Here is a 57,671-nt window from a genome sequence, read left to right on the forward strand (position 1 = left end):
GCCGGAGAAAGACTGAATATCATAAAAGAAGAATATGATATACCGATAGAACAGACAATAGAGCAGGAGGTGGATGTGATGTGCAATCTGAGTCAGGGGATAAAGGAAGCGGGAATCGCAGAAGGACGTGAAGAAGGACGTGAAGAAGGACGTGAAGAAGGACGTGTTGAAGGACGAAGTGAAGGACGAGCCGAGGAAATCATTGAAACAGGTTATGAATTCGGACTTACAGAGCAGGATATACTGGAACGGTTACAGAAGAAGCTGAGTATTTCATTGCAGAAGGCACAGGAGTATTTGTTAATGTTTGGGAAGCGGACGGTGTAGAAAGCAATATTTTTGTGAATGGATTTGCAAAGGAGGGGGCAATGCATACGGAGGTACATAATGCCGTAACGGCGGCAGATCAGGGAACGCAGTATGACGAAAGTGCCAAAAGACTGCTGGGGCAGAAAAGTATACTGGCACAGATACTGGTGAGAACGGTAGATGAATTTAAGGGAATGAATCCAAGATATGTGGAAACTTTAATCGAGGGAGAGCCGTATATCAGCAGGATACCGTTAGAGCCGGGGCTGACGAATCAGGAAGTGATGAAAGCAGCGGTGGAGCTGAGGGCAAAATCCGGTCAGCGAATCACAGGATTAAATACAGAGAATCAGGAGCATGCCGAGGGTTTGGTGCGGTTTGACATTGTATTTTATGTGCGGATGAAAGATGGACTTTCTCAGATCATTATTAACGTGGAGGCACAGAAAGATGAGCCACAGAGATATGGAATATTAAACAGGGCGGTATTTTACGTAAGCCGCCTGATTTCATCCCAAAAGGAACGGGATTTTGAAAATACGGAATATGATGATATCAAAAGAGTGTATTCTATCTGGGTGTGTATGAACATGGAAGAAAATAGTTTAAGCCACATTCATCTGGTAAAAGATGATCTGGTTGGATACCATGACTGGCGTGGAAAGCTGGATTTATTTAATATCGTTATGATAGGATTGTCAAAAGAACTGCCTCAGCAGGACGAACAGTATGAGCTGCACCGCCTGCTGGGAGCACTGTTTGCACAGGGATTGACAGCAGGTCAAAGACTGAATATCATAAAAGAAGAATACGACATACCGATAGAGCAAAACATAGAGCAGGAGGTGGATGTGATGTGCAATCTGAGTCAGGGAATAAAGGAAGCGGGAATCGCAGAAGGACGTGTTGAAGGGCGAAGTGAAGGACGAGCCGAGGAAATCATTGAAACAGGTTACGAATTCGGACTGTCAGAGCAGGATATACTGGAACGGTTACAGAAGAAGCTGAGTATTTCATTGCAGAAGGCACAGGAGTATCTGTTGATGTTTGGGAAGCGGACGGTGTAGAAAGCAATATTTTTGTGAATGGATTTGCAAAGGAGGGGGCAATGCATACGGAGGTACATAATGCTGTAATGGCGGCAGATCAGGGAACGCAGTATGACGAAAGTGCCAAAAGACTGCTCGGGCAGAAAAGCATACTGGCACAGATACTGGTAAGAACGGTAGATGAATTTAAGGGAATGAATCCAAGATATGTGGAAACTTTAATAGAGGGAGAGCCGTATATCAGCAGGATACCGTTAGAGCCGGGGCTGACGAATCAGGAAGTGATGCGGACCGGGCAGACAGGGACAAACATAGAGATAGAAAAAGAGAAACTGACAGCAGAGGAAGTAAAACAGAATATCAGTAGAAAAGAAAAGTTAAAGTCGGGTTCTCGAATCGCAGGACTGAATACAGAGAATCAGGAACATGCAGAGGGGTTGGTGCGGTTTGACATTGTATTTTATGTGCGGATGAAAGACGGACTTTCGCAGATTATTATTAATGTGGAAGCACAGAAAGATGAACCGCAGAGATATGGAATATTAAACAGGGCAGTATTTTACGTAAGCCGCTTGATTTCATCACAGAAGGAACGGGATTTTGAAAACACGGAGTATGATGACATCAAAAGAGTGTATTCTATCTGGGTGTGTATGAACATGGAAGAAAACAGTTTAAGCCACATTCATCTGGTAAAAGATGATCTGGTTGGATACCATGACTGGCGTGGAAAGCTGGATTTATTTAACATTGTTATGATAGGACTGGCAAAGGAACTGCCGGGGCAGGGAGAGCAGTATGAACTGCACCGCCTGCTGGGAGCACTGTTTGCCGAGGGGTTGACAGCCGGAGAAAGACTGAATATCATAAAAGAAGAATATGATATACCGATAGAGCAAAACATAGAGCAGGAGGTGGATGTGATGTGCAATCTGAGTCAGGGAATAAAGGAAGCCGGTATTGAAGAAGGACGAAAAGAAGGACGTGAAGAAGGACGTGAAGAAGGACGAAAAGAGGGACGTGTTGAAGGACGAAAAGAAGGACGTAGTGAAGGACGAGCCGAGGAAATCATTGAAACAGGCTATGAATTCGGACTGTCAGAACAGGATATACTGGAGCGGTTACAGAAGAAGCTGAGTATTTCATTGCAGAAGGCACAGGAGTATCTGTTGATGTTCGGGAAGCGGACGGTGTAGAATAATGGAAATCAAAGGAGTTGGGAAATCACCTGCTAATAAAGCAGATGATTTTCTAACTCCTTTTTAAACGTTCTCCCAACAGGAATAATATGATTATGAATATGCAGATAAAGGTTGGTCTTGTCATAGGATGTAATAAAATTTGTATTAATAATATATTTTCTGTGGCAGCGGGTGAAATACGATGGAAGTATTTTAGCAATGGAAGATAAAGAATAGGTATTACTTGTAAAGCTGCCGTCGGGACAAGTGAAAGTCAGATAATGCCCGTTTGCTTTTATGAGTAAAATATTTGATAAACACACGTGAGTCGTAACATCATTTAATAATTTAATGGTCAGATAGTTGTTATCAGTCGTATTGGATAATGTGGCGAGCAGCTCTTTCATGGCATGAACCAGTACAGCTTCATTATAGGGCTTTTCAAGGTAATGGTAGCAGTGGACTTCATTAACACATTTTTGGATAGTATCAGAGGTGCCGGTGTTAAAAAGCACAGGGGTTGTCCGATAAGCAGGGAGACTTCGGATATACCGGGCAAAAGTGATGCCGTTAAAGGCATCGGAAGCGGATGAGAGCTGTATGTCAAGAATAAAAATATCATACTGAACTGATAAAATGGATTTTTGAGCATCATTATAATTTTGACAACAGGTATAATGAAATTGCGGCCAGTGTTTTTTAAGAATATTATATAAAATTTGTAATTCTGTACAATTGTCTTCTAAAAGTAATATATTCATACGAATCCCCGTTTCTGAATAACTTAATATATAAGTATTTTAAGGTCTTATTATAAAGATGTCAAAAAGAAACAGGGCATTGAGGTATAAAAAATTGTCATTGGGGAAAGTTGTCTTGAAATTTAGGAAAAACAGACCTATGATTGCAATAAATTATCGCATATGCAATAAATAAAATCACAATTAGGAAGGAAATAAAGATGAAAAACACAAAATTCAGTGTATTTAAACTGGCAGCTTGTATGCTTGCACTGGCAGGCTGCATATTGCTGTGGCCAAATCAGCAGACCTATGCCGCCGAACTTCAGAAGGATAATTATAATGGCTGGTATTATGAAAACGGACAGGCATATTGGTATGATAACGGTGTACTGGCACGGTCAAAAGAAGTTTATGATCCACAGACAGATGCATGGTATTGGTTTGAAGCAGATGGAACAATGGCAAGGGATAAGGATGTCTTTATTGTATTAAATGCAGACGGAACAGGAAAGTGGACACGTTACGACAGCGACGGCAGAATGGTAAAAGGAGAAAGCTACAAAAACGGTGCATGGTATTATTTTGATTTAACGACAGGTGCTATGGCAAAGGGTTTTGTTAATCTTCCACAGTCAGATGATCCGAATGGCAAGTGGGTATACTATGATCCGATCACAGGAAAAATGCAGTATGGAGAGCAGTATATTGATGGATACTGGTATTATTTTGATACAGCTACCGGAAAGATGGCGCATGGAATTACTAATATTCCGGATAATGATGATGCCGGCGGCAAATGGGTATATTATGATTCTATCACCGGAAGAATGCAGTATGGGGAGCAGTATATTGACGGTAACCGGTATTATTTTGATACAGCTACCGGAAAGATGGCGCATGGAAAATATTACCGTGACGGTGCATATTACTATTACGACACAGTAACCGGAATTATGCAGTACGGAGAACAGACAATTGATGGGGACGAATATTATTTTGATACAGAAACCGGAGCAATGGTTACCGGAGAAGTTGAACGTGATGGAAGATACTACTATTATGATGATGAAACCGGAGCAATGCTGGGACTTGGTGAGCAGATTGTAAAATATGCAGAAAAATTTTTAGGTACACCTTATACGTGGGGAGGTACATCACCGGATACCGGATTTGACTGTTCGGGATTTACACAGTACGTATACAGTAATTTTGGAATAGATTTAGACAGGACATCATCAGCACAGAGAAGACAGGGAGAAGCTGTAGATGAAGATGATATTATGCCGGGCGATCTGGTGTGCTATAGTGGACATGTTGCAATTTATGTAGGAAATGGACAGGTTATTCATTCACCACAGGAGGGCGAAGTGGTTAAAATTTCCAATATGCATATGATGTCGATTATAACGATTAGAAGATTTATAGATTAGTTTTCTGATATTGAATATTTTAGTATAACCGGAATTGATAGGAATATTTGTCATATAACGCAGCAAAAGAGCCACAGCACGTGTCCTCTTTTCCTGCGTTATAATTTTTTAATATATTCACCTATTGACATAGTAGGTAAATAGGAATATCATCTTGATAAAACAAAGGATTGGAGAACAGGCGTATGATGATTTCTTCAAAGGGCAGGTATGCCCTGCGGGTTATGGTATTTCTTGCGGAGCATAACTCAGATGAATATGTACCGCTAAAAGAAATATCGGAAAAAGAGCAGATTTCACAGAAGTATCTGGAGAGCATTGCAAGAATGTTGTCCAAAGAACATTTAATAGAAGGCATCAGCGGACACGGCGGAGGTTACCGGCTGGCAAGAAAACCGGAAGATTACCGGATTAGTGAAATATTGAGACTGACGGAAGGAACACTTGCACCGGTATCCTGCTTAAAGGACGATGCAGTGCCCTGCGACAGGGCAGGTGACTGCTGTACACTGCCAATCTGGAAAGGGCTGGCGGAGCTTGTGGATAAATATTTTGACAGCATGACACTGAAAGAAGTCGCAGAGAATGCCAGACAGCAGATGATACAAAATCAGAGATCAAATGAAAAAAGTTGATACAATATTACCCTGCCGGATACAAACAGGCAGGTTTGTGTCACAACAAAAATACACATAAAACAGCTTGCAATTAGGGTGATATAAAAATCAGGAGGAACAATCATGTCAGAAAAAGAATTACTGAATGTAAAAGATTTAGTTGTAGATGTAGAGGAAAAGGAAATTTTACACGGAGTCAACCTTACGATTCGTCCGGGAGAAACCCACGTACTGATGGGACCGAACGGAACCGGTAAATCTACACTGGGTTATACACTGCTTGGCAATCCACGCTACACGGTAAAGCAGGGGGAAATCTGGTTTGACGGAAAAAATATCACCGCAGAACCGGTTAATGAGCGTGCAAAGGCAGGCATCTTTTTATCTTTCCAGAATCCGCTGGAAGTGCCGGGGGTGACACTCAGCTCCTTTATCAGAAATGCGGTAGAACAAAAGACCGGTAAACGAATCCGTCTGTGGGAGTTTAAAAAGCAGCTGGAAGCGGCAATGGAACTGCTTGATATGGATAAATCCTACGCTGAGCGTGATTTGAATGTCGGATTTTCCGGCGGCGAAAAAAAGAAAGCCGAGATTTTACAGCTCTTAATGTTAAAGCCAAAGCTGGCAATTCTTGATGAAACCGACTCCGGCCTGGACGTTGATGCCGTGCGCACTGTATCAGCCGGTATTCGTGAATATCAGAAAAACAGCGAAGGCAGTCTGCTGGTTATCACACACAGCACAAAAATTCTGGAATCCCTTCCGGTAGATTATACACATGTTATGGTTGAAGGAAAAATCATTAAGACAGGCGGTGCAGGGCTTGTTGATGAGATTAATGAAAGCGGTTTTGCAGGCTACGAGGCAGAGGAGCACAGGTAGGAGAGCAGAGAATCAAGCATACAGCAAACAGCGGAAAGGGAGTAACAGGCAATGAAAGAAAAAAGCTATGTGGAAGACATCGACAGAAGCGTTTATGATTTCAAAGATGATGAAAAAGATGCGTATAAATTGCAGGCGGGTCTGACACCGGAGATTGTAGAAAAATTATCAAAAGAAAAAAATGACCCGGTGTGGATGCAGAACTTCCGTTTACAGGCATTACAGATTTACAATGAAATGCCCGTACCGGACTGGGGACCGTCGATTGAAGGACTGGATATGGCAAATATCGTGACCTATGTCCGTCCAAATACGAATATGAAGGCAAAGTGGTCAGACGTGCCGGAAGACATTAAAAATACATTTGAGCGGCTCGGTATCCCACAGGCAGAGCGGAAATCCCTTGCCGGTGTCGGCGCGCAGTACGACTCTGAACTGGTATACCACAATGTGCGCGAGGAGGTTGCGGCACAGGGAGTTGTATACACGGATATGGAGAGTGCCTTAAAAGGCGAATATGCCGACATGGTACAGAAGCATTTTATGAAGCTGGTAAAGCCGAACGACCACAAATTTGCGGCACTGCACGGTGCAGTATGGTCCGGTGGTTCATTTGTGTATGTGCCAAAGGGGGTATCGGTAGAAATTCCGTTACAGTCGTATTTCCGGTTAAATGCGCCGGGAGCAGGACAGTTTGAGCATACGCTGATTATTGTGGATGAGGGTGCAGACCTGCATTTTATCGAGGGCTGTTCCGCACCGAAATATAACGTGGCAAATCTGCATGCAGGCTGTGTGGAACTGTTTGTCGGCAAAAATGCAAGACTGCGGTATTCTACGATTGAAAACTGGTCAAAGAATATGTACAACTTAAATACAAAGCGCGCACTCGTTGAAGAAGGCGGCACGATTGAATGGGTTTCAGGTTCATTTGGTTCGCACGTTTCTTACCTGTATCCGATGAGCATTTTAAAGGGCAAGGGCGCAAAAATGGAATTTACAGGCATTACATTTGCAGGAAAAGGACAAAATCTGGATACCGGAGCCAAGGTTGTACACAGTGCGCCGGATACCAGCTCTTATATTAATACAAAGTCGATTTCAAAGGACGGCGGTATTTCGACATTCCGATCTTCCGTTGTAGTGGCAAAGAATGCGAAGAACGCAAAGTCATCCGTATCCTGCCAATCCCTGATGTTAGATGCCATATCCCGTTCGGATACGATTCCGGCGATGGATATCCGCACAAAGGATGCCAATGTCGGACATGAAGCACAGATTGGCAGTATCAGTGATGAGGCCGTATTTTATCTGATGTCCCGCGGCATGAGCGAGGAAGATGCGAGAGCCTGCATTGTCAGCGGATTTGCAGACAATGTATCAAAGGAGCTGCCACTGGAATATGCGGTTGAAATGAACAATCTGATTCGGTTGGAAATGAAAGGCAGTATTGGCTAGAAATGCGGAATGGAGATTAATATGAAAGAAACAGTGAATATAAAAATAAATCAGTTACCGTCTAAGACATGGCACTGGCTGAAATTAAATGAAACGAATTTTGCATGGACCGATGAAGCACAGGACTGTACAATTGTAAAAAAAGAAAGCACAGAAAACGAAGCATTATCGGGCGGTAAAGAAACAGCAGAAGCATTGGCGGACATTAAAGCTTTCGAAGCGGTGGAAACCGGAGCGGGACGTCAGGCAGACTGCGTGTTTAAGGCAGTGGCGCCGGAAAGAATAACGGCGGCAGCAGGCAGAGAACCGGAAAATCCTGTGGTATATGAAATCAGCGGCACAGATACGGCATCTGCCGGTATGTTAGACATTTATGCAGAGGAAAACAGCCGGATTACGGTTGTGGAGCGTTTTACAAAAAAGAGTCCGGAAGAAAAGAATATGGCATTCCGTACACGCATGATTGCAGCAAAAAACAGTAAAATCCGTCTGGTGCAGGTCATAGCCCTCGGCGAGGAGCAGACCCTTTTATCCGATACAGGCTGTGTCTGCGATGAAAATGCGCAGGTCGAGCTGTTGCAGTTATTTATCGGCAAGGGTCATGTATACAACGGCGTGCGTACAGATTTAAAGGGCGAGCGTGCGGATTTTCAGGCGCAGACAGGCTATCTTGTGCAGAATACCCAGCTTTTGGATATAAATTATATTGTAAATCACATCGGCAAGAAGACAACCAGCAATGTGACGGCAGACGGCACGTTAAAAGATGCTGCACACAAAGTATTCCGCGGTTCGATTGATTTTAAACGCGGCGCTTCGGGTGCAAAGGGAACGGAAAGCGAACAGGTACTGCTTCTGGGCGATGATGTCATCAATCAGACCATTCCGCTGATTCTTTGTGCGGAAGAAGATGTAGAAGGCAATCACGGTGCGGCAATCGGCGAACTTGATGAAGAAACACTGTTATATTTTGCGGCAAGGGGCATTGATAAAAAACATGCCGAAGATATTATGACACGGGCAAAGCTTGAACTTTTAACCCATAAGATTGACGATGAAGAAACAAAGGAATTTGCGGAAGAGCAGTTAAGTGAGGTATTGACAGATGACAGCTTATGATTACAGACAGGATTTTCCCCTGTTACGGGAAAACAAAACGGTTTATATAGATAATGCGGCAACGGCACAGCGGCCGGACTGCGTACTGGAAGCGGAAAAGCATTTTTATGAAACGGCAAATGCCAATCCCCTGCGCGGATTTTATCCGTTGAGCCTTGCGGCGACCGAGCAGTACGAAGAAGCAAGAAAGACCGTGCAGAAATTTATTCATGCGAAATCTTCCAAAGAGATTATTTTTACAAGAAATACGACAGAAAGCTTAAATCTGGTGGCATACAGCTACGGCCTTTCAAACCTGCGTGAGGGTGATGAAATTGTGGTTAGTATTATGGAACACCACAGCAACCTGCTTCCGTGGCAGATGGTGGCAAGACAGACCGGCGCAGTATTAAAATTCCTGGAATGTACACAGGAAGGAACGCTTCCTGACGAGGTGCTTGAAGCTGCGATTACGGAAAAGACAAAGCTTGTGGCAGTTGCACAGGTATCCAATGTCTTAGGCTGTGTCAATCCGGTTGAAAAAATCGTAAAACTGGCGCATGAAAAAGGCGCGGTTGTGGTTGTCGATGCCGCACAGAGCGCACCGCATATGCCGGTGGACGTAACGGCACTCGATGTCGATTTTCTCGCATTTTCGGGTCATAAGCTTATGGGACCTATGGGAATCGGTGTATTATACGGAAAAGAAGAACTGTTAGAGAAAATGCCGCCATTTTTAACAGGCGGAGAGATGATTTCTTCCGTGACAAGAGAGGGTGCAACGTATGCTAAACTGCCGCATAAATTTGAAGCAGGTACAGTCAATGCGGCAGGGGCTGCCGGACTTGCGGCGGCAATCCGCTATGTTGAAAAAATCGGCTTTGATACCATTATGGCAAAGGAAGAAGCGCTTACTAAGCGTGCAATGGAGAGATTAAAGAAAGTACCGCATCTGCATATTTTAGGCGATGAAGCTCCTGAAAATCATACGGGAATAGTTGCATTTACAATAGAGGGCGTACACCCGCATGATGTTAGCGAAATCCTTTCATCAGACGGAATTGATGTGCGTGCGGGACATCACTGCGCACAGCCGCTTTTGGAGTATCTGGGGGTACACAACGCAACGCGCGCAAGCTTTATGTTTTATAATACGCCGGAGGAAGTGAATGCATTTGTAGAAAGCACGGCGCAAATCAGAAGGAGAATGGGATATGGAGAATAGAAGCTTTTATAATGAAATTCTGACGGAACACAATATGCGCCCGGAATTTAAACACGACCTGCCGGATGCCAATATTGTACTGGAAGGGGTTAATCCGAACTGCGGCGATGATATCTGGCTGAAATTAAAGGTAGAAAACGGTGTGATTGAAGATGGTGCGTTTGTCGGGGACGGCTGTGCCATTTCACAGGCATCGGCAGATATTATGCTCGGCATGATTATCGGAAAATCCGAGGAAGAAGCGTTAAAGCTCGGAAAGCTGTTTCTGCGTATGATTCAGGGCGAAGCAGATGATGAAGAAATTGAACAGCTCGAAGAAGCTTCTGCGTTAAAAGATATCGCCCATATGCCTGCCCGTGTAAAATGTGCGGTGCTTGGCTGGCATACACTGGAAGAAGCGTTAAAAAAGAAACAGTAAAAAAACTTTGACCAATTTGCATATCTGTGTTATGTTAAAAGAGAACTATACACAGAGATTACAAAGGGGGCATCTTTTTATGACAAAAATGCTGAAAAATATCATTGCTGGAGCAGCTATGCTGGTTGCTGCATGTTTGTTTGGTCAGGTACAGCCGGTGCAGGCAGCAGACGATTATGCACTGCGTTTAGCAGATGATAACCAGTGGTACTACTATCAGGATGACGAAGTCGATACAGCGTATCAGGGACTTGCGTTAAATGAATATGGCTGGTGGTATGTATCGGACGGTACAATTGACTGGGATTATACCGGAATGGCGTTAAATGAATACGGCTGGTGGTACGTAACCGGTGGCACAGTGGATTTTAACTACACCGGAATGGCATTAAACGAATATGGCTGGTGGTACTTTAACAATGGTGTACTGGATTTATCATATACCGGAATGGCGTTAAACGATTACGGCTGGTGGTATTTTAATAAGGGTCACCTTGATTTGTCATATACGGGAATGGCGTTAAATGAATACGGCTGGTGGTATTTTGACAATGGGATGCTTGATTTGACGTATACAGGCATGGCATGCAATAAATACGGCTGGTGGTATTTTACAGATGGTATACTGGATTTAGAGTATTACGGCTTAGGTGAAAATGAGTACGGCTTATGGCTGTATGAAGACGGACGGATTGATTTTGATTATACGGGAAGCATCACCGACGGTTTACAGATTTACATCATTCAGAATGGTCATGTTACAGAGATTTCAGAGGTACACTGTAACCTTGATCCGAATGATCCGTATTACAATTATGAATATGCGTACAGAACAGGCGATACATCCGTTATCAAAACAGATGAACAGAAGGCATTTTTTGAAGGATTGTCCGCTTATTTGGATGCTGCATTTGAGTATAATACCCTGTTTGAACAGGAAAAAGCAGTACACGATTACATGGTGTTAAATTCAGCATATGATTATAAAAGTTATCAGAACGGAACCGTACCGGCGGCATCACATACGGCAGAAGGCATATTTGTCTACAAGACAGCGGTATGTGACGGATATGCCAGTGCATTTAAGCTGTGCATGGATATTTTAGGAATTCCATGTGAAACGATTACCGGAACAGCAGACGGTGGTGGACATGCATGGAATGCGGTAATGCTCGATGATGAGTGGTATATGGTGGATGTAACATGGGATGATCCTGTACCGGATACACCGGGACAGGTGCTGTATGGGTATTTTAACATTACAGATGAAAAAATGAAGCAGGATCATACCTATACAAGTGATATTAAAGCAGACGGGACAAAGTATTATTATCTTGGAATGCAGGAAAATTATTTTACAGATGCAGAGATAGATGATTATTATGCTTATATCAGTGAAAAGGCATCAGAAACATCAGGAAATGTTACAATTACGGCAATGGTAGAAAGTACGGATCAGGAAATTGACAGTGAATGGCTGGGTACATTTACAGATTCAGGCAGACTGGAGATATCATATCGTGAACTGAGTCTTTCAGTTCAGTGGTCGGGACATATCGCAACATTTACATGGACGTTGAAAAGATAGAAAATATTCAGGAGGAATAACATGGCGTTGTTTATGACACGGAAGAAAAGAGAGCAGATTGGGGATCAGATTGATGATTTGCTGATGCGTCAGTATCATCACAGATGCAAGCTCGAAGAGGCGCAGCAGGCCGGAAACGAAGAACGTGCGCAGCATGAAAAGAATAAGATAGAAGAGGAAGAACTTCAGATTCAGAAATTAAGAAAAAAGCTTGCATAGCAGGCATGGAGATTCTATGAAGTATTCAATTGTAATCGTTACATATAATCGTTGCGATTTATTAAAAGAGTGTATTACATGTGCGTTGCAGCAGACAATTGCTGCAACGCATATTGTCGTAATTGACAATGCATGCACAGATGATACCGACAGGTATTTAAACAGCCTTTCAATACCGCAGCTTGTACATTACCGGCTGGATCATAATGCAGGCGGGGCCGGCGGCTTTTATGAAGGACTCAAAAAGGCGCATGAACTGGGAGATGAAGCACACATTATAATAGATGATGATGCAATGCTTTCTAAAGATTTTGCAGAACAGCTGCTGGACAAAGCACGGAAAAATCCAGAGATACTTGCATTTGCAGGGGTTGTAAAGACGGATGGCTGTATTGTCCGGGATCACCGTCAGCGGATGAAAAGACCGGGATTCAGAATGGAAAAAATCCCACTGGAGGAATATCAAAAGGAGTCTTTTTACTGCGATACGGCCTCCTTTTGTGGCTTGATGATCCGTGATGAGGTGATTGAGCGGATCGGATATCCGCAAAAAGAGTATTTTATATGGTATGATGATACAGAATACTGTGTAAGAATCCGTGAAATCTCCCCGATTATGGTAATTCCGGCAGCAGTATTAAATCACAAAACGGTGTTTAAACCGATGGACTGGCCAAGGCATTATACATGGAAAGATTACTATGGAATCAGAAACCGCATGCACATGGTGCGTACCCATGGAAATTTGTGGGACTATGTGGTTTTGCGGCTGATTTTATGGACGGGAAGCGGTATGCGTAACAGAATATTTGCACTGGTTCATCTGCATCATGAGGACTGGAAAGAAGAAGTATCCATCTATAAGCGGGGAATCCGTGATGGAAAGAAATTTTTAAAAGAGAAACAGAGGTAAAGAAATATGCATAGTGAACAGACGGAACTGCATTTGCAGCATATGATTGAGCGGGCGCAGATGGGAATGCAGGGAGAAGAAAAAGAGATTGAGGAACTGCTTTTTGATGAGGTCTATACGTTAGTTTATACGATTTACAAGGATAAAGAAAAGACACAGAAAGTAGTGCGGACCATTTTGGAAAAGTATGTTGCAAATCTTTCGGACAGAAAAATTCTGGACGTACATAAAAATGTTCAGGTCTATGCAATTGTGCGGATTTATCAGGCACTGGGTAAAAAGAACGGGGCATTATATACAACAGCTGAAAATATGAAAGAATATGAATACACTGTCATTGCAGATGATTCGGAATTTGAAAAAACAGCAGACACTTACGCAGATGCGTTTGAGAGCGTACATGCCTATAAAGGCAAACCGGAAGCATTTCAGAATTTAAAGGCAGACAAGATGATAATGGCTGCTTTATATATGTATGAAAAATGCACTGTCGATGAAATCAGCAGGACCTTAAAAATTGATGAAAGCATTGTAAAAAATGAAATTGCACAGTTAAGGGAATGTATGCTTAAAATAGGAAAGAGTACGACAGTGAGAGAAAAACAGTCCGAGGGGAATGTGCAGATGCGTAAAAAGCATGGGAAAACACATCCGGGTGATGAACACGATGAAAAAGGACTGGTCGACTACCTTCTGCCGAATCTGGGAAAAGGAGCAAGAACAGCAATTGATATAGCAGCTTCGGTTGTTGTTATAGCTGTCTATTTTCTGATTTTTCATTAAATGTATTGAAACAACAGGAAAATTAGTGTATCATTAATTGATTGCATCTTACAGGGTGCTATATATTGAATTGAGGATAGATTATGAAACTAATTATACAGATACCTTGTTTTAATGAGGCAGAAACCTTAGAGGTTACATTAAATGATTTGCCGAAACACATCGATGGAATTGATGAAATAGAGTATTTGATTATTGATGACGGAAGCCATGACAATACAGCAGAAGTTGCAAAGAAATGGGGGGTGCACTATGTTGTACGCTTTCGCAGGAACAAAGGTCTTGCCAAAGGATTTATGGCGGGGCTGGATGCCTGCTTAAAGAACGGGGCAGATATTATTGTCAATACCGATGCGGACAACCAGTACTGCGGTGCGGATATTGAAACACTGGTCAGACCGATTCTTGACAAAAAAGCGCATATTGTAATCGGAGAGCGTCCGATTGATGATACGGAGCATTTTACACCGTTAAAAAAAAAGCTTCAGCATTTTGGCAGCTGGGTTGTGCGCAAGGCAAGTAAGACGACGATTCCGGATGCGCCAAGCGGATTCCGTGCGTATTCCAGAGAAGCTGCGATGAGAATTAATGTAATTAACGATTATACTTATACACTGGAAACAATTGTACAGTCAGGCCGTGAAAAAATGGCGGTGATGTCAGTGCCAATCCGGACCAACCCCGAATTGCGTGAATCCCGGCTGTTTCACAGCATGTGGGGATATATTAAAAAATCCATGCTGACAATTGTGAGAACCTATCTGATGTACCGCCCGCTATACTTCTTTTTTATGCTGGGAAGTATTCTTGCGCTGGTAGGCGTTGGTTTTTTTGTACGGTATTTTGTATTTTTTTGTTCCGGTGAAGGCGGTGGACATCTGCAGTCACTGATTTTAGCCAGTACCCTTCTGATTGTTGGTTTTCAGACAATTGTGGTCGGGCTGCTCGGCGATGTGATTTCCGCAAACCGTAAGATTTTACAGGATGTACAGTATCATGTAAGGAAAATGGATTACAGCAGACAGGAATGTGAAGATGAAAAATCTTCCGATTTAGTAAAAAATGAGTCAGGGTTATCAGAATGAAAAAAAGACTGCTTATAACAGGTTCGACCTTTCCACGCTATGAAAATGACACCGAACCGAGGTTTATACTGGATTTGGCAAAATATATGAAAGAATACGCAGAGGTGACGGTATTGGTACCGGCAGCGCCCAAAGCAGCAGATACAGAGGTGCTGGAGGGCGTGTCCGTGATACGGTATCACTACTTTCCGGTTCATTCATTAGAAACATTATGTTATCCAGGAGCAATCGTACCCAGAATCAGAGAAAAGAAAGTCAGGGGCCTTCTGGTTCCCTGGCTTTTTGTGTCATTATGGGTGCATCTTTTTAAAATGAGAAAGTCCTATGACATTGTTCAGGCAAACTGGCTGATTCCACAGGGAATTGTCCAGTCATTCTTAAAAATGCCGTATATTGTGACCGGACATGGCGCAGATGTGACTTCACTGAATCATGGATTGTTAAAAAAATTAAAAAGAAGATGCTTAAAAAATGCATGGGGCGTCACTGCGGTATCCCAGCCTTTGATGGATGTATTGGATGGCATTTATAAGAATGAAAACCAGGCGGTAATTTCCATGGGGTGCGATACTTCACTTTTCGGACGGCAGTATCGTGAAGAAAATTATTTTGGACAGGGAAATCAAAAGGTACTTTTATTTGTCGGACGTCTGGCAGAAAAAAAGGGTGTGTACTATGCCATTGAAGCAATGAGAAATGTAGAAAATGCAATGCTTGTGATTGCCGGTGACGGACCGTTAAGGGAAGAACTGCAAAGACAGGCTGACAAAGTCATGCGGGAAACCGGTAAAAAAATTGTCTTTCTGGGGGCAAAAACACATGAGGAATTAAAAAAAATTTATGCTTCGGCAGATTTATTTGTAATGCCAAGCATTACGGCAAAAGACGGAGATAAAGAAGGCTTCGGGCTGGTGATACTGGAGGCGTTTGCTTCGGGGCTTCCGATTGTGGCAAGCCGCTCCGGGGGCATTACGGATATTGTAAAAGACGGTGTCAACGGCTTCCTTGTTGAAGAAAAGGATGTCAGCGGCATGGCAGAACAGATAGACAGGCTCTTGAAAGATGAGGAAATCTATAATAAAATGCAGATAGAGGCAAAAAAGTCGGCACAGCAGTATGATTACAGGCAGATAGCGGCACGTTATGCACGATTTTTAAAATTAATATGATATCAGGGGTTTGTGAGTGCGCGGCACGTAACAATCCGCAGGTATTATAGCGGAGGGATGCCCCGGCATCATAAAATAGAAAAAATGGAGATTAGAGATGGGGAAATTGGACGAACAGCTGATTCAGCTGATAAATAATGAAATAGAAGGAAAAGGCGGCGGATTTGAGGAGTTTTGTACACTGGCATCCGAAGTGGTACAGCCGGTTGTAAAAAAAGTGTTTCCGAAAAATGAAACCTTGTATAAAAAGGCAGTGAAGCAGATTCTGGTGCGGATGTATCAGAAGATTGAAATGGCGGATATGAACCAGATTCAGGAATGGATGGAGCGGTTTGCGCTGGACGTTCTGGAAAAGAATTATCCAAGGGAAACGGCAGCAGCAAAAAAAAGAGAAGCGCGGCCGGAGCAGGAAACGGTAAAGAATGAAGAAAGTTTACAAAAAAGCGCCCGGACAGAAGAACAGGAACAGGATGAACTCATTGCGGCGGCGATGGCGGCCTTTGCGAAATTGCAGGATGGCCAGCCGGAGGAACAGGTGGAACTGCCGGAAGAAGTGCAGTCTTTTTTTGAACCGGAACAGCCCAAAGAACAGGATTTGCAGGATACGCAGGAATTACAGATAGAAATAACACAGCCGGCCGGCCAGCAGCAGGAAACAGCAGATATCAGCCAGACAGGACCGGCAGCGCAGAAATCCGATGAAAACCCGGCAGGACAGACAGCACAGGAATCAGAAGAACTTTCGATGGAAGATGATGAAACGGAAGACATTGAAGGATTTTCGCTGGAAAGTGACGGGGACGAAGATGACGGAGATGAATTTGAGGAAGAACCGTCAGATGTCAGCAGTTTCTGGAACGACCGCAGCAATGTAAAAAAAATACTCATTGCTGCCATTCCGTGTGTAATAGCAGTTATCGTTGTTGTGGTACTGTTAGCAGGCGGAAAAAAGAAACAGCCGGTATCGGTGAATCACAGTATGTCAACCACGGCAAAACAGACAGAAACAACAACTGTAAGCACACAGGCGCAGCCGTCCTCACAGACACAGACAGCACAGTCAGAAACACAGGAACAGACGGAACGGACGACAGCACATCAAACGGCAGAACAGACGACAAAAAAGACGCAGGCATCAACAAAGAGCAGCACAACAACACAGCGGACACAAAAACAGGACAGCACTGAAAGTTCGGAAAAAACGGATGATTCCGGAGATAACAATACACAGGAAGATACAGAACCAGCCACAGAGGAAAAGACAAAAGAACCGGAAACACAGCGTCCGGCAGAAGAAAAAACAACACCGGAAGCAACGGAGGGCACAACACAGAATAATACAAAAGCAACAATAAAAAAAATCCAGTAAATGGAATATAAAAATGGGAAGCCGCAGTCAGGAGCTTCCCATTTTTGTTCATTATTGCATAAATGGCAAAACTGTGCTATATTTACCAATATATGATTTTAACGTGGGGAAATATGTGGACATCGATACAGTAAAATCAGTTAAATTTTTTAAAATATACGGAGGTTGTGATGAAAGTAGTATTACTTGCAGGTGGATTTGGGACAAGAATTAGTGAGGAGAGCCATCTGAAACCAAAGCCAATGATTGAAATCGGAGGAAAGCCGATTTTATGGCACATTATGAAAGAATATTCCCATTATGGGTATAATGATTTTATCATCTGCTGCGGTTATAAGCAGTATGTGATTAAGGAGTGGTTTGCAGATTATGCGCTTCACAATTCGGATGTGACATTTGACTTTACACAGGGCGGTAAGATGACAGTTCACAATAACTTTTCAGAGCCATGGAAGGTTACACTCGTTGATACCGGTTTAAATACCATGACAGGCGGACGTGTAAAGAGAATCCAGCCGTATGTCGGAGATGAAACCTTTATGCTCACTTATGGCGATGGTGTCTGTGATGTGAATATCAATGAACTGGTGAAGTTCCATCAGTCCCACGGCAAGATTGCAACGATGACATCTGTCAGTGTCGGACAGCGTTTCGGCGTACTTGATATTGATGAGAACAATACCATCCGTGCATTCCGCGAAAAGCAGGATTCTGACGGAAGCCGTATTAATGCGGGATATATGGTATTAGAACCGAAGATTTTTGATTTTATTGAAGGCGATTCCACAGTATTTGAAAAGGCACCGCTTGAAAAATGTGCCGAACTCGGAGAATTAAAGGCATACAACTACAATGGTTTCTGGCAGTGCATGGATACCAAGAGAGAAATGGAAAAATTAGAAGAACTCTGGCAGTCCGGCAAAGCACCTTGGAAGTCATGGGAATAAGGAGAACGACAATGGATTTGAGTTTTTATAAAGGCAAAAAAGTCCTGATTACAGGACACACAGGATTTAAAGGAAGCTGGCTTTGCAGAATCCTTGTAGGCGCAGGCGCACAGGTGACAGGCTATTCCCTGACACCGCCGACCGAGCCGAATCTTTTTTCAATGGCAGATGTCGAAGATAAAATGGAATCTGTCATTGGAGATATCCGTGATTTAGCACATTTAAAAGAAGTCTTTGAAAAGACCCAGCCGGAAATCGTACTGCACCTTGCGGCACAGCCGATTGTGCGCGATTCCTATAAAGACCCGGTATATACCTATGAAACCAATGTTATGGGAACGGTCAATATCTGTGAATGTGTACGTATCAATCCGTGTGTAAAGTCTTTTTTAAATGTCACAACGGACAAGGTTTACGAAAATAAGGAATGGGCATGGGGTTATCGTGAAAATGAACCGCTGGACGGATATGACCCGTATTCTAACAGTAAGTCCTGCTCAGAGCTGGTTACACACAGCTATATCAACTCATTCTTTAATGATATGCCGGTAGCCGTATCGACCGCAAGAGCCGGAAATGTTATCGGCGGCGGCGATTTTGCCAATGACAGAATCGTACCGGATTGTGTCCGTGCGGCATTAAAGAAAGAAGATATTATTGTAAGAAATCCACATTCCACAAGACCGTACCAGCATGTCTTAGAACCACTGGCAGCATACCTTTTAATTGCGATGAAGCAGTACGAAGACAAGTCTTATGCGGGATTTTATAATGTAGGACCGGATGAGAGTGACTGCATTACTACAGGCAATCTTGTGGATACATTCTGTGCAAAATGGGGCGAAGGTTTAAAGTGGGTCAACAAGTATGACGGCGGTCCTCATGAGGCTAACTTCTTAAAGCTGGACTGCTCAAAGTTAAAGACAACCTTTGGCTGGAAGCCGGTATGGAATTTTGATACAGCAATTGAAAAGAGCGTGGCGTGGTCTAAGGTCTATGCGGCAGGCGGAGATATTCCTGCATGTATGGACGCACAGATTGCGGAATTTTTTGATAAATAAAGACAAATCCGATGAACAACAGAAAGGAATTATAGAATGTTTGAAAATAAGAATGAATTAGAAGCAAGAGAAGAGATTTTATCCTTTGTAGATGAATACTGTAAAAAATATCATGCAAAAAAAGAATATCACGAAGGTGACAGAATTTCCTACGCAAGCCGTGTTTATGACAGTGCAGAAATGAAGAATCTTGTGAATTCCGCACTGGAATTCTGGCTGACAGCAGGTCACTACACAGATGAATTTGAAAAGAAATTTGGTGAATACTTAAATGTAAAGTATGTATCGGTTGTAAACTCCGGTTCATCTGCCAACTTAAACGCATTTATGGCACTGACTTCTCCGCTGTTAGGTGACAGAAGAATTAAAAGAGGGGACGAGGTTATCACGGTTGCAGCAGGTTTCCCGACAACTGTAACACCGGCAATCCAGTACGGTGCAGTACCGGTATTTGTGGATGTAACGATTCCTCAGTACAATATTGATGTTACAAAGTTAGAAGAAGCATACAGCGAAAAGACAAAGGCTGTCATGATTGCACATACACTCGGTAATCCGTTTGATTTAACTGCCGTAAAGGATTTCTGCGATAAGCACAACTTATGGCTTGTTGAAGATAACTGTGATGCACTCGGTTCTAAGTATAACTATAAGGGCGAAGAAAAGTTTACAGGTACAGTCGGTGACATCGGAACATCCAGCTTTTATCCGCCACACCACATGACAATGGGCGAAGGCGGTGCTGTTTATACAAACAACCCACTGTTAAATAAGTGTATCCGTTCTTTCCGTGACTGGGGACGTGACTGTGTCTGCCCGTCCGGCAGGGACAACCTGTGCGGACACCGTTTTGACAAGCAGTACGGTGAACTTCCGTTAGGATATGACCACAAGTATGTATATTCTCATTTCGGATATAACTTAAAGGCAACCGATATGCAGGCAGCAGTCGGCTGTGCACAGCTTGAAAAATTCCCTTCTTTCGTAGAAAGAAGAAGACATAACTTCGACCGTTTAAGAGCGGCACTCGAAGGTATTCAGGATAAGGTAATTTTACCGGTACCGTGTGAAGGTTCACGTCCAAGCTGGTTTGGTTTCTTAATTACGGTAAAAGAAGGCATTGACAGAAAGAAAGTTGTTGAATACATTGAAAACCACGGTGTACAGACAAGAAATCTGTTTGCGGGCAACTTAATCAAGCACCCATGCTTTGACGAAATGCGTGCAACAGGAGAAGGTTTCCGTGTAGTCGGCGGATTAGACAACACAGACCGTATTATGAACGATACGTTCTGGGTAGGTGTATATCCGGGCATGACAGACGAAATGATTGACTATATGGCAAAGACCATTACGGAGGCTGTAAACCAGTAAACAATGAGTGAAAAAAACAAGGCACTGATAAACCAGATCATCCGTTTTGGGCTGGTCGGCATATCCAATACGATTGTATCCTATGTTATTTATGCCGTAGCGTTTGCACTGACAGATAATTATTTTCTTGCAAATGTGTTAAGCTGGCTGTTAAGCGTTTTGCACGCTTACATCTGGCAGAATGTATTTGTATTTAAAGAAGATAAAAATGCACAAAAGAGAGTCTGGTGGAAGGTTCTTTTAAAGACGTATGCAGCATACGCATTTACCGGGCTGCTGCTCAACAACCTTTTGCTGTGGCTGTGGGTGGACGTCATTGACATTTCAAGATTCTGTACAGGAATTGCCAATGGGCTTACGGGAATCGGCATTGTGCTGACGGACAGGGAGCTTTCAGGATATCTGGGACCGGTGCTGAATATGTTTGTCACGATACCGGTGAATTTTGTAATGAATAAATTCTGGGCATACCGCCAAAAGGAGTAAGTATGAAAGTAAAATTATCGTCATATGTTTCACAGTTTCTTGTAGATCACGGCATTACCCATGCCTTTACCGTTACAGGCGGTGGTGCAATGCACTTAAATGACAGTCTGGGACATCAGGAAGGACTGACCTGTGTATACAATCATCATGAACAGGCATGTGCAATTGCGGCAGAAAGCTATGCAAGAATTCATAATAAGATTGCAGCACTTTGTGTTACAACGGGACCGGGCGGTACAAATGCAATGACCGGTGTTGTCGGAGGCTTTCTGGATTCGATTCCGATGCTTGTTATTTCCGGTCAGGTGCGTTTTGACACGACAGCCAGAAGTACGGGACTTGCGCTCCGCGCCATGGGCGACCAGGAATTTGATATTACAAAGTCAGCGGCAGCGATGACAAAATATGCCGAAATGGTGACAGATCCGAAGCGTATCCGTTACTGTCTTGAAAAGGCATATTATATTGCAACGACAGGCAGACCGGGTCCGTGCTGGATTGATATTCCGGTGAATTTTCAGGGAAGCTATATCGAAACGGAAGAACTGGAAGGGTTTGACCCGGCAGAATATGAAGCGGAGCAGGCACCGGCAATTCCAGATGAAACGGTTGACCTTATTCTCGATAAAATCCGCAGTGCAAAGCGTCCGGTATTTTATGCGGGAAACGGTATCCGCATTTCCGGCGGATATGAAGATTTCCGCAAAGTTGTGGAACTGCTTGGCATTCCGGTAGCGACAGGCTGGGACAGCATTGATGCCATTGAAGACGAACACCCGCTGTATGTGGGACGCGGCGGCATTATGGGCGACCGTGCCGGTAACTTTGCCGTACAGAACGCGGACTTAGTCTTTGCGTGCGGCAACCGTTTAAGTATCCGTCAGGTGGGCTATAACTGGAAGACATGGGCAAGAGAAGCCTATGTCATTGTCAATGATGTGGATGAAGCTGAGTTAAAGAAGCCGACCCTGCATGTGGATTTACCGGTATGGGGCGATGCAAAGGAACTGCTTGCAAAAATGGTTTCACGCCTTGAGGCAGAACAGGCAGCCGGAAATACACCGTTATTTAAAGAGAGCAGCTGGGTAGAAAGATGTCAGGAATGGAAGGCAAAGTATCCGGTTGTACAGAAAAAACATTATGAAGACACGAAGCATACCAATGTGTATGCATTTATTAAAGAATTAAGCAGCCGTCTGTCAGAAGGACAGGTGACGGTTGTCGGCAACGGCTCAGCATGTGTAGTCGGAAGCCACGCTTATGTCATTAAAAAAGGACAGCGCTTTATTATCAACTCTGCGATTGCTTCCATGGGATATGACCTTCCGGCAGCAATCGGTGCGGTAGTTGCAGAACACGGCAATCTTGCATTAAACAGAGAAGCGTTAAAGCATGACGATATTAAAGATGTGATTTTAGTCACAGGGGACGGCAGTATCCAGATGAATATTCAGGAATTACAGACGATTATCCATCATCAGATGCCGGTAAAGATATTTGTGATCAATAATCAGGGGTATCATTCAATCCGTCAGACACAGACGAATCTGTTTGAGAAGCATTTTGTCGGTATCGGACCGGAAAGCGGCGATTTAAGCTTCCCGGATATGGGCAAATTAGCGCCGGCTTACGGTTATCCGTTCTTTAGATGTGAAACCAATGCACAGCTTGATGAAATCATTTCAAAGGTGCTGGCAGTTAAAGGACCGGCAATCTGTGAGATTATGGTGTCTACCGAACAGAAATTTGAACCGAAGTCAGCGACAAAGCGGTTAGAAGACGGTACACTCGTATCGCCGCCGCTGGAAGACTTAGCACCGTTCCTTGACAGGGATGAATTTTACAGTAATATGATTATAAAGCCGATTTCATAAGGGAGAAGAAATTGAAACGAGCAGTTATTACGGGACCGACCGGTGCAATTGGAACAGCACTGATTGCAGAACTAATAAGCCACGGAATTGAAGTGGAAGCAGTTGTAAGACCGGATTCCAGAAGAACAGACAATATTCCAAAGTCACCGCTGGTACACATTGTGCCGTGTGATTTAAAAGAGTTAAAAACATTGCATGAAAAGATAGAACACGCAGACGTATTTTACCACTTTGGCTGGGACGGGACGTTTGGCAACAGCCGTAACAACGCTTACGGACAGCTTGAAAATGTCCGTTATGCGTTAGATGCCGTAGAAGCTGCCGCTGCACTGGGCTGTACGACATTTGTCGGCGCCGGCTCACAGGCAGAATACGGACGGGTGGAAGGCAGCTTAAATGCGTCTACACCGGCATTTCCCGAAAACGGCTACGGGATTGCAAAGCTCTGTACAGGTCAGATGACAAAAATCCTTTGTGAACAGAAGGGAATCCGCCATATCTGGACAAGGATCCTCAGCATTTACGGACCGTTTGATGGAGCAAAGACAATGGTTATGAGTACGATTGTCAGTCTCCTGAAAGGCGGGCGGCCGCAGTGTACCGCAGGAGAACAGATGTGGGATTACCTTTACAGCGCGGATGCAGGATATGCCATGTATCTTCTCGGAGAAAAAGGCGTGTCCGGTAAGACTTACTGTATCGGCGGTGGAACGGCAAGACCGCTTCGGGAATACATCGAAGCAATCCGTGATGCGGCAGCACCGGGGGCAGAGATTGGATTTGGAGAAATTCCTTATCAGGAAAAGCAGGTGATGTATCTGTGCGCAGATATTTCCGATCTGGAAAAAGACACAGGCTTTGCGCCGCGTGTAACGTTTGCGGAGGGAATTGAAAAAACCGTAGACTGGTGCAGGAAGAATTACGTATAAAGGAATAGAAGCGATGAAAAAGATTAGTATTATGGTGCCATGCTATAACGAGGAAGAAAATGTGGTTCCGTTAAGCGAGGCATTGATTGCGATGTTTGAAAAAGACCTCCCGCAGTATGATTATGAAATTTTGTTTATTGATAACGATTCAAGAGATACAACAAGGGTGAAGTTAAGAGCACTCTGTGAGAATAACAAAAAAATCAAAGCGATTTTTAATGCAAAGAATTTCGGTCAGTTTAATTCACCGTATTACGGCATTTTACAGACCGAGGGTGACTGTACGATTCCGGTCTGTGCGGATTTCCAGGACCCGATTGATGTTATTCCGCGGCTTGTTGCAGAGTGGGAAAAAGGATATAAAATTGTCTGTGCAGTAAAGACCAGCAGTAAGGAAAATCCGGTGATGTATTTCCTGCGTTCTTGCTATTACAAGATGATTAAGAAAATGTCTTCCGTAGACCAGATTGAGCATTTTACGGGCTTTGGACTGTATGATAAAAGCTTTGTACAGGTTCTGCGCGATTTAAAGGACCCGATTCCGTTTATCCGTGGCATTGTCGGCGAGCTGGGCTTTAAGCGCACGGAGATTGAATATACACAGGCACAAAGACGTGCCGGCAAGACCCATAACAATTTTTATACGTTGTATGATGCGGCAATGCTAAGCTTTACGTCTTATACGAAAATCGGGCTGCGTATTGCAACCTTTTTAGGCGCTGCCTGCGCAGGACTCAGTGTCATTGTGGCAATTATTTATTTTATTCTGAAATTAATATACTGGAACAGATTCCAGGCAGGTATGGTTCCACTGATTATTTTAGTCAGCCTGACCAGTTCACTCCAGCTGTTCTTTATCGGACTGCTTGGGGAATATATTTTAAGCATGAACAAGCGTCTGATGAACAGACCGCTGGTAGTGGAAGAAGAACGACTCAATTTCAAACCGGAGAAGCCGGAACAGGAATAACGCTTTGAGCAGATTGGAGATTGTATGAAGTGTGTAATACTTGCCGGAGGCAGTGGTGACAGCCTTTGGCCGCTCTCAAGAAAAAATTATCCGAAGCAGTTTATGAATATTAAAGAGGGACGATCTTTATTGCAGGAAACGGTTGTCAGAAATATGCCGTTTTGCGATGAATTTATTATTGTGACAAAGGAAAGCTACCGCAATATTGTAAACGGTCAGATGAAAGCATTCCAGAGCCTCAAGTATCGTGTTGTACTTGAAGGCAGTCCAAAGGGAACCGCTGCGGCAATTATGCTTGGCAGCCAGTTCTGCAACCAGTCCGAACTGGTGTTTGTTGTGACGGCTGACAACCTGATTGAGGGGCAGGAATATAAGGATGCAATTATTCGGGCAAAGGAGCTTGCAAAACAGGGCAGTATTGTTGCACTTGGTGTAAAGCCGGCAAAGAAAAATTCCAATTTCGGATATCTGTTAAGAGATGAGGAAAATGTCCTTAAATTTATTGAAAAAATCCGTCTGGACGATGATGAGAGCTTTGGCTATGACGATGGATTTTTATGGAACAGCGGTATGTTTTTATACCGTGCAGGGGATTTAATCAATGCGGCGAGGGCAATTTGTCCGGAACTCTATGATACCTGCCGGATGGCAAAGCGGAAGGTGGCAGCAATCCGCCGTACCGTGCGTTTTTCGCAGAAAGTCATGAAAGACATTCCACAAGGCAGTATTGAGCGCCTGATTTTTGAAAAGTTAAAGGATATGAAGGTCGTGGAAACGGCATTCCGCTGGAAAGATGTCGGGAATGTCTGCGACTTAGATGAAAATTCAAGTGTATCCCACAGCGAAAATGTCTTAAAAAACCACTGTGAAGATGTAATGGTTATTAACAGTGCAGACAGACAGCTTGTGGTGACAAATGATATTCAGGATGTTGTTGTTGTAAATACCGAAGATGCTGTTTACGTATCTTCCAAGGAACGCGTTGATGACATTAAAAATATCATTTCCGAGAATAAAGAAAAGTATGAAAATTACTTTGATTATAACCGGATTTCTTACAGAGAATGGGGAATCCATGAACTGCTTAATGCCTCAGACGGTTACAAGGTCAAAAAGGTAACGGTATTTCCGGGCATGAGCATGAATCTGCATCAGCATGAAATGCGCAGTGAGCATTGGTCTGTTGTAGAAGGAACGGCAACGATTACATTAGGAACGGAAACGAAAGACTATCATAAGTATGAAAGTGTTTTTGTCCCGATTGGCATGAAGCATAAGGTTGCGAATAAAACCGATAAAAATGTAGTCATTATCGAAGTCGGTATCGGTGAAATCTTATCCGAAAGCGATATGGTAAAGATATACAGTCAGGAAAGTGACGGAACGGCAGAGGACAATTATGTCAAAGCTGCTAACGAGCCGGTTGTCAAGTTAGATCCGGCGTTTAAGGATAATTTGTGGGGCGGCACAAAGCTTCGCACGGTATTCGGTAAAAAGTGTGATTATGATGTTATCGGCGAAAGCTGGGAGCTTTCCGCACACCCGGACGGACAGAGCCGGATTGCAGACGGCAGATATAAGGGCATGCTCTTTAATGACTATCTGTCCATTATCGGAAAAGAGGCGCTTGGCTGGAAGTGTCAGGCACAGGATCGTTTTCCGGTACTGATTAAATTTATTGATGCAAAGCAGGCATTATCAATCCAGATTCATCCTGATGATGAATATGCACTGGAAAATGAAGGCGAATACGGAAAGAACGAGATGTGGTATGTCATTGACTGTGAGCCGGGTGCATACCTTTACTGCGGACTTTCAAAGGACGTATCCAAAGAGGAGATTGAAGAACGTATTGCGAACAATACGATTACAGAGGTGTTAAACCGCATAGATGTAAAGCCGGGCGATGTCGTTATGGTAAAAGCAGGAACAATCCATGCGATTGGTGCGGGCATTTTAATCTGTGAAATCCAGCAGAATTCCAACAGTACATACCGCATGTACGATTACGACAGAAGGGATAAGTTCGGCAATCCGCGTGAACTGCACGTTGCAAAGGCACTGGACGTTGTCGATACCAAAGCCTATGTCAAGGATGAAAACTGCGAAGTGATTCTGGAGAAAAACGATGCCTATACACTGGAACGTCTGGTACAGTGCAAGTATTTTGAATGCCTGAAATATGACATTTATTCAGAAGTCAAAATCGGCATGGATGAAACATCTTTCCTGTCTGTTTTATTTATTTCCGGTGAGGGAACCATTGAAACGGATGACGGCAATAAGACGATGCCGTACAAGGCAGGCGAAAGCTTCTTTATCAGCGCTGGCAAGCGTTCGGTTGTAATAAAGGGAACAGGAACCTGTATCGTTACGCATGTTTAAAATGAAAACTATAAAAGCAAAAGCACACAGGTGTTAAAAATGATGAAAAAAAAGAGCGTAAAAGCAGCATTTTATGCAGGGGCGGTAATACTTGCCTGTTTTTACCTGCTGGTATTGTGGTGGGGTAAAAATCCGGACGTAGGACTGGAATACAGAATGTATTATCTGACCCATGAGCTTTCTGACTGGCCGGGCTACGGAAAACTGTCCTATGAACCGGGAACGACAGAATATTGTACGACACTCAAAGATAAAGACGGAAATGAGCGCAGTATCAATGTATGCCGCCGCAAGGGAAAAGGCTGGAAGGAAGACCAGTACGAGGGCAGTACAAACAGCGGAAAGGACGCATATCTTTACTACGTGTTAAACCGCACGGCAGAGAATGCCTCCTATCAGTGTGAAGTCACGGAGTTTGCGGGAAACGGCAGGGTCGAAGTTTACTGCAACGACAGAAAAATCGGAGAAATACAGGGTACAGGAACATTTACATTTGAAATCGGAAAACTTGAGGAAAAGGAATGTGACACGATTCATTTTGTGGCAGATAATGTGACATTCTGTCTGTGGAGCAGTGCCATTCTTTAAAATAAAGGAGTTATATGAAAGAGAAAGTGAACGTTTTGGCAAAGAAATTAAAGCCATACAGTATCCCGGGGGCGATTACCCTGGCAGTTGTATTAATTACGCTGATTTTAAAAGGAATCTGGCCGTTTGGCGGAAACCGGATTGATTATTTTGACAATATGCAGCAGGTCGCGCCGCTGTATGCACATCTGTGGGATTTCATGCACGGAAAGGCATCGCTGTGGTTTGACTGGTATACGGGACTCGGAACGAATGTATCCATGAGTATTTCAGCCTTTTCAATGTTAAGTCCTTTTAATCTGCTGTTATATTTAGTCCCGAGAAACCTCATTTTAGAGAGCATTTCCATACTGACGGCAGTAAAAATGGTATTTATGTCCGTTGCAATGTATGCATTGCTCAATCACAAATTCCCGAAGCTGCTCTATCCGGTAAAGACAGCGTTTGCCGTGATGTATTCGCTTTGTGGATACGTCATTTTATACGGCTCCTGCTTTACACCGTGGATGGACATTGTTGCACTGTTTCCGCTGTTGATGCTGGCACTCGACAGACTGCTGACAACGGGAAAGAAGCTGTTTTACATCTTTATGGTGGCATTAAGCTTTATCATTAATTACTATTTAAGCGCAATGGCGCTTATTTACGTATTTTTAGTCAGCGGTGTCTATATTTTACTGCTGTGTGAGCGCAAAGAATGGAAAAAGCACGCATGGAATTTAGGAATCGGTACGGCGGCGGGCATGGGACTGTCCTGCTTTGTATTAATTCCGGTATTTATGCAGTTATCCGGTTCACAGAGAGGAAATGCGGGCGGCAGTATTGTATCGCAGTACCTTGGCTGGATTAAGGGTGCGATTGTCACAGACGGCTCTATGGCGGCATTCCAGCGTTATATGATGCTGTACGGATTAAGCTTTGTGCTTGCCGTGATTCTTATCGGGTTAAAGAAATATAAAGAAGATAAAAAAATGTGCCGTGTCATGGCGTGCCTGCTTGGAATTGCCCTGCTTCCGATGTTTGTGGAAGGCATCAATTTAATGTGGCACTTCGGCTCTTACAACGGCTATACATTAAGAAACGGTTTCCTGATTGCATTTACACTGCTTTGCATGGGCGCGTATTATGCACAGAAAATGTTTGCGGATATGCCGCTTGAGAAGAAGTATATCAAATGTCAGATTGTGATTGCGGCGGTAATGTGCCTGGTATATGCAGCCGGTTATCTGCTGATTCCGCAGAATAACGAGATTCTTGCGACAATCTTTTTTGTGGCAGTCTTTATCACGATGTTTATCGTTTATTTAAGAAAGCTCAAAGAAGAAAAGGACGAATTTAACGTCAAATCCGTGCTTGCCGTGATTGCGGTGGAAGTTTTCTTAGGGGCATTTGCACTGATTGGTCCGCCGAAGTTTTATACCTATGAAGCGTACCAGGTCGGTGATTATGTGCAGTATGCCAATGAAGCCTATGAAGCACTTGATATTGAAGAATCGGCAACAGACCGTATTGTCAATCCGGACATCAGCCTGAATGCCAATTATCCGCTGATACTGCGCCGTGGCGCACTGTCAAGCTTTACGGCGGCATTAGAGAGTGACACACAGACTTTTGCAAAAAACTGGGGATATTCAAAATATTTTCTGTGGCTGTTAGATTCCGGCGGAACCGTCTTTACGAATGCACTGTTTCATGTAACGGAGGCCGTCAATCAGAATGACTTGGACCCGGCGCTGTATACACTGGAAAAAAGTTATGCAGATTACGACATAGACAGTAAAGAAGCACCGCAGGAAGGATATAAATTATATTCTGCCAATTACCGGCTTCCGTTTGCAATGACCGTAGCGTCATCTTTTGCATCAGAAGACTTGGGCGTGGACTGGGTTGACTTACATAATAAGTTCTATACGGCACTTTCGGGAGATAAGGAACCGCTGGTAAAGGGTATGTCGTATTCTGTAAAAAAGAGTGATACAGTACTGGAATATAATACACAGATAAGCGGCAATGCGGCAGTGTATTTAAAGATTGTGGATATCAATAACCGCAACAGTGATGCCAATGCATCATGGCTGATCAGCTCCATGCATGTCTATGTCAATGACAAAGAAGTGCCGGTGCCGACACTGGGTGATGTGGAAAATACAGCGTACTTTACGGATTATAACAACAATCTGCTGTATCTGGGCTGTTTTGACAATGAGAGTATCGATATCCGTATTGAATACGATGACCCTTGGTATTTAAAAGTCAGCGAAGTCAGCTTTGCACAGCTGGATATGGATAAGATGGAGAAGTTGTGCAGAGCGTATGAAAATACAAAATGCGATGTATCTTATACCAATGATTCACTGACTGTTAAGCTTGACGGTTCGGCAACGAAAAATTATGCGTTGATACCGGTGGTTTACAGCAAAAACTGGAAAGTCAGCGTCAACGGGCAGCAGGTGCAGGCAAAAGAAATCGCAGGACTTTTTACAGGGGTAAAGATTCACTCCGGTGAAAATACAATTACCATGGAATTTGAACCACAGGGCAGAAAAGAAGGACTGCTGATTACGCTTGCTACACTTTTAATACTGGTTGTATGCCTTGTCATTGACCACTTTAAGAAAATCAATGTTCCGGCATGGATTCAGTATTGTGCGGTATTTGTATGGCTTCAGCTGCTCAATGCAGTAGTCGTTGCAATGTTTTTAATACCGGTGATTGCTGCAGTTCCGGCGTTTCTGTACCAGATTATATTAAAAATTATGCAGATTTTATAATAAAATGGGGCGGCATCCAATCGTGATAGGCGTCCCATTTTTGATTTTGGGCAAGAACAAATATCCCTGATGGCAGATGGGAAACCGCCTGCGCGAAATTCTTATCACAGCTTTGCGGCAAAACCGCTTAGAAATGAGGTAAATATGGAAAGACTGGCTAAAATATATAGAGAAAACGAAAATTTCCGGCTGATTTTAAAACTGTTTTTTATACTGCTGATGTCCCGCCTGTTTATGCTGGTGCTGATGGTGATTTATAACGTGTATATGGGAACGGACCGTTCCATTGCATTTTTAATGAACCAGTGGGATGCCAAGCGGTACCAGTTTATGATTGATAACGGATATACATTTCCGCTGGATACGGACCCACAGGCAAACTGGGCATTTTTCCCGATGTATGTGATGGTCTGCCGGTTTGTGAAAATGCTGACCTTCGGTGTAATGGACACGTACTGGGTCGGTATGACGGTATCAACGGTATGTATTTTTATCGCTGCATTTACAGCAGTTAAATATATGAGTCTGGTGCGTGGTGGCAGGAGTGAAGACTATCTTTTGATTCCGCTTCTGATGTTTGCAGGTCCCTATTCTTTTTACTTTGGTTCTGTGTATACAGAAGCGATGTTTGTGCTGTTTATTGCGCTGTTTTTCTATGCGGCAGCTAAAAAAAAGTACTTGTGGGCAGGGTTTGCCGCTGCATTTGCCAGTGCGACAAGAATTGTAGGCTGCCTGCTTGTATTTGCGCTGATTGTGGAAATGTATCTGGATTTGACGGCGGACGGTGGAAAACTTATCACATGGGCAAAAATCAAAAGCTTCATCGTGCAGATGTTGAAACTGCCGGAACACATTTTTGCGGTTATGCTGTGTCCGTTCGGTGCATTCTGCTATATGACCTTCCTGCGCTTTTTCTGTGGCGATGTGTGGGCTTATAAAAACGTGCAGATTGCATGGCGTGAAGATACGTATTTTCCGGTTGTGGGCGTTTTATGGAAAGCGTGCACCGGACAGATTGAACCGCGATATACCTATATGGGATGGTTTTGTATCGGTATTTTTGCAGTGTATGGATATATGCTTTACCGGAAATATTATTCCATGGCGGTGTTCGGAATCATTTCCCTGCTTGTGCCGCTGACCTCCCATGTCATGAGCACCTGCCGCTTTACAGTGGGCAGCTTTGTCGTATATATGGGCGTTTATGAGATTTTAAAGAGCGTACGTCCGAAAATACGCACGGCAATTCTGATATTTTTTGCATTTGCACAGATATGGCTGCTGTTTATGTGGTATAATTCAGACTGTTGGTTAATGTAAATAGAAAAGAGGGATATTTGTGAAAGTAAGAAAGAAAATTGTTGTCTGTTTTTCCGTAACGGTTTTTGTGGTACTGCTGATTGCTTCAGAGGTTCTGGTACATGGCGGTACAGTACAGACAACACCGGCACGATTACAAAAGATATCCAAAAATATATGGGACATTGTGGAAAATGATAATGAAATTGCAGGCGGTTCGTCAATGCAGACGGAAAATCAGAAACCACATGAAACCAGAAAAAGAACCATCACAGCGGAAACTGTACCGTATGATGGTGTAAAGAGAAGTATTTCCTGCTGGGGTGACAGTATGATGTACGGCTGCGCGACTACACCGGGGTTTATTACGCTGGACGGCATTACAACAAATATCAGCTATGCCACGGCACCGGATATGCTTTCGCAGTTTACGGGGCTGAAAACATACAACCTTGGTGTCAACGGAGAAACGTCAAAAGAAATTGCGACCCGTGCAGGCGGTCTTACCATGGTGGTTGACCGTGATATTGTCATTGACGGGACAGGCATTGCTGAATTTAAGCTGCAGTCTTTATATGACGGGGATAATGTTTATATGGAAGATTACAGCGGTTATAATTTTCAGTCAGACCAGACCAATATCTGTGTGATTAACGGCGAAAAATATTATGTAACCAATTCTTATGACGGTGAAAGCCAGATTTTATACGGCACAGATGTGAATATTAAAGAAGGCACACCGGTTTATACACTGGCGGCGGTGGAGCGTAAAGATGACATTCTTGTGCTGGAAATCGGCAGTAACGCAGGCTGGTATAATGACTATGATGAATTAATTGCGCAGTATGATTCCATTTTGGAAGGTACAGGCTGTAAATATTATATTATTGTCGGTGATACCGATGACCCGGAACTGTCCGTGGATATGAATAAAATTTATATCGGCATGGGCGAAACACCGTGGGAGCAGGCATTATCCAAGGCATACGGGGATCATTTTATCAACATGCGGCTCTATATGATTCAGAATGGATTAAGTGACTGCGGACTGGAAGCAACCGATGAAGACCTTGACGGCTTTACAAGAGGTGAGATTTCACAACAGCTCAGGGCAGACTGGACACATTTTAATGCGTATGGCTACTATGCCAAAGCAAAGGGAATTTATGAAAAAGGTGTCGAACTCGGATACTGGGGCGGACAATAAAATAAGAAATTTATGTGAAAAACTTGTCAGATTGTAATAAAGGTATTATAATACACAAGTCGAAACATCGAAAAATAAAAACACATCAGGATAGATTTGAAGGAGAAAATTATGTTATCAGTAGTGGTACCAACATTTAATGAAGGAAAGAATATCAGAAATCTTGTAACACAGATTGATGATGCATTAAAAGGAATTCCTTATGAAATCGTTTTTGTAGACGACAGTAAAGATGATACACCACAGGTTATTATGGAAGTTGCAAAGGATTTTCCGGCTGTACGCATGGAACACAGAACCGGTGAAACAGGACTGGCAACTGCCGTATTAAAAGGATTTTCCCTTGCAAAGGGCGAATATATGGCATGCATGGATGCGGATTTACAGCATCCGCCAATCGTTTTAAAATATATGTATAAGGCAATGGAAAGCGGTGCAGACTTCTGTATTCCGAGCCGTCTGATTCCGGGCGGCGATGACGGCGGACTCAACTGGTACAGAAAGTTTGTATCCGGTACAGCCCGTAAAATCGGTCAGTTTATGTTACCGTGCCTGCGAAAGATTTCAGACCCGACAAGCGGTCTGTTCATGTTCCGCCGCGAGGTTATTGAAAATGCCGACTTACAGCCGATTGGATGGAAGATTATGGTGGAAGTTCTTGCAATGGGTACATACAAGAAGGTTGTAGAGATTCCGTACAAGTTCCAGCAGAGAACCGAAGGTGAATCCAAGTTATCAGGTAAAGTAACGATGGAATACTTAAAGCAGTTAAAGAATTTAAGAAAGCGTTACAATAAGGCAAATCATTATGAAGTAGAGATATGGTCTACAGAGAAGATGATGGCAGAATAAAAGCTTCCTTGGACATGTCCCCACTTCACCGTTACCTGACGGTAGCCATGAACATGCCCCTACCTCAACGTGTTACTTGACAGTAGCCATGAACATGACCCCACCTCAACGTGTTACTTAACTTCGGTGGTGTCATGTTCATGGCTGTGAGAGTGTGGGTGAGCGGATATTGGGGGCGTGTTTCTGGCGTAAAGGATTGCACAATTGGAAATTTCCAATGCGCGGCGGATTTCGTTAATATCCATGCGGGCGGCAATACAAAGACAGAGAATTTTATCCCGTCCCGGATTTGCTTTTGTGCCGTTATGCCGCATTTTCATTTCCCTGATTCTTTTCTTCAAGGAAAATCTTTCTTGAAACAAAGTTCCATACCATAACAATCGCCGTTGCCACGATTTTTGAAACCAGGTAGTAGTAGGTCGGGATAAACGGAGATAAGATACCGTTTAAAATCCACATGATACCATCGTTGATACCAAGACCAATAACGCTTAATACGATAAAAATAATAAACTGGGTCTGTTTGGACTGGTCGGCTCTGCCTACAAATACATATTTCATGCTGGCAAGATAGTTAAAAATAACGGATACCGTAAAGGAAATCGTTGCCGCAATGATTGAATCCATATGTAAGAACTGAACCAGCACAAAAAGCACGGCATAGTCAATGACAAAAGCGATTGCACCGACAATTCCGAACTTTACAATCTGCTCGAATAATTTTTTCATGTAATCTCCATTCCGCAGGCATTTTATGCCGCATTTTTGCTGTATGTGATACTCTACCATATTAAACGTGAAAATTTAAATAGTCAAGCGGCTTTTTCCCATTAATCCGTTGTGCAATGTCTGTAAATGTGCTAAAATCAGCAAAGCGGGGAATGTTTTTTAGCAAAAGGAATTTAATAAAAACGGAGAAGAAAAAATGTCGTTTATTTCAGCAGGATTTTTTATGGCGATGGCGCTGACGGCGTGCCTGTATTATCTGATTCCGAAAAAATATCAGTGGGAGCTGCTGCTTTTTGTCAGCTTCGGCTTTTATGCCACTTACGGAATCCGTTATATGGGCTATATTTTGTTTACGATTATTACAAGCTACTGTATTACAAGGCTGATGGCTGCACAGAAAGAAAAGCTTATGCGGCGCAGATGGCTGATATTCGGGCTGGTTTCCAATTTCGGAATTCTTGTCTTTTTAAAGTATGTCAATTTTACAATACTGAATCTGACTTCATTGTTTTCGGTATTTCATCAGGCATTTCCGCTTGGAAAGCTTTCAATTGTGATGCCGCTTGGAATTTCTTTTTATACATTCCAGACAATGAGTTACGTGATAGATGTTTATCAGAAAAAATATGAACCGGAAACTAATATTTTCCGGCTGGCGCTGTTTACGGCATATCTGCCGCAGCTTTTACAGGGACCGATTGGACGTTATGACCGCCTTGCACCGCAACTGTTTGAGCCGCACGATTTTAATCTGAAAAATATTGAGTACGGTGCACAGCGGATTGCATGGGGACTGGCAAAAAAGCTGATTTTAGCAGACCGCGCATACGTCTTTTCAAAAGCCGTATTTGCCGACTTGAATACATATTCGGGTATGTATGTGATTGTGGCACTGCTCACATTCTCCATTTATGAATACTGCGATTTTTCCGGCGGTATTGATGTGGTTATTGGTGTTTCCGAACTGTTTGGAATCCGTCTGGACGAGAACTTCCGCCAGCCGTATTTTTCAAAATCAATCGGGGAATTCTGGCGCAGATGGCATATTACACTGGGAACGTGGATGAAGGATTACATTTTTTATCCGTTTTCCATTTCTAAAAAAATGCTGGCATTCGGTAAGAAAGCCAAGAAAGTTTTTGGTAAAAAGACCGGTAAGATTCTGCCGATTTGTGCCGCCAATCTGCTGATTTTCTTTGTAGTCGGCGTATGGCACGGTGCGGCATGGAAGTATATTATTTACGGATTGTACAACGGACTGATTATTGCGGCAAGTAACCTGTTAAAGCCATATTACGCAAAATGGGCAGCAGTCTGTCATGTGAATACGGAAAGCCGGGGCTGGAAGACATTTCAGATATTCAGAACGTTTATTTTAGTCAATATCGGCTGGCTCTTTGATGCGTGTGCAACGGCGACAACTGCCTTTTATGCAATGCGCGCCGTATTTATCAATTTTAAAATCGGCATTTTAACAGACGGAAGTCTTTATAAGCTGGGACTGATAAAAAGAGACTGGACGATTCTGATTGTGGCGACAATCATTTTGTTTATAAGCAGTGTGATGAAGGAAAAAGGGATGTCGCTGCGCGATTTCGTGGCGGAACGTCCGCTTGTTGTGCGCTGGGCAGTTTATCTGATACTGATATTTGCAACAGCACCGTTTGGCTATGTAAGCAGTTCAACGGAATTTATGTATGCACAGTTTTAGAAATGATTTAAAAGGAACGGAAAAATCATGAAAAAAAAGAAAAGTTTTACGTTGACGGCAGTCTTTGTGGCTTTGGTAGTGGTTTTAAATAATCTGCTGAATTTTATGCTCGTACAGCCGGGATTGACACGGGTTATGTTTCATGAACTTGAAACAACGAATCCGGACTGTCTGGTGTTAGGAACATCGCACGGCAGTTATGGGATTGCAACCGATGAACTGGAGAGCGGGCTTGATGCCGGTGCCATGAATATGTGCATCGGCGGTGAGTATATGATAGATGCCTATTACACGTTACAGTATGCCATAAAAATAAGCAGTCCTAAGGTCGTCGTGCTGGATATTGATTACCAGTATCTGATTAACCGCCACGATGAGAGTATTTTGTTTCATCAGGTGTATAACGGCTATCCCGACAGTCTGTTAAAGGTTTCCTATTTCTTTAGCAGAATCGCAAAAGAGGAATACCGCGGGGCATTTTTAAAATGGACGAATTACTGGCAGTGTTATTACATGATTGATAAGACGGTGGCAAAGAAGCTGTCTGATGACTATAAGGAATATTCGCCCGATGTTGTCAGCATGGATAAAAATGATGTCTATGAAGGAAAGGGCTTTATTAATAAGTCAAAAAATGCGTCTAAAGCAAAGACAACGGTACTTGGCTGGGACGAAAGCCTTGTTGCACAGAGCGAATGTCAGTATATTGAAAAAATGGTAGAGCTGTGCAGAAAAAATGATATTCAGATTGTTTTTACGACGGTCACGCAGGACCCCAGAACCGTTGCGCAGTATGCAGAAAAATTTGCACAGGCGGATTCTTATATCAGAAACCTTGCACAGAAATTAAATGTGGAGTATTATAATTTTAATTACCTTACTTTTGAGGCTTTTGACAGGGAAGAAGGAGATTTCTGGGACAGAGAGGGACATATGTACGGAGATACGGCGAAACGTTTTACGAAAGTTTACGCCGAAGTTCTTAAAAAAGCTTTGGCCGGCAGTCTTAAAAAGTCAGATTACTTTGGAGAAGACTTAAAAGAGATTTACAAGGACGTAGTGCCTTATGAATAAAACCGGAAGGTGAAAAATTTACATCAGAATGTCGAAACGGGCAGAATGGAGGATTTATGTCAATTTTAGTAACAGGTGGAGCAGGTTACATCGGAAGCCATACAGTGGTAGAATTACAGAACGCAGGATATGAGGTTGTTGTTGTGGATAACCTTGTCAATTCCAGCAGGGAAGCGTTAAAGAGAGTAGAAAAGATTACGGGAAAGCCGGTAACATTTTACGAAGCAGACATTAATGATAAAGAAGCACTGGAAAAGATTTTTGCACAGGAAAAAATTGAATCCTGCATTCATTTTGCCGGTTTAAAGGCAGTTGGTGAGTCAGTAGCCAAGCCTCTTGAATATTATATGAATAACATTTCAGGTTCACTGGTGCTGTTTGATGTCATGAGAAATCACGGCGTAAAAAATATCATTTTCTCATCTTCAGCAACTGTATACGGCGATCCGGCATTTGTACCGATTACAGAAGAATGCCCGAAGGGACAGATTACCAATCCATACGGTCAGACAAAGGGCATGTTAGAGCAGATTTTAACGGATATCCAGAAGGCAGACCCGGAATGGAATGTCATTTTACTGCGTTATTTCAACCCGATTGGTGCGCATGAGAGCGGAACAATCGGTGAAAATCCGAACGGTATTCCAAACAATCTGATGCCGTATATTACACAGGTCGCTGTCGGCAAGTTAAAGTGCCTCGGTGTTTTTGGCAACGATTACGATACACCGGACGGAACAGGCGTAAGAGATTATATCCACGTTGTAGACCTTGCCCTCGGACATGTTAAAGCAATTGAAAAATTACAGGAAAATCCGGGTTTAAAGATTTACAACCTCGGTACGGGACACGGTTATTCCGTACTGGATATTGTCAAGAACTTTGAAGCCGCTTCCGGCGTGCATATTCCTTACGAAATCAAGCCGCGCCGTGCAGGTGATATTGCAACCTGCTACTGCGATGCAAGCAAGGCATATAAGGAAATGGGCTGGAAGGCAGAGCGTGATTTAAAGAAGATGTGTGCCGATTCATGGAACTGGCAGAAAAACAATCCAAACGGATACCAGGCATAGTTAAAAAATCCTTAAAAATAAAGAATGGAGTGCAGTTAAAATGGGTAAATATTTTGGCACAGACGGTTTCCGCGGGGAAGCCAATGTCAATCTTACAGTAGAACATGCCTATAAAGTCGGCAGATTTTTAGGCTGGTATTATGGAAAGAACCACGAGGATGGAAAAGCAAAGGTCGTTATCGGAAAAGATACCAGAAGAAGCAGCTATATGTTTGAATATTCACTGGTTGCGGGACTTACGGCATCCGGTGCAGATGCGTATCTTTTACATGTAACAACGACACCGAGCGTATCATATGTGGTGCGGACAGAAGATTTTGACTGCGGTATTATGATTTCCGCAAGCCACAACCCATTTTACGACAACGGCATTAAGCTGATTAATGACAAGGGCGAAAAAATGCGCGAAGATGTCATTGATGAGATTGAAAAGTATTTAGATGGCGATATGGCGGAGCTTCCTTTTGCGACAAAAGAAAAAATCGGCTGTACCGTGGATTATACGGCAGGTAGAAACCGCTACATGGGGTATCTGATGAGCCTTGCAATTTACTCCTTTAAGGGAACGCGTATCGGTCTGGATGCCGCAAACGGAAGTGCATGGACACTTGCCAAGGGCATTTTTGATGCGCTGGGCGCAAAAACATACGTGATTCATGCAGAACCGGACGGAACCAATATCAATAACAACTGCGGTTCTACGCATATTGAAAGCCTGCAGGAGCTGGTACTTAGGGAACACTTAGATGCCGGATTTGCATTTGACGGAGATGCAGACCGCTGTCTGTGTGTGGATGAAAAGGGAAATGTGATTACAGGCGACCATATTTTATATATCTATGGCTGTTATATGAAAGAAAGAGGAAAGCTTGTCGATAATAAAGTCGTTACAACAGTCATGTCCAATTTCGGGCTGTACAAGGCTTTTGATGCAGTCGGCATCGACTATGAAAAGACCAAGGTCGGTGATAAGTATGTATATGAATGTATGTCAAAGAACGGCTACCGTCTGGGTGGTGAGCAGTCCGGTCATATCATTTTCAGCAAATATGCGACAACCGGTGACGGTATTATCACGGCATTGAAGATGATGGAAGTCATGCTGGCAAAGAAAAAGCCGTTAAGCCAGCTTGCCGAGCCGCTTGCAATTTATCCGCAGGTATTAAAAAATGTACGTGTAACCGATAAGACACAGGCACAAAATGATGCCGATGTACGCGCAATGGTAGAGCGCGCAGCCAAGGAACTGGGCACAGACGGCAGAATCTTAGTCCGTGAAAGCGGAACAGAGCCGCTGGTGCGTGTCATGGTAGAAGCAGGTAATGTCGAAACCTGTGAAAAATACGTTGATGCAGTAATTGACGTTATCCGCAGCAAAGGGTATGTGATTGAATAGACATTAACAGATAAAAAGAATAAAGCAGGAAACTCCGCAATAAGATGTAACAAGTCTTATTGCGGAGTTTTTGTATGAAAAATCACACCGATGTGCTGATTTTTCCGGCATAAAAATGCCTGCGGAATGGGGAATTGTATGAAGCAGAAAAGTAAAATATCCGGGAATGTTCCGGCAAGATGGCATGCGTTTTATGCTTGCGGGTTGTGTCTGCTTGTATCGGTGCTGATTGTGACAGGCGTGTTTGGGGCGGTGTCACTTAGCGGGTGCAGTATGATAAAAAAGGACAGCAGTAAGGTCATGGGGCTGGAATATACCGTAGTGAAAGAGGAGGAAATCCCTGTGGAATTAAAAAAACTGATAGAAGCCAAAAAAGCGAACACATTGCGCATGACCTATGCCACAAAGGATGCAACGTATATCGTGGCAGGCTACGGCACACAGCCGACTAGCGGCTACAGTATCCGTGTCAATGATCTGTATCTGGGAACAAATGCGGTTTATGCAGATGTCGATTTATTAGGGCCGGAGGCAGGAGAGGATATAACGGAACTGCCAACCACGCCGTATATTGTGTTAAAAATTGAAAAGCGGGAGGAGTCGGTGGTGTTTTGTATGTAATGAAAAAACAGCCATCAGCCTGATGCGGCAGCAGGATTGTATAAAAGCTGTTTAACGGTAATTAAAAAGTGCATAAAAGAGAACGGGCATACATAAAATAAAAATATAGAAAATAGTTGGGAAGGGAGATTTGATTTGAGAATCGACAGAGAAGAAATTCATGAAAATAAAATTGTATGCAGTAACACCATGCAGATTACACTGGATGATGATTTTAACGTCCCGGACAGCAAGGCAGACATTGAAACCATTGTAAAAGAACGTGGCAGTGTCCATATTGATACGGTCAAAGCGGTGGGCGACCGGGCAGAAGTCACAGGCGGAATGGATTTTGCGGTGCTGTATGCGGGCAGTGAAAGCGGTGAAAAATCCGTGCTTCCGGTTAAAATGACGGGGACAATGAATATCGGGGAAGTTGTGAACTTATCCGGGGACTGCGAGAATACATATGTTTCCTGTCAGGCAAAATTAGAAGATATTACGGTGAAAATGATTCACTCCAGAAAATTAAGCGTAAAGGCAATCATTTCACTGACCGTTGTATGTGAAGAAATTCACGATACGCCGATTGGCTGCGGACTTTTGGAAATGCAGGACGAGGACAAATTGCAGCTTAAAACGACCGATGTGGAGTATTCGCAGCTTGCCGTGACAATGCGGGATAACCTGCGTATCCGTGAAAGCTTTCTGATTCCTGCGGGAAAGTCGGAGGTAGCGGAACTGCTGTGGGAAGATGTCGATGTACGCAGCTTCACGACAAGACTGACCGATGACGGCATGGAAATTGCAGGGGAAATGAATGTATTTGTAATGTATTCGTCCACGGAAGAAAACAGCATGGCACAGTGGTATGAAACAACACAGAATTTCAGCGGAAAATTAGATGTCGCAGGCTGTACGCCGGATATGATCAGCTACGTCAAATATTACCCGGTCAACTCCAATGTTGAGGTAAAACCGGATTATGACGGCGAAAATAAAGAGGTGCAGGTAGAACTCGTGCTGGCGCTGGACGTCAAGGTATATGAAGAAAAGGAAAAAACCATTCTTACAGATGTCTATTCGCCGGTTAAAAATGTCATCAACACCACGCAGACATCGGTCTTTCATAAGCTGTTGGTGCGTAACAATTCGCGCTGCCGTGCTTCGGACCGCATGAATACCGGGGAGTACACCAACATTTTGCAGATTTGCAACTGTACCGGGGTGGCGCAGATTGACGACATTACCGTTGAAGAAGACGGTCTGCTGGTTGACGGCGCGATTATTGCAAATGTGTTTTATGTAACTGCCAATGATGCGGCGCCAATGGGCAGTATCCGTGCCGCTGTTCCGTTTTCCAATAAAATACAGGTAAAGTCTGACGAGGAGATTACTAATATGGAGTATGTCGTAAATGCAGGAGTAGAGCAGTTAAGCGCTGCCATGACGGGCAGTAATGAAATGGAGATTAAAGGAAGCGTGGGGCTTGATGCAATCTGCTTTGCGCCGTGTGAAACCGAGTCGGTCATGGAGTGTGAAGTAGAGGAGTATGAGGAAAATGAGTTCTTAAAATTTCCAAGTATTATCGGATATATCGCAACCGGTGAGGAAACGCTCTGGGACATCGCAAAGAAATATCACACTACGGTTGATTCGATTAAAAACGGCAACCACGTTCTTGCAGACCGCGCCAGCGAGCGTGTTAAACGCGGGGATAAGCTGCTGTTAGTAAAGGCGGCAAGGTAACAGCAGGGGAATAAAGTAAGGTCATAAGTGAGATAATAAGCAGGGTAATAAGCAAAGTAAAGGACAGGGCATAAATCCGGGCAGATTGTTTTGGGGTAGGAAAACTGCCCGGATAAAACATATTAGTATGAAAAATCCCTTTTTATCGCAGAACTGAATAAATTCAGTTCGCGATTTTTCCGGGATTAAAATGCCTGCGGAATGGGGATTAGTACGGAAATATGTATAAGTCGTCACGGAAGCGGATTTGTCCAAGCTCGCGCCTGCGGTAAGTCTGGATAATATAGTGCTTTTTGGCATCAAATATCAGTGAAATCTGCTTCGTATAGGAGTACGTACCGGGCGCATATTCCGTAATAACCAGTGAGGCACGGTATTTTTTCTTGAGTTTCCAGATGTCCATAAGCCCGATGCCGCTTCCGCCGTTTCCGGCATGTGTCGTGTGGGCTTTCAATCCAAAGTCCTGAAAAATTTCCGGTAAAAACGGCTGTCCGTTGTCGGAAATTTCAACAGACAGGTGATTTCCCATTCGCCCAAGGTTGATAAGAATTTTTTTATCCGGTACATCGGACATTGCAATAAATGCATTTTCAATCAAATCCGCCAGCAAATGGGAAAAATCTTCTTCTGAAAGGGACTGCATGGCAGTGGTTTTGATGTTTTCGGTAATGCGGAGGGTATAACCAATCTGTTCCTGTAAGGCGCGCTGATACATTAATTGAAGAACGGCATCAACAGCACAGATACCGGTAGAGGCAAGCGGCTGTCCGTTTGTCTGATATTCGGTCAAATTAAATTTTCGTTCCTGTGACATTGTCTGTAAATGAGCGGCAAGGGCAAGACCCTGCTCTTTAAGCTGCTGAGGGGATAATGTATTCTGGTTTTGCAAAAATGTATTTACGGCAAGTTCCATGGCGGGAATAAGCTTATTATCCCGGTGGATAATCTGTGCCAGCGCTTTATTATTTTCTAAAAGCCGGGCAATTTCCTGCTCTTTTTGGACAAGTTCATTTTTTAGTTTCTGCATTTCAAATTGCTGGAGCTTTCTGCGGTAATTCTTCGTTATAATAGCGCGCCACCATGAAATCAGGAGGAGGGCGCAGGGGAAGATGAGGAAAAGAGGAATGATAAACGGCAGGTAATTATTTTCAGTTGTATTAGAAATGCTTGCAGTAATATAACATATTAATATGAGCAGGCTGATGCAAGTACCGATATTGTTTAATTGAAGTTCATATAAAAATGGCATGCCCTTTTTCAGACGTTTAAATTGAAATGGAATATGTATTATAAAATACTGTAAAAATCCGTTCAATAATTTAATCACTACAAGGTTATTGATATTAATATATGAATACATGAAAAAAACAAGCGTAGAGAAAACAAAACTGGAAATTGTAAAAGAAACCAGGCTCATTGCAATAGAAATGATTGTGGCATTCAAAGATGTGGACCAGTCGGTTTTTGTAAATAGTGTAATAAAAATATAAAAAACGAATAATACTAAAAACATAGCAACAGGATATATCATTGAATGTATAAAACACAGACCGCAAGCGATAATTAGTGCGGAAAGAGTAAATAAAATCCGGGAGCGCAAAAATAAATCATTCAGATTTAAAATTTTACAATAACAGTAAAAGCAGCAAATTAATATAAAAAAGTGTGAAATAATAATAGCAGCGTACATAAAATCACCTATAGTTCCATAAAACAACAAAAAGCAACGAAAAAACAACAATAAAAACTAATTTTTTATTTCCGGCAGATGCTATAAGCTTAGCTTGAACATTAAAACCAGGAGGTAAAAATGAGCAGTCTTTATTGGAAAATATGGGAACTTATTTTTAAAAATTATTAATAAGTTGATACTTAAATTTATAATTGGTTCTGTATTTTATTCGCATAATAAAATATGAATTCCATAATAGTCGGAACACCTTTTTGTGAATGGATTCTCGCGGTGTAATAAGTCAGCAAATCATCAATATCGGAAGTCCGCCATGCACGGTTGATAGCATTCTGCATGGCACGTTCGATACTGGCATCTGTTTTTTTATATTTTTCACCCAGCACTTTAAAAATGCGTGTTTTCGGTTCGTTAATGGTGGCAAGGATTGCATCGGTAAGATAGCGGTAACCAATAACTTTCGGGCTGATGCCAATTAAATTCAGTTCATGCTGGATTTTTTGAATCAGCCTTTTATCTTTTGATTCAGACGGTTGAGCAGCTGGTATTTCGGAAGCAATTTTCTGTTTTTCGGAAAAAATCACTTTCTTCATAATGCGCAGAAATTCCACAACATATTGTGCAGAATAATTTTCCTGATACTTTGCAAGAATAAAATCTGCCCCCAGCTGTCTTGCGGATTCATAGGTAATATTACTTGAATTATTGGTGGTTACAAGGATATATGGGTGCTTGGAAAGTTCAAGCTGCTGAAGCTGTGCTAAGAAAAAAAGTCCGTCACCGCCGCCCTGATGCAGTTCAAGGTCCAGTATAACGGCATCAGGAAGAAATTTTTCCATATATTCAATAGCAGTTGAAGCATTATTTGTAGATGCGACCAGTGTAACATCGTCTAACTGGTTGATATAATCGTTTATTTCCATACATGAAGTGGCATCATCTTCCACTAAAAGAACACGAAGTGTATGCGCTGTCATCTGTAATTGTCCCCCTCGTTTATAACTCAATATTTAATATAATTATAGTATATAAACCAACGAAAAGCAACAAAAACCAACAAAAAATCACCAACGAAAACAAATGGCAACAGAGAAAGGAAATGGGTATAGTATAGACATAAGATAGGTAGAGGGGGAAGCTGTATATGCAGTTTTCTCGTTGCCGTTTGTGATGGATTGTTTAGAAAGGATTGTTATGGAAAATAAAATTAGTTTAGCACGGACGATTAGTATAATAGGCACATTAATATTGTGTATCGCTTTAGTAGGTAATTCATTTGAAGTGTTATCTGTAACAGCATTTCGTATAATAATAGCATTTGGAATTCTGATACAGATTATATCATTGATTTGCAGCGTAAAGAAAAGAGAATTTTAAGTTTTTTTGGTTCTAATCAGGCCAAAATTATTACAGATGAGCAGAGTGTATTAAGATATGTGCTGGATAAGATTGATTTGATTGATTAGGAAATAAGGCATGTTAAGAGGCAAAAAGGTTTGGTATGAAGAAAGTTAAATTTTATTTTGTATTCAGTTTGATAGTAGTTTTTATTTCAGTGATAGGAATATTACTGGGTATGGTTCTAGTTACTATTGAACAGAAGCATCCGGAGTATCTTTCGGCAGGAATATTTAAAGGAATAATTATATTTTTCATGGCATTGCTGGTTACAGTATGTTTCCATGAGTTGGCGCATGCGATTGCTTTTAAATTACAGAAAATAGATATTCGTATGATTGCCATATTTCCAATATGTTTAATAAGAGAAAAAGAAGGTTTAAAGTTTCATATAGCTGTAAGTATGGAGATTGGATTTGGAGGAATTGTCATACCGGAGATACCAACAATTAGCAACCAAACAGAATATGAATCATTTCAGGGTAAAATGAGGGTGTCTTTAGTGTCTGCACCGTTATGTTCGGCATTTATTGGATTGATTTCATTGATATTAGTGTTGTGTACGACAAAGTATATAGGCAACGATTTTTGCTCGTATTATTTTTTGTTTTTTTCAGCGGTATTTTTATGGTCTGTATATATTAATTTGACCTCTATGCTTGATTTAGGCAGTATCGTAGGGGATTATTCCGCCGCAAAAAAAATAAAAGACAATAACGGCTACGCATTATTACAGATTTATAACTATTTTCTTCTTCAGGAAAATGAAAAGAAATTTGAAATGAGAGAGAACCAGAGATATTTTATCGAAAAGCTATATGAAGCAGGAAATAATTTATCTTTGGATAAAGAGGATAATTCAATCAATGTTTTGCTAATAAATGCGGTATTGTATGAAAGTCTTATGCGAAGAAATAGAGATAATACAGAAATAATAAATTTCGACACAGACTTATGGATAAGAAATATACATAATATTTTAAACAGACTACAATTTGAAGCATATTTTCAAACGTTTTCCCATGCTGTCATTTGCATGCATTACAATGGAAAATCAGAAGAAGCACGTGAGTTATGGGAGAAGTATAAAGATAAAATGCCAAGTACAAATGTTGGCAAATATAGCAGTAAACAAGTTGAGTTGTGCCTGTGTGGGGAAAATATTGAAGAATTAAAGGAAAAAGAAAATATTAAGATATCTTCTTTGGATTCTTTATTATCAAATATAAACAACTATTATGATGATGAAATTTATTTGAATAAGTTAATTATCGGGGAAATCGCATTATAATAATGAATAAAATTTTATAAGTAGAAAGGATTATAAAATGCGGGGAACAAAATATTATAAAAGACTTATTGTTGGAAGTGTTCTTTTTGGAATGATTGTATTTGGAAATGAAGTATATAATAATGGCTTATGGAATTTATCGGGATTGTTATGGGTTGCTTATGGTGCAATAGGATTTGGTGTGTTGTATCACATACTGTTTACATCGCTTGACAAGGGCACACAGCCCTTTGTCGTGTGCGATGGATAAGTAAAAGTCAAATTTTCCACTCAATCGAAACGTGTTCGTCGGTTGCGCGGATCTGTGAGATCAGGCCGTCGGCAACCTGCCGCCTGTCCTCGAAGTCAATTTCTTCCCATTGGTTCAGGTAGACCGACAACCGCTCAATCTGTTCCGGGGACATGGTTTCCGCTGACAGCGCCGCGATCTCTTTTGTCAGGGCTTGGCGGCGTGTGTCCAGCTCCTCGATTTTGCTGTTGGCATAGGACAGCAGCACCGCATTAGCCCCGGTCAAAGTATTCAGCAGCTTTTCAATCTCGTCCTCCACGCGGGCAAGCTCCATGTTCAGCGCGGTCAATTTGGGATTGACCGTTTCTCGCTTTGCCGTCAGCGTCTGGAACTCAGACAGCTTCTTGACCATCTCGCCGTACAGAAACCTTTCAAATTCCCGTGTGCGGAGCGTCCCGCAGCCGTCACAGCTTTTACTGTCAGCCCGCTTGGAGCAGCGGAGATACTGAACACCTGTTGGATTGCCGACGCTCATAAGCGCGTACCCGCAGCGGCCACACTTGACCTTTCCGGCAAGCCATGTGTTCTTTGCCTTGCGCCCGCCTTGGAACGTCTTGTTTGCCATGAGCTTTTTCCGGCAGCGCAGCCATGTATCAGACGATACCAGCCCCTCGCTGGGAGCCAGAACAAGTATCTGATCTTTCAGGTGCTTGTTTTTTCTTTCTTGCACGTCCCGGCCCTGATAGAGATAGCAGCCGTTTGTCCCGGCAAAATCTGTGGCTTCATTGACTACCACCGTACCCTGGCTTTTGAAGAACTCGTACATATCGAGGTCAGCCTGTGCGTAAATGGGGTTTCTCAAAAGTTGGGAGATAAAGCCCCGTTTCATTTCCTTGCCGTAGATCAGGATGCCCTCGTCGGCAAAGTAACGGGCAATGTCCCCGAAAGAAATTCCGGGCTGAGAGTACATTTCAAACATCAGCTTTGCAATATCTGCCGTTTCCGGGTCAGGCTTCATCATTTTTGTGCGGATGCCCTCAATGGTGGTCGGCTCCAGTTGGAAGCCGTAGGGGGCCGCGCCGCTCATGTGAAAACCGTGCTGGCAGCGGGAATAGTAGGCATCGGTCACGCGCTTCTGGATGGTTTCACGTTCGAGCTGGGCGAACACGATGCAGATATTCAGCATGGCCCGCCCCATCGGGGTGGACGTGTCAAACTTTTCCGTGGAAGAAACGAACTCGACATTGTATTCCTGAAAAGTTTCCATCATGGTTGCGAAGTCCAGAATGGAACGGCTGATACGATCCAGCTTGTAGACCACCACGCGCTTGATCAGGCCCCGGCGAATATCGGCCATCATTTCTTGGAACTTGGGTCTATCGGTATTCTTGCCGGAATAACCCTTGTCTGTGTACTTGCGGAAATTGCCTCCTCTCAATTCATACTTGCAAAACTCGATCTGGCTTTCAATGCTGATACTGTCCTTGCGGTCAACGGACTGTCTGCCATAAATGGCATCTTCACGAATAATCATTTGGTGCTCCTTTCCGTGTAGGAGCTACCAAACCTTACACCTATATTATACCTCTGGCAGCCCCGTATCTCAAGGATGTCCCGCATTAGTGCATCTGCGCCCGTCCCGGCGCATACTTCACAAAGACCTCATACAGACAGCTTTCAATTTCACGCTTGCGCTTATCCCGTGCTCGGGGAGAGAGCATCGGGGTCAGGTTTTCCACGGTGATGGATTTGCCCTGAAAAGACGCGGTTTTGACTTCCTTGTGATAGCCGACTCTTGCCTCCGTCATCTGAAAACCTCCTATAACAATCAGCGGTGTGAATAGATTTGATGGTTTCCCGTTGTCCGTGGGGAAACGTGAAAGGACGGCACAAAAGCGCCGTCCTTTGACCTTGCCCCACCTCTGGCCACGATGACCAGAAGCAGCGGGACAGTTGTTTTCCGTTTCAATCCACAAAAGAGGGAGCCGCCGCGCCGAAATGGTTTGGGCTGTCATAAGACAGAAAGACCCGGTTTGACGGCTCCCTGTATGATTGTTGTGTGCCGTATTTGCCACGCATCCCCGGCACGGGGAGTATTCCAGACCGCCGATGGCTTCGGCTGCATAGCCCCACAGCATCGCTGCCCGTGGAGGGCTGGCGCATACCGCAGGAACTCCCCCTCAAGTCTGTGGGAGGGCGTGAGCAAGTTTCATTATCCTCCGCGCTGTCCTCGCGCCCGGTTTGCCAGCACCGGGTCAAAGGCTGCGTTGATCGCTCGGCCAGCTTGTCCATCACCTCCTGAACTGGCTGTCGTGGCGGCGCACCTTACGTCGCTATCACGCGGATTTCGTATCGGGAATACTGTCTATTCAGTTTTCAAGGCGAGGAAGAAAACTCCTCTCACCTATCAGGAGGTTTCGGGGGCAAATGTACTCCCTCTTACAGAGATTTTTTCAAATTATTTTTCATAGCGGCCAGCCCACGCTCAACGGAGCAGCAGATGCGGCTCCGGCCAACGCCCTCGGCTGCCGCGATCTCGGCCTTGCTCATGCCGAGAAGATAGTGCTGGTACACACGCCGGGCCTGCGTGGGCGGGAGCTGGACCAGCGCGTCATAGAGGGCAAAGGTGGTTTCCCGCGCCTCAATGTACTCGTCCGGGGTCAGGGGCTGGCGGAGCACGTCGGCCTCAAAGCCGGGATCGGTGTCCAGCGAGCACTCGCCATTTCTGCGCTTCTGCCGCTTGTAGCTGTCGCATAGACGGCCTCCCATCGAGAGGGCGGCGGCGATCTCGTCCGAAACTTCCAGTATCACATTTTCGGTCATATAGGGGTAATACCGTTTCAGGTTGATAGTCGTCATAATTGTCCTCCATTTCAAAAGGTGGTTGGTGAGTGCGGATTGAAATGGAGAACAGGCGGCCCGCGGCACCTTGGAGCCTCTGGCCACCGTGACCAGAAGCAGGGGCATATAAAAACGCCCGCACAGCATGACACTATGCGGACGCAAGCAAATGAATATCTTGTTACATGATGTTTAATTTCACTTTCAAAGCCGGACTGCTCCGATGGAGGAGCTACGCTTTTTTTAGCTGGTGCAGATCACGCGAACAATGAAATAATAAAATGGACACGGCAAAATAACCTCCAATCGGCTACCGTGCCCCTGCAAGTCGTCATTGGTTTGTGTAGACGCAAAGAAACGGCGGCTCTGAAAATCAAAGCCGCCGCTTCAAATGGGCGTGTTGATAGGCTGCTGTACGACGGCTTTTTTTCTTTTGCCGTCGTGCGGCAGCTTGTTCCTTTTGCGTTTATCTTAACAAGCGATCCTCACAGAAATGTCACCGACACACGCTGTTTCGACAGAATAATGGGCTGAAATCTCACGAACCTGTGAGATTTGAAAAACCGGGAGAATAATCTCCCGGTTTTCATCGCAAATATTTAATTCTGCCGCAGTCTCTCTACAACGCTTTGCTTAACATTTTGCATGAAAGTTATGACGGGAGTTGCCAAGCAGACCAGTAAAACAATAGCTGCGACAACCAACAGAGAAAATACAGGATAGTGAAAAGCTGCATAAGGAACCATTTTTCTAAAGGCTGAGTATATCGGAATATATATCGCTGTTCCCAGTGTGGCAAGCAGTAGGAAAGAAATACTCCAATAATACCCGCCTTCCCAAAGCAATACATTTCTAATTTGCTTTTTCGTCATTCCTATACTTTCAAGTGTGGCAAATTCATGTTTCCGAGTATTTACACTAACAACCATTGTGTTAATGAAATTCATAATTCCTATCAGCAAAAATACAGTGGACAACCCTGCGGCTATAATCCTTGAGGTCAGCAAATATCCGGCCATTTCTTGCTGCTTTTCATATCGTGACAGAATCGTAATGCCCGGTGACGAAGCAGTAATGGATTGAAGCTGCTCCATAATCCCTTTATCATAACTGCTATCAATAGTATCAAAAGCAATCCGAAAGATTTTAGTTTCTCCAGACAACTTCTCTAATGCCTGCTCACTGATATACAAATCAGGGGCAGTACCTCTCTCATTTCCTCGACCACTTTGAAAATCAGCGTCCAGAAAGCCAGTTGCCACTGTAAAGGCCAGTTCTCCGGACTCACCGACAACGGTGATTGCTTGCCCTGGCTGAATCAATGGGTTTCCCTCAGCATCCGTCATAGCGGACAAAACCACCAACTCTCCCTTTTCAAAGGCTGTTAAGTCAATAGGCTTATCAAGCGTTTTATTAAGTTCTTCGATATATCTGGAATCTATTCCGTAAACGCCGCTCCAAAAATTATCTGTATAGTTTTTCCGTGTTTCCGCATTTGAAAAATCAAGACCCGATACGCCATCCAAGGAATCAATATATTTCCCGAATACATTTTCGCTGTAAATGACATCCATAGTGGGCCACGGTGAAGCGGAATAAGTGACGCGCAGATTTTCAATTCCCTGCATTGTTGCAACTTGCTGCAACATTTCATCAGAGAGCAGGTTTCCTTCTTCGAAAATGCTGTAAGTCAATGCGAAATCACTTTCTCCCCATTGATTTACAAAATTGTCTGGACTTAGGCTTGATAGTAAACCAGCAGAAACCAAAAACAATATTAAGCCTAAAAATAAGGACGCAAAAGTAAGGACAGCGCTTTTAGGGTTTCTAAAAATATTATCTCGTGCCATCCGGGATAATTTTGTTCTATGGCTCTTATGATCTCGGTAACTCCTTGTATTTGCCTCCGTATAGCGTAAAGCCGCAACAGGAGAAATACTTGCAGCTATTTTCGCTGGTTTCATGCTGCCGATGATTGCGGTAAAAAATGTGAAGATTGCGGCACCCGCAAAAATAATGGGGGAAAAGGACACTATCTCCCCAAGGTCTGTATCGCCTGAGTACATTATATTCATGGCAAACGGAACAAGTCCAAGCGAAACAATACCACCGACAATCAGGCCGCTGGGAATACCGATCACCGCCGTTCTGAATATTTGAGAACGCACGATTCGCTTGATTTGTCTTTTTGTCGTGCCTATCGTTTTAAGCTGTCCATAGAATTGTGTATCTCTTGAAATTGAGATATACAGAATGTTATAAATCAGCAAATAGCCGCCGATAATGATAAAGACGATAATAGCAGCCAGTGGAAGAACAATGGTGGTGGAATTACTCTGAGCAATAGGTACAATTTCAAAGGACTGACTTTCTGTAAACGAAATCTTCCGTTTTAGTTTTTCACAGGATCGCAGGGCATTACTGTCATCAGAAAAAGAAATCATTGCGGTAGACACACTATCAAAGGGAAGCCCTGTTTGTGTTGCAAAAAGCTCCGAAACATAAGCAGCACCACGGTTGCCTGCACGCGAAGCCGAATAATCTGTGTAATAGCCTGACAAAACAAATTCATCGGAGCTGTATTGATAATCTGTTCCGAGCTGATAGGAAAGGGAAATATTCATCCCTATCTGTGGATCATCAATCCCCATTGCACGCAAAGCCCATGTAGGGAGCATAATTTCATTTTTTGCTTGCGGATAATCTCCGTGTATATCCGAAATTGTTGGTACACGGTGTTCTTGCCATTCTGTTTCGTCTATCCAAGTAATACTCAGCAGGGCATCGTCCATTCCAGATGTATCAATGCTGCCCAATCTCTGACTGACACCAACTACGGATACCAAGCCGGATCGGCTCAATTCTTCATATTGTTCTTCTGAGAGGCTTGTAATTGCCACATCCGCAGTCGTGCCCATCGCACGAATTTGCTGCATTTGATAGGTTTCAAAATAACTGCACCCCAAACTAAACACAGATGTAATCATAAAGGCGGTCAAGAATAATGCGATGGTAACGAAAACATTTCTCTGCTTATTAGCGCGGTAGCTTCTTTTGGCAAGACGATTGATTGTTGCCTGATTATTGTTCCCAAATAAAATATCATCCATCAATGTCACCCCCTGTCACTGTGCGATTTTTCCGTCCTCAATACGGATAATTCGGTCGGCAAGCTGGGCAATTTCATTGTTATGGGTAATCATTACAAGCGTTTGATGGAACTTCTGACTTGTAACTTTCAGCAAACCAAGAACATCACTACTTGTCCGGCTATCCAAATTGCCTGTCGGTTCATCTGCAAGTATAATAGCTGGTTTGGAAACAAGGGCGCGGGCAATCGCTACACGCTGCTGCTGGCCGCCGGACAGATTGTTAGGCATACTGTTCAGCTTCCCATCGAGAGCCAACATTTTCACGACTTCATCCATAAACCGCTTGTCCACGGTATCACCATCCAGCTCCACCGGCAGGACAATATTTTCATAGACATTTAGCACAGGAACAAGATTGTAATTCTGAAAGATAAACCCGATGTTACGTCTGCGGAAGATGGTAAGCTGTTCATCCTTGAGTTTCGATAATTCTTTCCCTTTTACTTTAATACTGCCGGAAGTTGGCGTATCTAACCCGCCCATCATGTTCAGCAAAGTAGACTTACCGCTGCCGGAAGTACCAACAATGGCAACAAATTCACCTTCCTCAATGGATAGGGTCACGCCATCCAATGCTTTTGTAATGTTCGGTTCGGTGCCGTAGTATTTCTTCAAATCTGTCGTTTGTAATATGTTCATATAGAACACCACCCTTTCTTTTTGATGGCTCTATCATAAAAGGTAAACCTCACAGAAATGTCACGGGAAACAAAATACCTCTGTTTAATTAAATCTCAAATGTCATAGGCCTGTGACATTTTGTTTTTTAGCGTACTTATTTTATTGTCGAGGCAGAAAGACGGAAAAAGTTGAACCCCTCCCAACCTCGGATGTTACCCGGATATAACCGCCTTGCAAGGTTACGATCTCACGAGCCAGATATAGACCAATACCAATTCCATCTACATCATGTACGATGTCCTCCCGATAGAACCGCTTGAAAATTGCCCCCTGATGCTGTTCTGAGATGCCAATGCCTGTATCAGTAATGTCAATTTTCACATACATTTCCCAACTTTCAACCGAAATCCGGATTTGACCGCCCTCCGGCGTATATTTCACCGCATTATCCAAAATGTTGAACAGCGCTTCACCTGTCCATTTTCTGTCATGAGAAACGATCAAGCTCTCCGGGCAGTCCACTTGAACATTGATCTGTTTTTTCTCGGCGTTCAGAAGGATACCTCCCAATGCGGCGGCAAGCGTGTCATAAAGCGGCTGGCTTTTCTTTTCCAGAGAAATGACACCTGTTTCCAGACGCGAGGTTTTAATCATAGCCTGCATGAGAAAATCCAGTTTATCAAGTTGGGTGGCCTGTGCTGTAAGAAACTCTTTTTGCTTTTGCACCGGGACTTCATTTTCAAGCAGGGTGCTGTTAATCACTTTCAAGTTCGCAATCGGGGTCTTGACCTGATGGGAAATATCAGAAATAAGTTCTTGCAAGTCAGCCCGCTCTTGTGCAATGCTGTTCTTGTTTTCCTGCATGACTTCATACAAACGGTTCAACCGATATTCAATTTTATAGAAAAGACTTTCTTCTTCCACAGTCTGTTTCGGCTGCATATTCCCGGACAACATATCATCCATCAAACTGCAAAAAGCATCGGAGAACATCGCCAATTTGCGGTGAACCAGCACCATAAAACAAATAGAACAAAACAGCACAAAGATGCCGAACAATAGTACATACCAAACAGCGGTTATATCTTGGGTCAACGCATATAAAGCCACTGAAACCGTCACCATTGCCGCCAGCAGGAGAACAGCTAAAAAGATACAGGCTTTGTTGACGGAAAGTTTTCGAACATTCATTTCAGCGCCCCTCCGATCCACATATAGCCCATACCATATACCGTTTTGATGTACTGACGGTCGAGTGTTTCGATTTTGTTTCGTACCCGGCTGATAGCCGCAGTCAGAGCGTGTTCATCCACAAAATTTCCGTCTGCGTCCCACAGTTTTTCCAACAAGACTTGCCGCGTCAAAACGATCTGTGGATTTTTCATCAGGATTTTCAAAAGTCGATATTCCAGTGGGGTGAATGTAAGTGGCTTTCCTGACAGGGCAGCACTCATCTCTGAAAAATTGATGGTCAGTGTGCCATCCTCATAAGTATCACCACCATATTGTTTTGTCAGCCGCCCCAGCACCACCGCCAGTTTCTTTTGAAAGACGCTCATAGGGAAAGGTTTTGTCACATAATCCTCTGCGCCCAGTTCATACCCTTTGAGCATATCGCTTTCCATATCATTTGCGGTCAGAAAGATAATAGCGGTATCAGGGCGGCGCTCTTTTACCTCCCGGCAGAAGTCAAAACCGTTCCCGTCCGGCAAATTTACATCCAGCACAATCAGGTCATAGTCCTGCTTCGTCAAGAAACTACCGGCCACTGATTTTGTCAGTGCAGAATCAACCGTATAGCCCGCAGTATTCAAGTTATAGCATAAAGTATGATTCAAAAGTCGATCATCCTCGACTACTAAAATTCGCATGGTATCACACTCCTTTATTTTCAGTGTAGCACCCAAATGTCACAGAAACCTCACAATATTTCTGATTTTATTTTAGATACCAACTTCTGATCTTCGGGACAAATTTAATTATAAGTACATTTTACATCACATTTTCAGCGTCATCAATTCTCTTAGCATGAAATTAAATATGCAGTGAAATGAAATTTTACGCCGTTCAAATGTTGCCACATGAAATGTAAAATTACATTAGGTGGTGATGCTATGAAAATTGAACGTGACGAACGCAAATTTGACTTTCACGGGATCGGACTTGCTATCAAGAAAGCCCGTGAGCGTGAAGGCATGACGCAGGAGCAATTAGGATACATTGTTGACCGCGATCCGCGTACCATTATGTATCACGAAAATGACGGACAGCATCCGAGCCTAAACGCCTTTTTCCAAATGGTAACAATGTTCGGTATCTCCGTGGACGAATACTTTTATCCCGACATGGGAGCCGATGAAGCCGCAAAGAAGCGTATCAACATTCAGCTTAATTCCCTCAATGAAAGCGAGCTGCGGCTCGTCGAGGGTATTATCAATGCAATCATAGAAAACCGTGGAACGGAGGAAGCGTAAGAAACGGCGCTGCCTCCGTTTTTCGCGAGGGTTCCGGGGGAGCGCGTTAGCGGCAAGCAAGGCAAGTGTATTGACACTTGCAATTTCCGCGCTGCGGAAATGCTTGTTGGGGTGCCCCCAAACCCGCTGGACTTCTGGCCACCGTGACCAGAAGAAACATTGTCTGCGTCGCCGTCCCTAACGGGCCTGCTCCTTATTGCGCTGGTTGTCCGTCAGCCCGTGCAGGTGATCCACGCTGCCCTTAACCGCCACCAGCTCCCGCATATCCTGCTGGGCCTTGCGGTATTCCAAATAAAGAGCCTTTTTCCGCGCTGCCAGTTGGCGGCGTTTTTCTTTTAGTACGTCCATTTTGGGGAGCTTCTCGCCACCCAGCAGCTCGGCCATTGTCGCCTTGGCTGCCCGGTAGTCGGCCAGTTCCGCCTCGTGCTCGGCAAGGTATTTCCGGCTGTACTTGGCGGCCTTGTACCCATCGAACGCGGGGCGGGTCTTGGCGTACTGCACCACGGCGGCCATCAGATCGGACACATGGGAAAGTTCGGCCTCGGTCTGCTGAATGTCCCCGGCCAGCGTGTGAAAACGCTCTGTGGCGGCATCGGTCTTTGCAGCCAGATCGTCATATTCAAATAGCTGGTGCTCTTTCAGATATTGCAGCGCAGCCGCCATTTGTTTAAGGTTATACACCTTGGCCCAGCGTTCATAGGCGGGGCCTTTGCCCTGACGCATCCGCTCCTGAATGTCGATCAGAAGATTAACACGGCGGGGCGCGGGCGCTCTTCGCACCGGGGCTGTTCGTGTGGGAGCCTTGCCGTCAATGACGGCCTGCACGTCCTCGGGGCCGTAGCCGTCCCCCAGCGTGGCCGCCCGGAAACGGGCCGCCCGCTGTTGTCCTGGCACAAGGAATGAGATCACGCCGCTGCGCCCGTGCTTGACCTGTATGCCTGCCGTTTCCATGCGCCGGAGAAAGTCTGCAAAGTCCTTGGGGCGCTCCGTCAGGGCCGCGTCAATGGCAAGGCGGATCTGTTCTTTCTGTGAGAGCTTTTGATTGTCCCCCAGCCATTGACCGTAGTGCAGATACCGCCCCTTGCTGTGGAGCTTGGGATTTACGATCACGGACAGATCGTGCTCCAGACATACCCGGTCAGACAGCCGCCGCAGGGCGAACGAGGAGCCGATGAAGTTGCGGAACTTCCGGGAGCGGTCATAGGCGGTGGAATTGTAGTAGATGTGATTATGAATATGCTCTTTATCTATATGGGTACAGACGAAGAATTGATACTTCCCCTTTGTCCAGCGCATCGCCGTTTCATAGCCGATGCGGTTGGCCTCCTCCGCCGTCACCTCGCCGTGAGGGAACGCCTGCCGGA

Annotated in this window: 49 protein-coding genes and 1 pseudogene (1 of these 50 running past the window's edge); 38 read left to right on the forward strand and 12 right to left on the reverse strand. The window is 43.7% G+C overall.

Annotation, left to right across the window (positions count from 1 at the left end; translation table 11 throughout):
* From WMO37_RS12935 to WMO37_RS12945, 3 genes and pseudogenes are all read left to right on the forward strand, one after another.
* A pseudogene (locus WMO37_RS12935) lies at nt 1-327 on the forward strand (transposase); the annotation flags it as partial.
* Between the two features lie 41 nt (nt 328-368).
* Complete coding sequence (locus WMO37_RS12940) at nt 369-1,376, forward strand: hypothetical protein (RefSeq protein ID WP_349155214.1); 1,008 nt, start codon at nt 369-371, stop codon at nt 1,374-1,376.
* 41 nt (nt 1,377-1,417) lie between these two features.
* The gene (locus tag WMO37_RS12945) at nt 1,418-2,554 is read left to right on the forward strand and encodes a hypothetical protein (RefSeq protein ID WP_349155215.1); all 1,137 of its coding nucleotides are present in this window, start codon (nt 1,418-1,420) and stop codon (nt 2,552-2,554) included.
* 35 nt (nt 2,555-2,589) lie between these two features.
* Here the strand turns inward: WMO37_RS12945 and WMO37_RS12950 are convergent, their stop codons facing one another.
* Nucleotides 2,590-3,300, reverse strand: a complete 711-nt coding sequence (locus WMO37_RS12950) for a LytR/AlgR family response regulator transcription factor (RefSeq protein ID WP_349155216.1) — start codon at nt 3,298-3,300, stop codon at nt 2,590-2,592.
* A 200-nt stretch (nt 3,301-3,500) separates the two neighbouring features.
* Between WMO37_RS12950 and WMO37_RS12955 the strand changes: the two genes are divergently transcribed.
* The 27 genes from WMO37_RS12955 to WMO37_RS13085 all read left to right on the forward strand — a co-directional run bounded on the left by WMO37_RS12955 (nt 3,501) and on the right by WMO37_RS13085 (nt 34,279).
* Nucleotides 3,501-4,712, forward strand: coding sequence for a C40 family peptidase (locus tag WMO37_RS12955; protein ID WP_349155217.1), 1,212 nt, complete (start codon nt 3,501-3,503; stop codon nt 4,710-4,712).
* 188 nt (nt 4,713-4,900) lie between these two features.
* Nucleotides 4,901-5,347 carry an RrF2 family transcriptional regulator gene (locus tag WMO37_RS12960; RefSeq protein ID WP_369122873.1) on the forward strand — a complete coding sequence of 149 codons (447 nt, stop codon included), beginning with the start codon at nt 4,901-4,903 and terminating at the stop codon, nt 5,345-5,347.
* A 105-nt stretch (nt 5,348-5,452) separates the two neighbouring features.
* Nucleotides 5,453-6,211 (forward strand): Fe-S cluster assembly ATPase SufC, encoded by a 759-nt coding sequence (sufC, locus tag WMO37_RS12965; protein ID WP_022431717.1) that lies wholly within the window; start codon nt 5,453-5,455, stop codon nt 6,209-6,211.
* A 51-nt stretch (nt 6,212-6,262) separates the two neighbouring features.
* A complete protein-coding gene (gene sufB, locus WMO37_RS12970) occupies nt 6,263-7,669 on the forward strand; it encodes a Fe-S cluster assembly protein SufB (RefSeq protein WP_022431718.1) in 1,407 nt (468 codons plus the stop codon).
* 21 nt (nt 7,670-7,690) lie between these two features.
* A complete protein-coding gene (locus WMO37_RS12975; protein WP_349155218.1) occupies nt 7,691-8,788 on the forward strand; it encodes a SufB/SufD family protein in 1,098 nt (365 codons plus the stop codon).
* Nucleotides 8,775-9,992 (forward strand): aminotransferase class V-fold PLP-dependent enzyme, encoded by a 1,218-nt coding sequence (locus WMO37_RS12980; RefSeq protein ID WP_022431720.1) that lies wholly within the window; start codon nt 8,775-8,777, stop codon nt 9,990-9,992. Before WMO37_RS12975 ends, WMO37_RS12980 begins: the two co-directional genes overlap by 14 nt.
* A complete protein-coding gene (gene sufU / locus WMO37_RS12985) occupies nt 9,982-10,410 on the forward strand; it encodes a Fe-S cluster assembly sulfur transfer protein SufU (RefSeq protein WP_022431721.1) in 429 nt (142 codons plus the stop codon). The genes WMO37_RS12980 and sufU overlap by 11 nt, the downstream gene beginning before the upstream one ends.
* A gap of 79 nt (nt 10,411-10,489) precedes the next feature.
* Entirely contained in the window at nt 10,490-11,998 is a 1,509-nt protein-coding gene (locus tag WMO37_RS12990) for a transglutaminase domain-containing protein (RefSeq protein WP_022431722.1), read from the forward strand.
* Between the two features lie 21 nt (nt 11,999-12,019).
* On the forward strand, nt 12,020-12,217 hold the full coding sequence (locus WMO37_RS12995) for a hypothetical protein (RefSeq protein WP_022431723.1): 198 nt from the start codon (nt 12,020-12,022) through the stop codon (nt 12,215-12,217).
* Nucleotides 12,218-12,233: 16 nt separating this feature from the next.
* On the forward strand, nt 12,234-13,130 hold the full coding sequence (locus WMO37_RS13000) for a glycosyltransferase (protein ID WP_349155219.1): 897 nt from the start codon (nt 12,234-12,236) through the stop codon (nt 13,128-13,130).
* A 6-nt stretch (nt 13,131-13,136) separates the two neighbouring features.
* A complete protein-coding gene (locus WMO37_RS13005) occupies nt 13,137-13,913 on the forward strand; it encodes a hypothetical protein (protein ID WP_349155220.1) in 777 nt (258 codons plus the stop codon).
* Nucleotides 13,914-13,996: 83 nt separating this feature from the next.
* Nucleotides 13,997-14,998 (forward strand): glycosyltransferase family 2 protein, encoded by a 1,002-nt coding sequence (locus WMO37_RS13010; protein ID WP_022431726.1) that lies wholly within the window; start codon nt 13,997-13,999, stop codon nt 14,996-14,998.
* Nucleotides 14,995-16,167 (forward strand): glycosyltransferase family 4 protein, encoded by a 1,173-nt coding sequence (locus tag WMO37_RS13015; protein ID WP_022431727.1) that lies wholly within the window; start codon nt 14,995-14,997, stop codon nt 16,165-16,167. Before WMO37_RS13010 ends, WMO37_RS13015 begins: the two co-directional genes overlap by 4 nt.
* 97 nt (nt 16,168-16,264) lie before the next feature.
* Nucleotides 16,265-17,536, forward strand: a complete 1,272-nt coding sequence (locus tag WMO37_RS13020; RefSeq protein WP_349155221.1) for a hypothetical protein — start codon at nt 16,265-16,267, stop codon at nt 17,534-17,536.
* Nucleotides 17,537-17,706: 170 nt separating this feature from the next.
* On the forward strand, nt 17,707-18,483 hold the full coding sequence (gene rfbF, locus WMO37_RS13025; RefSeq protein WP_022431729.1) for a glucose-1-phosphate cytidylyltransferase: 777 nt from the start codon (nt 17,707-17,709) through the stop codon (nt 18,481-18,483).
* Nucleotides 18,484-18,494: 11 nt separating this feature from the next.
* Entirely contained in the window at nt 18,495-19,544 is a 1,050-nt protein-coding gene (gene rfbG, locus WMO37_RS13030; RefSeq protein ID WP_022431730.1) for a CDP-glucose 4,6-dehydratase, read from the forward strand.
* Nucleotides 19,545-19,580: 36 nt separating this feature from the next.
* Nucleotides 19,581-20,918 carry a lipopolysaccharide biosynthesis protein RfbH gene (gene rfbH, locus WMO37_RS13035; protein WP_022431731.1) on the forward strand — a complete coding sequence of 446 codons (1,338 nt, stop codon included), beginning with the start codon at nt 19,581-19,583 and terminating at the stop codon, nt 20,916-20,918.
* A gap of 3 nt (nt 20,919-20,921) precedes the next feature.
* Nucleotides 20,922-21,404, forward strand: a complete 483-nt coding sequence (locus WMO37_RS13040) for a GtrA family protein (RefSeq protein ID WP_349155222.1) — start codon at nt 20,922-20,924, stop codon at nt 21,402-21,404.
* 2 nt (nt 21,405-21,406) lie between these two features.
* The gene (locus tag WMO37_RS13045) at nt 21,407-23,278 is read left to right on the forward strand and encodes a thiamine pyrophosphate-binding protein (RefSeq protein ID WP_349155223.1); all 1,872 of its coding nucleotides are present in this window, start codon (nt 21,407-21,409) and stop codon (nt 23,276-23,278) included.
* Nucleotides 23,279-23,289: 11 nt separating this feature from the next.
* On the forward strand, nt 23,290-24,207 hold the full coding sequence (locus WMO37_RS13050; protein WP_227089909.1) for an NAD-dependent epimerase/dehydratase family protein: 918 nt from the start codon (nt 23,290-23,292) through the stop codon (nt 24,205-24,207).
* A gap of 13 nt (nt 24,208-24,220) precedes the next feature.
* Complete coding sequence (locus WMO37_RS13055; protein ID WP_022431735.1) at nt 24,221-25,177, forward strand: glycosyltransferase family 2 protein; 957 nt, start codon at nt 24,221-24,223, stop codon at nt 25,175-25,177.
* Nucleotides 25,178-25,201: 24 nt separating this feature from the next.
* Nucleotides 25,202-27,562: a type I phosphomannose isomerase catalytic subunit gene (locus WMO37_RS13060; RefSeq protein ID WP_227089911.1), complete on the forward strand. Its 2,361-nt coding sequence runs from the start codon at nt 25,202-25,204 to the stop codon at nt 27,560-27,562.
* Between the two features lie 39 nt (nt 27,563-27,601).
* Entirely contained in the window at nt 27,602-28,150 is a 549-nt protein-coding gene (locus tag WMO37_RS13065) for a hypothetical protein (protein WP_022431737.1), read from the forward strand.
* A gap of 14 nt (nt 28,151-28,164) precedes the next feature.
* A complete protein-coding gene (locus WMO37_RS13070) occupies nt 28,165-30,921 on the forward strand; it encodes a YfhO family protein (protein ID WP_349155224.1) in 2,757 nt (918 codons plus the stop codon).
* Nucleotides 30,922-31,065: 144 nt separating this feature from the next.
* Nucleotides 31,066-32,241, forward strand: a complete 1,176-nt coding sequence (locus WMO37_RS13075) for a putative hexosyltransferase (protein WP_349155225.1) — start codon at nt 31,066-31,068, stop codon at nt 32,239-32,241.
* Nucleotides 32,242-32,260: 19 nt separating this feature from the next.
* Nucleotides 32,261-33,427, forward strand: coding sequence for a hypothetical protein (locus WMO37_RS13080; protein WP_022431740.1), 1,167 nt, complete (start codon nt 32,261-32,263; stop codon nt 33,425-33,427).
* A 111-nt stretch (nt 33,428-33,538) separates the two neighbouring features.
* On the forward strand, nt 33,539-34,279 hold the full coding sequence (locus tag WMO37_RS13085) for a polyprenol monophosphomannose synthase (RefSeq protein ID WP_022431741.1): 741 nt from the start codon (nt 33,539-33,541) through the stop codon (nt 34,277-34,279).
* 303 nt (nt 34,280-34,582) lie between these two features.
* Here the strand turns inward: WMO37_RS13085 and WMO37_RS13090 are convergent, their stop codons facing one another.
* On the reverse strand, nt 34,583-35,008 hold the full coding sequence (locus WMO37_RS13090) for a GtrA family protein (protein WP_022431742.1): 426 nt from the start codon (nt 35,006-35,008) through the stop codon (nt 34,583-34,585).
* A gap of 196 nt (nt 35,009-35,204) precedes the next feature.
* On the opposite strand from WMO37_RS13090, the gene WMO37_RS13095 reads away from it, so the two are divergent.
* The 6 genes from WMO37_RS13095 to WMO37_RS13120 all read left to right on the forward strand — a co-directional run bounded on the left by WMO37_RS13095 (nt 35,205) and on the right by WMO37_RS13120 (nt 42,611).
* Entirely contained in the window at nt 35,205-36,719 is a 1,515-nt protein-coding gene (locus tag WMO37_RS13095; protein ID WP_349155226.1) for an MBOAT family O-acyltransferase, read from the forward strand.
* Between the two features lie 27 nt (nt 36,720-36,746).
* Nucleotides 36,747-37,793 (forward strand): SGNH/GDSL hydrolase family protein, encoded by a 1,047-nt coding sequence (locus tag WMO37_RS13100; RefSeq protein WP_349155227.1) that lies wholly within the window; start codon nt 36,747-36,749, stop codon nt 37,791-37,793.
* A 56-nt stretch (nt 37,794-37,849) separates the two neighbouring features.
* Nucleotides 37,850-38,866: a UDP-glucose 4-epimerase GalE gene (gene galE, locus WMO37_RS13105; protein ID WP_022431745.1), complete on the forward strand. Its 1,017-nt coding sequence runs from the start codon at nt 37,850-37,852 to the stop codon at nt 38,864-38,866.
* 40 nt (nt 38,867-38,906) lie between these two features.
* A complete protein-coding gene (gene glmM / locus WMO37_RS13110; protein WP_022431746.1) occupies nt 38,907-40,262 on the forward strand; it encodes a phosphoglucosamine mutase in 1,356 nt (451 codons plus the stop codon).
* A 138-nt stretch (nt 40,263-40,400) separates the two neighbouring features.
* Complete coding sequence (locus WMO37_RS13115) at nt 40,401-40,883, forward strand: protease complex subunit PrcB family protein (protein ID WP_227089917.1); 483 nt, start codon at nt 40,401-40,403, stop codon at nt 40,881-40,883.
* A gap of 135 nt (nt 40,884-41,018) precedes the next feature.
* A complete protein-coding gene (locus tag WMO37_RS13120) occupies nt 41,019-42,611 on the forward strand; it encodes a DUF3794 and LysM peptidoglycan-binding domain-containing protein (protein WP_349155228.1) in 1,593 nt (530 codons plus the stop codon).
* A gap of 208 nt (nt 42,612-42,819) precedes the next feature.
* Here the strand turns inward: WMO37_RS13120 and WMO37_RS13125 are convergent, their stop codons facing one another.
* On the reverse strand, nt 42,820-43,638 hold the full coding sequence (locus WMO37_RS13125; protein ID WP_349155229.1) for an ATP-binding protein: 819 nt from the start codon (nt 43,636-43,638) through the stop codon (nt 42,820-42,822).
* Between the two features lie 851 nt (nt 43,639-44,489).
* Nucleotides 44,490-45,278: a response regulator gene (locus WMO37_RS13130; RefSeq protein WP_349155230.1), complete on the reverse strand. Its 789-nt coding sequence runs from the start codon at nt 45,276-45,278 to the stop codon at nt 44,490-44,492.
* A 524-nt stretch (nt 45,279-45,802) separates the two neighbouring features.
* Here WMO37_RS13130 and WMO37_RS13135 point away from each other — a divergent pair.
* Nucleotides 45,803-46,990, forward strand: coding sequence for a M50 family metallopeptidase (locus WMO37_RS13135; protein WP_349155231.1), 1,188 nt, complete (start codon nt 45,803-45,805; stop codon nt 46,988-46,990).
* Nucleotides 46,991-47,247: 257 nt separating this feature from the next.
* Here WMO37_RS13135 and WMO37_RS13140 read toward each other — a convergent pair whose 3' ends face one another.
* The 7 genes from WMO37_RS13140 to WMO37_RS13170 form a co-directional block, all read right to left on the reverse strand.
* Nucleotides 47,248-48,753, reverse strand: a complete 1,506-nt coding sequence (locus tag WMO37_RS13140; protein ID WP_021886980.1) for a recombinase family protein — start codon at nt 48,751-48,753, stop codon at nt 47,248-47,250.
* Nucleotides 48,754-48,838: 85 nt separating this feature from the next.
* On the reverse strand, nt 48,839-49,027 hold the full coding sequence (locus WMO37_RS13145) for a hypothetical protein (RefSeq protein ID WP_021886981.1): 189 nt from the start codon (nt 49,025-49,027) through the stop codon (nt 48,839-48,841).
* A gap of 631 nt (nt 49,028-49,658) precedes the next feature.
* Nucleotides 49,659-50,078, reverse strand: a complete 420-nt coding sequence (locus WMO37_RS13150) for a sigma-70 family RNA polymerase sigma factor (RefSeq protein WP_349155232.1) — start codon at nt 50,076-50,078, stop codon at nt 49,659-49,661.
* A 581-nt stretch (nt 50,079-50,659) separates the two neighbouring features.
* Nucleotides 50,660-53,170, reverse strand: a complete 2,511-nt coding sequence (locus tag WMO37_RS13155; RefSeq protein WP_349155233.1) for an ABC transporter permease — start codon at nt 53,168-53,170, stop codon at nt 50,660-50,662.
* 15 nt (nt 53,171-53,185) lie between these two features.
* Complete coding sequence (locus WMO37_RS13160; RefSeq protein WP_005335790.1) at nt 53,186-53,851, reverse strand: ABC transporter ATP-binding protein; 666 nt, start codon at nt 53,849-53,851, stop codon at nt 53,186-53,188.
* Between the two features lie 141 nt (nt 53,852-53,992).
* Nucleotides 53,993-55,024: a sensor histidine kinase gene (locus tag WMO37_RS13165; RefSeq protein WP_059085534.1), complete on the reverse strand. Its 1,032-nt coding sequence runs from the start codon at nt 55,022-55,024 to the stop codon at nt 53,993-53,995.
* Nucleotides 55,021-55,704, reverse strand: a complete 684-nt coding sequence (locus tag WMO37_RS13170; protein WP_059085533.1) for a response regulator transcription factor — start codon at nt 55,702-55,704, stop codon at nt 55,021-55,023. Before WMO37_RS13170 ends, WMO37_RS13165 begins: the two co-directional genes overlap by 4 nt.
* Before the next feature lie 243 nt (nt 55,705-55,947).
* On the opposite strand from WMO37_RS13170, the gene WMO37_RS13175 reads away from it, so the two are divergent.
* Complete coding sequence (locus WMO37_RS13175; RefSeq protein ID WP_155131844.1) at nt 55,948-56,307, forward strand: helix-turn-helix transcriptional regulator; 360 nt, start codon at nt 55,948-55,950, stop codon at nt 56,305-56,307.
* A gap of 177 nt (nt 56,308-56,484) precedes the next feature.
* On the opposite strand, the gene WMO37_RS13180 is transcribed toward WMO37_RS13175, so the two are convergent.
* Nucleotides 56,485-57,671, reverse strand: the 3' portion of a protein-coding gene (locus WMO37_RS13180) for a relaxase/mobilization nuclease domain-containing protein (RefSeq protein WP_349155238.1). It continues 163 nt past the right edge of the window; only the last 1,187 of its 1,350 coding nucleotides appear in the window; its start codon lies off the right edge, out of view — the gene reads right to left on this strand; its stop codon occupies nt 56,485-56,487.

Source organism: Lachnospira intestinalis, from assembly GCF_040095895.1.
In the GTDB taxonomy this organism is placed as follows: Bacteria; Bacillota; Clostridia; order Lachnospirales; family Lachnospiraceae; genus Lachnospira; species Lachnospira intestinalis.

What these genes read in the sequence shown, in the direction of transcription:
- WMO37_RS12940 (WP_349155214.1), top strand. Translation starts at nt 369, where the DNA reads ATGCATACGGAGGTACATAATGCCGTAACGGCGGCAGATCAGGGAACG.
- WMO37_RS12945 (WP_349155215.1), top strand. Translation starts at nt 1,418, where the DNA reads ATGCATACGGAGGTACATAATGCTGTAATGGCGGCAGATCAGGGAACG.
- WMO37_RS12950 (WP_349155216.1), bottom strand. Translation starts at nt 3,300, where the DNA reads ATGAATATATTACTTTTAGAAGACAATTGTACAGAATTACAAATTTTA.
- WMO37_RS12955 (WP_349155217.1), top strand. Translation starts at nt 3,501, where the DNA reads ATGAAAAACACAAAATTCAGTGTATTTAAACTGGCAGCTTGTATGCTT.
- WMO37_RS12960 (WP_369122873.1), top strand. Translation starts at nt 4,901, where the DNA reads ATGATTTCTTCAAAGGGCAGGTATGCCCTGCGGGTTATGGTATTTCTT.
- sufC (WP_022431717.1), top strand. Translation starts at nt 5,453, where the DNA reads ATGTCAGAAAAAGAATTACTGAATGTAAAAGATTTAGTTGTAGATGTA.
- sufB (WP_022431718.1), top strand. Translation starts at nt 6,263, where the DNA reads ATGAAAGAAAAAAGCTATGTGGAAGACATCGACAGAAGCGTTTATGAT.
- WMO37_RS12975 (WP_349155218.1), top strand. Translation starts at nt 7,691, where the DNA reads ATGAAAGAAACAGTGAATATAAAAATAAATCAGTTACCGTCTAAGACA.
- WMO37_RS12980 (WP_022431720.1), top strand. Translation starts at nt 8,775, where the DNA reads ATGACAGCTTATGATTACAGACAGGATTTTCCCCTGTTACGGGAAAAC.
- sufU (WP_022431721.1), top strand. Translation starts at nt 9,982, where the DNA reads ATGGAGAATAGAAGCTTTTATAATGAAATTCTGACGGAACACAATATG.
- WMO37_RS12990 (WP_022431722.1), top strand. Translation starts at nt 10,490, where the DNA reads ATGACAAAAATGCTGAAAAATATCATTGCTGGAGCAGCTATGCTGGTT.
- WMO37_RS12995 (WP_022431723.1), top strand. Translation starts at nt 12,020, where the DNA reads ATGGCGTTGTTTATGACACGGAAGAAAAGAGAGCAGATTGGGGATCAG.
- WMO37_RS13000 (WP_349155219.1), top strand. Translation starts at nt 12,234, where the DNA reads ATGAAGTATTCAATTGTAATCGTTACATATAATCGTTGCGATTTATTA.
- WMO37_RS13005 (WP_349155220.1), top strand. Translation starts at nt 13,137, where the DNA reads ATGCATAGTGAACAGACGGAACTGCATTTGCAGCATATGATTGAGCGG.
- WMO37_RS13010 (WP_022431726.1), top strand. Translation starts at nt 13,997, where the DNA reads ATGAAACTAATTATACAGATACCTTGTTTTAATGAGGCAGAAACCTTA.
- WMO37_RS13015 (WP_022431727.1), top strand. Translation starts at nt 14,995, where the DNA reads ATGAAAAAAAGACTGCTTATAACAGGTTCGACCTTTCCACGCTATGAA.
- WMO37_RS13020 (WP_349155221.1), top strand. Translation starts at nt 16,265, where the DNA reads ATGGGGAAATTGGACGAACAGCTGATTCAGCTGATAAATAATGAAATA.
- rfbF (WP_022431729.1), top strand. Translation starts at nt 17,707, where the DNA reads ATGAAAGTAGTATTACTTGCAGGTGGATTTGGGACAAGAATTAGTGAG.
- rfbG (WP_022431730.1), top strand. Translation starts at nt 18,495, where the DNA reads ATGGATTTGAGTTTTTATAAAGGCAAAAAAGTCCTGATTACAGGACAC.
- rfbH (WP_022431731.1), top strand. Translation starts at nt 19,581, where the DNA reads ATGTTTGAAAATAAGAATGAATTAGAAGCAAGAGAAGAGATTTTATCC.
- WMO37_RS13040 (WP_349155222.1), top strand. Translation starts at nt 20,922, where the DNA reads ATGAGTGAAAAAAACAAGGCACTGATAAACCAGATCATCCGTTTTGGG.
- WMO37_RS13045 (WP_349155223.1), top strand. Translation starts at nt 21,407, where the DNA reads ATGAAAGTAAAATTATCGTCATATGTTTCACAGTTTCTTGTAGATCAC.
- WMO37_RS13055 (WP_022431735.1), top strand. Translation starts at nt 24,221, where the DNA reads ATGAAAAAGATTAGTATTATGGTGCCATGCTATAACGAGGAAGAAAAT.
- WMO37_RS13060 (WP_227089911.1), top strand. Translation starts at nt 25,202, where the DNA reads ATGAAGTGTGTAATACTTGCCGGAGGCAGTGGTGACAGCCTTTGGCCG.
- WMO37_RS13065 (WP_022431737.1), top strand. Translation starts at nt 27,602, where the DNA reads ATGATGAAAAAAAAGAGCGTAAAAGCAGCATTTTATGCAGGGGCGGTA.
- WMO37_RS13070 (WP_349155224.1), top strand. Translation starts at nt 28,165, where the DNA reads ATGAAAGAGAAAGTGAACGTTTTGGCAAAGAAATTAAAGCCATACAGT.
- WMO37_RS13075 (WP_349155225.1), top strand. Translation starts at nt 31,066, where the DNA reads ATGGAAAGACTGGCTAAAATATATAGAGAAAACGAAAATTTCCGGCTG.
- WMO37_RS13085 (WP_022431741.1), top strand. Translation starts at nt 33,539, where the DNA reads ATGTTATCAGTAGTGGTACCAACATTTAATGAAGGAAAGAATATCAGA.
- WMO37_RS13090 (WP_022431742.1), bottom strand. Translation starts at nt 35,008, where the DNA reads ATGAAAAAATTATTCGAGCAGATTGTAAAGTTCGGAATTGTCGGTGCA.
- WMO37_RS13095 (WP_349155226.1), top strand. Translation starts at nt 35,205, where the DNA reads ATGTCGTTTATTTCAGCAGGATTTTTTATGGCGATGGCGCTGACGGCG.
- WMO37_RS13100 (WP_349155227.1), top strand. Translation starts at nt 36,747, where the DNA reads ATGAAAAAAAAGAAAAGTTTTACGTTGACGGCAGTCTTTGTGGCTTTG.
- galE (WP_022431745.1), top strand. Translation starts at nt 37,850, where the DNA reads ATGTCAATTTTAGTAACAGGTGGAGCAGGTTACATCGGAAGCCATACA.
- glmM (WP_022431746.1), top strand. Translation starts at nt 38,907, where the DNA reads ATGGGTAAATATTTTGGCACAGACGGTTTCCGCGGGGAAGCCAATGTC.
- WMO37_RS13115 (WP_227089917.1), top strand. Translation starts at nt 40,401, where the DNA reads ATGAAGCAGAAAAGTAAAATATCCGGGAATGTTCCGGCAAGATGGCAT.
- WMO37_RS13125 (WP_349155229.1), bottom strand. Translation starts at nt 43,638, where the DNA reads ATGCAGAAACTAAAAAATGAACTTGTCCAAAAAGAGCAGGAAATTGCC.
- WMO37_RS13130 (WP_349155230.1), bottom strand. Translation starts at nt 45,278, where the DNA reads ATGACAGCGCATACACTTCGTGTTCTTTTAGTGGAAGATGATGCCACT.
- WMO37_RS13135 (WP_349155231.1), top strand. Translation starts at nt 45,803, where the DNA reads ATGAAGAAAGTTAAATTTTATTTTGTATTCAGTTTGATAGTAGTTTTT.
- WMO37_RS13140 (WP_021886980.1), bottom strand. Translation starts at nt 48,753, where the DNA reads ATGATTATTCGTGAAGATGCCATTTATGGCAGACAGTCCGTTGACCGC.
- WMO37_RS13145 (WP_021886981.1), bottom strand. Translation starts at nt 49,027, where the DNA reads ATGACGGAGGCAAGAGTCGGCTATCACAAGGAAGTCAAAACCGCGTCT.
- WMO37_RS13150 (WP_349155232.1), bottom strand. Translation starts at nt 50,078, where the DNA reads ATGACGACTATCAACCTGAAACGGTATTACCCCTATATGACCGAAAAT.
- WMO37_RS13155 (WP_349155233.1), bottom strand. Translation starts at nt 53,170, where the DNA reads ATGGATGATATTTTATTTGGGAACAATAATCAGGCAACAATCAATCGT.
- WMO37_RS13160 (WP_005335790.1), bottom strand. Translation starts at nt 53,851, where the DNA reads ATGAACATATTACAAACGACAGATTTGAAGAAATACTACGGCACCGAA.
- WMO37_RS13165 (WP_059085534.1), bottom strand. Translation starts at nt 55,024, where the DNA reads ATGAATGTTCGAAAACTTTCCGTCAACAAAGCCTGTATCTTTTTAGCT.
- WMO37_RS13170 (WP_059085533.1), bottom strand. Translation starts at nt 55,704, where the DNA reads ATGCGAATTTTAGTAGTCGAGGATGATCGACTTTTGAATCATACTTTA.
- WMO37_RS13175 (WP_155131844.1), top strand. Translation starts at nt 55,948, where the DNA reads ATGAAAATTGAACGTGACGAACGCAAATTTGACTTTCACGGGATCGGA.